The organism is Streptomyces sp. NPDC030222, from assembly GCF_055573115.1.
On sequence record NZ_JBVICA010000025.1, the window covers coordinates 1 to 47,894 of the forward strand.

32 protein-coding genes are annotated in these 47,894 nt (G+C 71.8%); 15 read left to right on the plus strand and 17 right to left on the minus strand.

Going from position 1 to position 47,894, the window contains the following annotated elements:
- Window positions 1–205: 205 nt before the first annotated feature.
- Genes ACZ4Z5_RS28465 through ACZ4Z5_RS28485 form a run of 5 tightly spaced genes read right to left on the minus strand, consistent with a single transcriptional unit; the run spans window position 206 to window position 5,588 of the window.
- Window positions 206–1,516, minus strand: coding sequence for a DUF58 domain-containing protein (locus tag ACZ4Z5_RS28465; RefSeq protein ID WP_468267756.1), 1,311 nt, complete (start codon window positions 1,514–1,516; stop codon window positions 206–208).
- 8 nt (window positions 1,517–1,524) lie between these two features.
- Window positions 1,525–2,499 (minus strand): AAA family ATPase, encoded by a 975-nt coding sequence (locus ACZ4Z5_RS28470; RefSeq protein WP_468267759.1) that lies wholly within the window; start codon window positions 2,497–2,499, stop codon window positions 1,525–1,527.
- Entirely contained in the window at window positions 2,496–3,686 is a 1,191-nt protein-coding gene (locus tag ACZ4Z5_RS28475) for a DUF4350 domain-containing protein (RefSeq protein ID WP_468267762.1), read from the minus strand. Before ACZ4Z5_RS28475 ends, ACZ4Z5_RS28470 begins: the two co-directional genes overlap by 4 nt.
- Complete coding sequence (locus ACZ4Z5_RS28480) at window positions 3,683–4,366, minus strand: DUF4129 domain-containing protein (RefSeq protein WP_468267765.1); 684 nt, start codon at window positions 4,364–4,366, stop codon at window positions 3,683–3,685. Before ACZ4Z5_RS28480 ends, ACZ4Z5_RS28475 begins: the two co-directional genes overlap by 4 nt.
- 4 nt (window positions 4,367–4,370) lie before the next feature.
- Window positions 4,371–5,588: a DUF7847 domain-containing protein gene (locus tag ACZ4Z5_RS28485; RefSeq protein ID WP_468267768.1), complete on the minus strand. Its 1,218-nt coding sequence runs from the start codon at window positions 5,586–5,588 to the stop codon at window positions 4,371–4,373.
- A 368-nt stretch (window positions 5,589–5,956) separates the two neighbouring features.
- Here ACZ4Z5_RS28485 and mtrA point away from each other — a divergent pair, with 368 nt between their 5' ends.
- The 6 genes from mtrA (at window position 5,957) to ACZ4Z5_RS28515 (ending at window position 13,331) form a co-directional block, all read left to right on the plus strand.
- Complete coding sequence (gene mtrA, locus ACZ4Z5_RS28490) at window positions 5,957–6,646, plus strand: two-component system response regulator MtrA (protein ID WP_468267771.1); 690 nt, start codon at window positions 5,957–5,959, stop codon at window positions 6,644–6,646.
- A gap of 1 nt (window position 6,647) precedes the next feature.
- The gene (gene mtrB / locus ACZ4Z5_RS28495) at window positions 6,648–8,684 is read left to right on the plus strand and encodes an MtrAB system histidine kinase MtrB (protein WP_468267774.1); all 2,037 of its coding nucleotides are present in this window, start codon (window positions 6,648–6,650) and stop codon (window positions 8,682–8,684) included.
- Window positions 8,674–10,509, plus strand: a complete 1,836-nt coding sequence (locus tag ACZ4Z5_RS28500) for an LpqB family beta-propeller domain-containing protein (RefSeq protein WP_468267777.1) — start codon at window positions 8,674–8,676, stop codon at window positions 10,507–10,509. The genes mtrB and ACZ4Z5_RS28500 overlap by 11 nt, the downstream gene beginning before the upstream one ends.
- 105 nt (window positions 10,510–10,614) lie before the next feature.
- A complete protein-coding gene (locus ACZ4Z5_RS28505; RefSeq protein ID WP_468267780.1) occupies window positions 10,615–11,358 on the plus strand; it encodes a ComF family protein in 744 nt (247 codons plus the stop codon).
- Between the two features lie 313 nt (window positions 11,359–11,671).
- Window positions 11,672–12,361: a ribosome hibernation-promoting factor, HPF/YfiA family gene (gene hpf / locus ACZ4Z5_RS28510; protein WP_468267783.1), complete on the plus strand. Its 690-nt coding sequence runs from the start codon at window positions 11,672–11,674 to the stop codon at window positions 12,359–12,361.
- 214 nt (window positions 12,362–12,575) lie between these two features.
- Window positions 12,576–13,331 carry a response regulator gene (locus tag ACZ4Z5_RS28515; protein WP_468267786.1) on the plus strand — a complete coding sequence of 252 codons (756 nt, stop codon included), beginning with the start codon at window positions 12,576–12,578 and terminating at the stop codon, window positions 13,329–13,331.
- A gap of 51 nt (window positions 13,332–13,382) precedes the next feature.
- On the opposite strand, the gene ACZ4Z5_RS28520 is transcribed toward ACZ4Z5_RS28515, so the two are convergent.
- Window positions 13,383–14,561, minus strand: coding sequence for a winged helix-turn-helix domain-containing protein (locus tag ACZ4Z5_RS28520; RefSeq protein WP_468267789.1), 1,179 nt, complete (start codon window positions 14,559–14,561; stop codon window positions 13,383–13,385).
- 106 nt (window positions 14,562–14,667) lie between these two features.
- Window positions 14,668–15,258 carry a GNAT family N-acetyltransferase gene (locus tag ACZ4Z5_RS28525; protein ID WP_468267792.1) on the minus strand — a complete coding sequence of 197 codons (591 nt, stop codon included), beginning with the start codon at window positions 15,256–15,258 and terminating at the stop codon, window positions 14,668–14,670.
- A 226-nt stretch (window positions 15,259–15,484) separates the two neighbouring features.
- Here ACZ4Z5_RS28525 and secA point away from each other — a divergent pair, with 226 nt between their 5' ends.
- Window positions 15,485–18,307 (plus strand): preprotein translocase subunit SecA, encoded by a 2,823-nt coding sequence (secA, locus tag ACZ4Z5_RS28530; protein WP_468267795.1) that lies wholly within the window; start codon window positions 15,485–15,487, stop codon window positions 18,305–18,307.
- Between the two features lie 839 nt (window positions 18,308–19,146).
- On the opposite strand, the gene ACZ4Z5_RS28535 is transcribed toward secA, so the two are convergent.
- A complete protein-coding gene (locus ACZ4Z5_RS28535) occupies window positions 19,147–19,587 on the minus strand; it encodes an Rv3235 family protein (protein WP_468267798.1) in 441 nt (146 codons plus the stop codon).
- A gap of 286 nt (window positions 19,588–19,873) precedes the next feature.
- Here ACZ4Z5_RS28535 and ACZ4Z5_RS28540 point away from each other — a divergent pair, with 286 nt between their 5' ends.
- Together ACZ4Z5_RS28540 and ACZ4Z5_RS28545 are read left to right on the plus strand one after the other, a co-directional pair.
- Window positions 19,874–20,377 (plus strand): DUF6912 family protein, encoded by a 504-nt coding sequence (locus tag ACZ4Z5_RS28540; protein WP_468267801.1) that lies wholly within the window; start codon window positions 19,874–19,876, stop codon window positions 20,375–20,377.
- Between the two features lie 34 nt (window positions 20,378–20,411).
- Complete coding sequence (locus tag ACZ4Z5_RS28545; protein ID WP_468267804.1) at window positions 20,412–21,071, plus strand: HAD family hydrolase; 660 nt, start codon at window positions 20,412–20,414, stop codon at window positions 21,069–21,071.
- 206 nt (window positions 21,072–21,277) lie between these two features.
- On the opposite strand, the gene ACZ4Z5_RS28550 is transcribed toward ACZ4Z5_RS28545, so the two are convergent.
- Window positions 21,278–21,847 carry a DJ-1/PfpI family protein gene (locus tag ACZ4Z5_RS28550; RefSeq protein ID WP_468267807.1) on the minus strand — a complete coding sequence of 190 codons (570 nt, stop codon included), beginning with the start codon at window positions 21,845–21,847 and terminating at the stop codon, window positions 21,278–21,280.
- Between the two features lie 402 nt (window positions 21,848–22,249).
- Between ACZ4Z5_RS28550 and ACZ4Z5_RS28555 the strand changes: the two genes are divergently transcribed.
- Window positions 22,250–27,220, plus strand: a complete 4,971-nt coding sequence (locus ACZ4Z5_RS28555) for an NAD-glutamate dehydrogenase (protein ID WP_468267810.1) — start codon at window positions 22,250–22,252, stop codon at window positions 27,218–27,220.
- A gap of 113 nt (window positions 27,221–27,333) precedes the next feature.
- Here the strand turns inward: ACZ4Z5_RS28555 and ACZ4Z5_RS28560 are convergent, their stop codons facing one another.
- The 3 genes from ACZ4Z5_RS28560 to ACZ4Z5_RS28570 form a co-directional block, all read right to left on the minus strand.
- A complete protein-coding gene (locus tag ACZ4Z5_RS28560) occupies window positions 27,334–28,707 on the minus strand; it encodes a glycosyltransferase 87 family protein (protein ID WP_468267813.1) in 1,374 nt (457 codons plus the stop codon).
- 27 nt (window positions 28,708–28,734) lie between these two features.
- Window positions 28,735–29,502: an ABC transporter ATP-binding protein gene (locus ACZ4Z5_RS28565; protein WP_468268040.1), complete on the minus strand. Its 768-nt coding sequence runs from the start codon at window positions 29,500–29,502 to the stop codon at window positions 28,735–28,737.
- Between the two features lie 82 nt (window positions 29,503–29,584).
- A complete protein-coding gene (locus tag ACZ4Z5_RS28570) occupies window positions 29,585–30,463 on the minus strand; it encodes an ABC transporter permease (RefSeq protein WP_468267816.1) in 879 nt (292 codons plus the stop codon).
- 144 nt (window positions 30,464–30,607) lie between these two features.
- Between ACZ4Z5_RS28570 and ACZ4Z5_RS28575 the strand changes: the two genes are divergently transcribed.
- The gene (locus ACZ4Z5_RS28575; RefSeq protein ID WP_468267819.1) at window positions 30,608–31,243 is read left to right on the plus strand and encodes a TetR/AcrR family transcriptional regulator; all 636 of its coding nucleotides are present in this window, start codon (window positions 30,608–30,610) and stop codon (window positions 31,241–31,243) included.
- A gap of 588 nt (window positions 31,244–31,831) precedes the next feature.
- On the opposite strand, the gene ACZ4Z5_RS28580 is transcribed toward ACZ4Z5_RS28575, so the two are convergent.
- From ACZ4Z5_RS28580 to ACZ4Z5_RS28595, 4 genes are all read right to left on the minus strand, one after another.
- The gene (locus ACZ4Z5_RS28580; protein WP_468268043.1) at window positions 31,832–32,662 is read right to left on the minus strand and encodes a carbohydrate ABC transporter permease; all 831 of its coding nucleotides are present in this window, start codon (window positions 32,660–32,662) and stop codon (window positions 31,832–31,834) included.
- A gap of 221 nt (window positions 32,663–32,883) precedes the next feature.
- Window positions 32,884–34,332: a carbohydrate ABC transporter permease gene (locus ACZ4Z5_RS28585; RefSeq protein ID WP_468267822.1), complete on the minus strand. Its 1,449-nt coding sequence runs from the start codon at window positions 34,330–34,332 to the stop codon at window positions 32,884–32,886.
- Window positions 34,333–34,339: 7 nt separating this feature from the next.
- A complete protein-coding gene (locus ACZ4Z5_RS28590; protein ID WP_468267824.1) occupies window positions 34,340–35,698 on the minus strand; it encodes an ABC transporter substrate-binding protein in 1,359 nt (452 codons plus the stop codon).
- A gap of 551 nt (window positions 35,699–36,249) precedes the next feature.
- Window positions 36,250–40,200, minus strand: a complete 3,951-nt coding sequence (locus tag ACZ4Z5_RS28595) for an FHA domain-containing protein (protein WP_468267827.1) — start codon at window positions 40,198–40,200, stop codon at window positions 36,250–36,252.
- Window positions 40,201–40,554: 354 nt separating this feature from the next.
- Here ACZ4Z5_RS28595 and ACZ4Z5_RS28600 point away from each other — a divergent pair, with 354 nt between their 5' ends.
- Together ACZ4Z5_RS28600 and ACZ4Z5_RS28605 are read left to right on the plus strand one after the other, a co-directional pair.
- The gene (locus ACZ4Z5_RS28600) at window positions 40,555–42,285 is read left to right on the plus strand and encodes a serine/threonine-protein kinase (protein WP_468267830.1); all 1,731 of its coding nucleotides are present in this window, start codon (window positions 40,555–40,557) and stop codon (window positions 42,283–42,285) included.
- A gap of 113 nt (window positions 42,286–42,398) precedes the next feature.
- Entirely contained in the window at window positions 42,399–43,676 is a 1,278-nt protein-coding gene (locus ACZ4Z5_RS28605; RefSeq protein WP_468267833.1) for a serine/threonine-protein kinase, read from the plus strand.
- Between the two features lie 286 nt (window positions 43,677–43,962).
- Here ACZ4Z5_RS28605 and ACZ4Z5_RS28610 read toward each other — a convergent pair whose 3' ends face one another.
- A complete protein-coding gene (locus tag ACZ4Z5_RS28610; protein ID WP_468267836.1) occupies window positions 43,963–44,976 on the minus strand; it encodes an isopenicillin N synthase family dioxygenase in 1,014 nt (337 codons plus the stop codon).
- Between the two features lie 319 nt (window positions 44,977–45,295).
- On the opposite strand from ACZ4Z5_RS28610, the gene prfB reads away from it, so the two are divergent.
- Window positions 45,296–46,402: a peptide chain release factor 2 gene (prfB, locus tag ACZ4Z5_RS28615; protein WP_468267839.1), complete on the plus strand. Its 1,107-nt coding sequence runs from the start codon at window positions 45,296–45,298 to the stop codon at window positions 46,400–46,402.
- Window positions 46,403–46,675: 273 nt separating this feature from the next.
- Window positions 46,676–47,773 carry a hypothetical protein gene (locus tag ACZ4Z5_RS28620; protein WP_468267842.1) on the plus strand — a complete coding sequence of 366 codons (1,098 nt, stop codon included), beginning with the start codon at window positions 46,676–46,678 and terminating at the stop codon, window positions 47,771–47,773.
- Window positions 47,774–47,894: the final 121 nt, after the last annotated feature.

Below are 47,894 nucleotides of genomic sequence, written 5' to 3' on the forward strand. Positions count from 1 at the left end.
CTGCAGGGGGGACCCTGTGGGAGAGTAGGACGCCGCCGAACTAATTGTGAATGGGGAAGCCCCGCACCGTGAGGTGCGGGGCTTCCCTGCGTTGTACACCCCTTGATGTGCCTTGGTGTCTCCGACTTGCCGGATGATCGTCGGAGCACCGAACGGAATGGCGGCCGGCTGCAGTACCAGCCGGCCGCCATTCCGGCAGAGACGATCAGAGGCGACCCGCGGCCTTGAGCCCGAGATAGGCATCGGCAAGAGCAGGAGCCAGTTCCTCGGGCGGCTCGTCGACGACAGTGACACCGTGGCGACGCAGCTGCTCCGCCGTACGGCGACGCTGCTCGACGGCCTGAGCGCCCGCGGCCGCCTCGTACACGGCATCGATGGAGCCGCGGGACTTGGTCATCTCCGCGACATGGGGATCGGCCACGGAGGCGACCATCACCGTGTGGCGCTGCGTGAGTTGGGGGAGCACGGGCAGCAGGCCCTCCTCGATCGGAGCCGCTTCGAGGCTGGTGATGAGGATGACCAGCGATCTGCGCGGTGTGCTGTGCAGGGCGGCCGCGCTGAGGCCGCGGGAGTCGGTCTCGACGAGCTCCGGCTCGAGTGTGGCCATGGCATTGACCAGCGACGGAAGCAGATCACCCGCCGCGCGTCCCTGCACTTGGGCACGGATGCGGCGGTCGTAGGCCAGAAGATCGACGCGGTCGCCTGCGCGAGACGCCAGCGCCGCGACCAGCAGGGCGGCGTCCATGGAAGCGTCGAGGCGGGGGACGTCGCCGACCCGGCCGGCCGATGTCCGGCCGGTGTCGAGTACCAGGAGGATGTGGCGGTCGCGCTCCGGGCGCCAGGTGCGCACGGCGACCGCGGCCTGGCGCGCGGTGGCCCGCCAGTCGATGGAGCGGGTGTCGTCACCGGGGACGTAGTCGCGGAGACTGTCGAACTCGGTCCCCTCACCACGCGTCAGCACGCTGGTGCCGCCGTCGAGTTCACGGAGCCGGGCCAGCTTCGACGGCAGGTGCTTACGGCTGGTGAAAGGCGGCAGGACCCGCACGGTCCAGGGCACGTCGTGGTTCCCCTGCCGGGCGGCGAGACCGAGCGGGCCGTAGGAGCGCACGGTGACACGTTCGGATCGCCGGTCGCCGCGGCGGGCGGGGCGCAAGAGCGTCGTGACGCGTCGCCGTTCGCCTGCGGGGACGGTGATCCTGTGCCGGGACACGCTCTCGTCCGCCCCTGAGGGCCAGCTGCTGGGCGGCCAGGCGTCGCGGAGCTGGGCGCGCAGTGGGCGACGGGATGGGTTGGTGACGGTGAGGTGCACCTTTGCTTCGTCGTCAAGTCGAACTGATGTGTCGCCACTTCGGGTGAACTGAAGCCTGCGCACTGGTGCGGCCAGAGCGTAGTCGCACACAATTGCGAGGGTGAGGGGAGCGTTCACCGCGAGCATTCCCGACCAGCTGGGGGCGAGGATGCCGACCGGGAGCGAGCCCAGGGCCGCGATGAGGGCTGTGCGTCCTGTGAGGGCCATCGTTCGCCTCAGCGCGGGACGGGGACGTGAGCGAGGATCGCGGAGATGACGGAGTCGGCCGTGACACCTTCCATCTCGGCCTCGGGCCGCAGTTGGATGCGATGCCGGAGGGTCGGGAGGGCCAGGGCCTTCACATCGTCCGGGGTGACGTAGTCCCGGCCGGTGAGCCAGGCCCAGGCACGCGCCGTCGACAGCAGAGCAGTGGCGCCTCGGGGGGAGACGCCGAGAGTGAGCGAGGGGGATTCACGCGTGGCACGGCAGATATCGACGACGTAACCGGCAATCTCGCTGGAGACCGTGGTCTTGGCGACCGCGGCCCGGGCCGCCTCCAGGTCTGCAGGGCCTGCGACCGGGCGCACGCCTGCGGCCTGCAGATCCCGGGGGTTGAAGCCCTCGGCGTGACGGGTTAGGACGTTGATCTCGTCGTCGCGTGAGGGCAGGGGGATCGTCAGCTTGAGGAGGAAGCGGTCGAGCTGGGCTTCCGGCAGTGGATAAGTGCCTTCGTACTCGACCGGGTTCTGCGTGGCTGCGACGAGGAACGGCTCGGGCAGGGGGCGCGGGACGCCGTCGACCGTGACCTGCCGTTCCTCCATGGCCTCCAGCAGGGAGGACTGGGTCTTGGGGGGCGTCCGGTTGATCTCGTCGGCCAGCAGCAGGTTGGTGAAGACCGGGCCGGGCTGGAAGGAGAACTCGGAAGTGCGGGCGTCGTAGACGAGTGAGCCCGTGACGTCGCTCGGCATGAGGTCGGGGGTGAACTGGACGCGCTTGGTGCCGAGTTCGAGGGAAGCGGCGAGCGTACGGATCAGAAGCGTCTTGGCGACGCCGGGCACGCCTTCGAGCAGGACGTGACCGCGGCAGAGCAGAGCGACGACGAGCCCGGTGACGGCCGGATCCTGGCCGACCACGGCCTTGGCGATCTCGGCGCGCAGGGCCTCCAACGAGGCGCGTGCGCTGTCCGAGCTCTCTACGGGCTGGGCGCTCATGAAGTGCGTACCTCTCTTTCGAGGGTGTCGAGTTGGTCTGCCAGACGGACTAGTTCGGCGTCGTCCACAGGGACGGTGCCGAAGAGGAGGGAGGAGAGGTCCCGGTCGGTGGCGGGCAGCCGTGCGGCCACCGCGGGGACGAGGACGCCGGGAGAGTGGGCCTGGGTTGCCGGCACGCCGAGCAAGGGGGCGAGGCGGGTGCGGGTCGCCGAGCGCAGCACGGTGGCCGCGCGGTCGCGGGCGTTGGCCTTGCGGTAGAGGCGGGCACGGCCCTCGGCCGACTCCGAGGCGCGGATGACCACCGGCAGTTTCTCGGTCACCAGCGGGCCGAGTCTGCGGGCACGCCAGACGGCGGCCAGTACGGCGGCGATGAACAGTTGGAGCGTTGCCCAGAGCCAGCCGGGCGGGACCAGCTCGGTGAAGCTGCGATCCGCGTCGTCGGTGGCCGTGGCATCGGAGAGTGAGGGGAGGTACCAGACCAGATGCGGGCGGGAACCGAGGAGTTGAAGAGCGAGCGAGGCGTTGCCCTGCTTGGCGAGACGGCTGTTGAGGAGGATGTCCGGTGCGCCCAGGAGGACGGTGTCCCCGCCGTGCGGGCGGTTCACGGTGAGGACCGTGGGCAGGCCGTCGGCGGGATAGCAGCCGATGGCGCCGGCGTTCGCCGTGCGGTAGCGCATGCGGCCGGTGTCGGCGCGGCCCGCGCGGACGGCTTCTGGCGCGGAGCACTCGGGGGCGCGTGCGGTGACACGGACCGGGGGGACGACGGCCGTCACCCCGGGGGCCAGTGTTTCGGCCGAGGCGTGGCCGGCGGAGACCAGTACGGTGCGTCCACCGGAGTCGGTGGACGCCGCGCGCAGGGCCTGCTGCTGATTCTTCGTCAGAGCGTCGGGCGTGATGATGAGAAGGGTGGTGTCCGCGGCGACGGCGGCGGTGGCCTCGTCGAGGGTGGTCACGACGCGTGTGTCGACGCCGTGGCCGCGCAGCAGTTCCGCCACGGCGCGGCTGCCGGAACGGTCGGCGGAGCGGGGGTCGAGCCGGCCGTGCTGCTCTCCGGAGCGTACGACGGCGAGGGCGATGGCTCCCGCAAGCACGATCACGGCGGTGAGCAGCAGTCCGCGGGTGCGCGTCCACACCTGCTGGGGCGTGGGCGCGGTGGAGGTGGATGGGGGAGTCGTCGTCACCGTCATGGGGCTGCTCCGTCCACCGAGCTCAGGACGGGCTTGGTGCGTTCCAGGTCGAGGTCCAGTCGGCGCAGCTCCTCGTATGCCTCCTGGGTCGCGGTCCGGCCGCCGTATGTGACGTCGTCGAACTCGCGGGCGGCGGCGCGGAGTCCTTCGGCGTGGTGGGGAAGGGACAGGGCGGCCTCTGAGGCGGCTTCGTCGGCGGTGCGTCCGGGCCGCGGTTCGAGGAGGGTGCGTTCCTCCAGGGACCGGACGATCGCGCGCATCCGTTCCTGGACGGCGTCGTTCCAGCGGTGGCCGGCGGCGTGGGCCTCGGCGGCCGTGCGGTGGTCCGCGGCGCTGCGGGGAGAGTCGTCGAAGAGGCCGGTGCCCGTGGCGGGAGCGCGGCGCGGAGTGCCCAGTCGCCACCAGAGAGCGGCGACCAGGGCGACGACGACCGTGATGACGACGGCGACGCCGACGATACCGCCCGGTGTGGCACCGGCCGCGGCGTTGAACAGGTCGTCGACCCACTCCCAGAAGCGGTCCAGGGCACGCTGGATCAGTCCGGGATCGTTCTCGTGGTACATCGGCTTGGACAGCTCGCGTTCGGCCGCCTCGCGGGCGGGGACGCGAGGCGTGTCCACCGGTACGTCCCGGGTGGTGCGGATGAGCCACGCCGGTGTCATGCCCCCCGTTGCGGACACCGCATCAGCTCCCGCTGGTGTCGTAGCCGGGCACGCCCGCGGCGCGGGCGAGTTCGAGGTCGAGTGCCTCGCGGCGGATGCGCTGGTCGATGTAGAGCAGGACGGTGACGCCGGCGGAGATCGGGTAGGTGATCGCAGAGGCGATCACGGATCCGATGCCCGTGATGACGAGGAAGGCCCAGCCGTACTGGGTGCTGGTCCCCGTCATGACGTTCTGGAAGTTCTCCATGTCCGCGATGAGCGCGATGATGGTGAACGGGACCGCGATGATCATCGAGACGATGGCGGTCATGACGAGCGTCAGGACGCTGATGCCGAAGATCCGCCACCAGGCTCCGCGTACCAGCTTGGCCGAGCGGTGCAGCGCCGTGATGATGCCCTGGCGCTCCAGCATGAAGGCGGGAGAGGCGAGGCTGAAGCGGATCCACAGCCAGACGATCGCCGCGGCCGCCGCGAATCCGCCGAGCACGGCCAGGGTGATGCCCATGGTGGACCCGATGAGCAGTCCGGGCAGGATTGCCACGGTCATGATGACGCCGGCCAGCACCGGTACGACCAGGCTCAGGCCCAGCATGCCCAGAAGGCGCGGGCGGGCCTCGCGCCATGCCTCGGAGAAGCTGACGGGGCGGCCCAGGACCGACCGGCTGACGATCATGGTGAGTATCGCCGCGGTGACCACGATGCCGATCTGGGAGACGAGCACGACCGGGAGCAGCCCGAGCAGGCTGTTGGTCGTCGACTCGGCGATCTGGCCCATGGCCTCGGCCGGGTCGGCGCCGGGCTCGACCGGCTGGGTCTGGGGGACCAGGAAGCGCTGCGCCAGGATGACGCAGAGCTGGGTGATGACGGCGACGGTGAGCGTGACGCCGAGAACGGGACGCCAGTGTGCGCGCATGGTCGACACCGCACCGTCGAGGATCTCGCCGATGCCGAGGGGGCGCAGCGGGATGACTCCCGGCTTCGCCGCCGGCGGCGGTGCCCATCCCGAACCCCAGCCTCCTCCGGCGCCTCCGGGGTGACCGGCCCAGCCCGCGGCGGTACCGGGTGCGGTGCCCGAAGGGGCCGTGTGGGCCGGCGGGGACCACTGTTCTGCCGGCGGCTGCTCCTTGGACCACTTCGGGGTGCTGTCCGCGTCTCCGGAAGCGTTCGGTCCTGGCGCGCCGTGACCCGGTTCGTCGGAGGGGGCGGATCCGGGCGAGGCCCAGCCCGGAGACTCGTTCATCGTGGCTCCTTCTCGTGCCCGGCCGCGGGTGGGGCGGCGGGATCCCAGCCATCGTGCCATGGGGTACGGACGGCCGTTCCCGGCCCCGTCACTGCTGCGTACTTTCGATTACCGGGGCGGGACGGCGAGGGGGCGAAGGCCGGGAGTGACGGAGCTCACTATTCCGCTTGTGTCGGCGGTACGGGCGGCTGCTGCCGGGGCGCCGGTGGGACCGCTGGGAGCCGGGGGTACGGCGCTGCGTTCGTTGCCGGGACACCCGAGTCGGTGACGGCGGCCAGGGGCCGGAGAGGCGTCATTACGCCGCTCACGGGCGGCGGAGGGGGCCGCTCTGTGGTCCAGGTCACGACGGGTCCCCATTAGCTAATGGGATGATGTCGATTATGAAAGGACGCGTCCTTGTCGTCGACGACGACTCCGCACTGGCCGAGATGCTCGGGATTGTGCTGCGTGGTGAAGGTTTCGAGCCGTCTTTCGTCGCCGACGGTGACAAGGCGCTTGCAGCCTTCCGGGAGACCAAGCCCGACCTGGTGCTGCTCGACCTGATGCTGCCCGGCCGGGACGGTATCGAGGTGTGCCGCCTGATCCGGGCGGAGTCCGGTGTGCCGATCGTGATGCTCACGGCGAAGAGCGACACCGTCGATGTGGTGGTCGGCCTGGAATCCGGCGCCGACGACTACATCGTCAAGCCGTTCAAGCCCAAGGAGCTGGTGGCCCGTATCCGGGCCCGGCTGCGGAGGTCGGAGGAGCCGGCCCCGGAGCAGCTGGCCATCGGTGACCTGGTCATCGATGTGGCCGGCCATTCGGTGAAGCGCGACGGCCAGTCGATCGCGCTCACTCCCCTCGAGTTCGACCTGCTGGTCGCGCTCGCCCGTAAGCCGTGGCAGGTGTTCACCCGCGAGGTGCTCCTCGAGCAGGTGTGGGGATACCGGCATGCGGCGGACACCAGGCTGGTGAACGTGCACGTGCAGCGACTGCGCTCCAAGGTCGAGAAGGACCCGGAGCGTCCGGAGATCGTCGTGACCGTTCGCGGTGTCGGCTACAAGGCGGGACCGAACTGATATGGACCGGGGCGGCGCTGCTCGGAAGCCCGGGGGGCCGGGAGACCGTACCGGGCCGGCGTCCGCCGGTCCGGGGCGCAGCGTGTCCCGGATGAGGCGGCTGGCCCAGGGGGGCCTGCTGCTGCACGACGGGTCCGTCGGCGGCCCCGTGCTGCGGTTGCTCGCGCGCTGGATCCGCAGGCCGTTGCTGCCCGCGGTGCGGCTGTGGCGGCGCAACATCCAGCTCAGGGTCGTCGCTGCCACGCTGCTGATGTCGCTGGGCGTGGTGCTGCTGCTCGGTTTCGTGGTGATCGGGCAGGTGCGCAACGGTCTGCTCGACGCGAAGGAGAACGCGGCGCAGATCCAGGCCGCAGGCGGTTTCGCCGTGGCCAAGGAGATAGCCGACGCTCCTGTGGCGCCGGGTGGCCAGGACGGCGACGCCGCGGAGGGTCGTACCGCGAAGAGCGCCACGAACTGGCGTTCGGATCTGGTCGGGCAGTTGGCCAGCGGCGGTCAGAGCGCCTACGAGGTGGTGGCGCTCAGCTCAGCGTCCAGCGAGGCCGGCGGCAGCAACCGCGGCCCGCGGGTCTCCGGCCAGGTCGATCCGACGGCGAGCGTCCCCGAGACGTTGCGCGAGGCGGTGGACCAGGGTGCGGGCACGTTCCAGGCTTTCACCAGGATCCGCTACACCGACGGCGAGGAACCGGTGCCGGGCCTGGTCATCGGCAAGCGGCTGAACGACGTCCAAGGCGAGCCGTACCAGCTGTACTACCTGTTCCCGCTGACGCAGGAAGAGAAGTCACTGACCCTGATCAAGGGCACGCTGGCCACCGCCGGGGTGTTCGTCGTGGTGCTGCTCGGGGCCATCGCCTGGCTCGTGGTGCGCCAGGTCGTGACGCCGGTGCGGATGGCCGCAGGTGTCGCGGAACGGCTGTCTGCGGGGCGGCTCCAGGAACGCATGAAGGTCACCGGCGAGGACGACATCGCCCGTCTGGGCGAAGCCTTCAACAAGATGGCGCACAGCCTCCAGCTGAAGATCCAGCAGCTCGAGGAGCTGTCGCGGATGCAGCGCCGCTTCGTCTCCGACGTGTCGCACGAGCTGCGGACGCCCCTCACGACGGTGCGGATGGCCGCGGACGTCATCCACGAGGCGCGGGTCGACTTCGATCCGGTGACGGCCCGGTCCGCGGAGCTGCTCGCCGGGCAGCTGGACCGTTTCGAGTCGCTGCTCGCCGATCTGCTGGAGATCAGCCGCTTCGACGCGGGCGCGGCCGCACTGGACGCCGAGCCGATAGACCTGCGCGATGTGGTGCGCCGGGTCATCGAGGGCGCCGAGCCGCTTGCCGAGCGCAAGGGCAGCCGTATCCGGGTGGTCGGGGACGAGCAGCCGGTGGTCGCCGAGGCCGACGCCCGGCGGGTCGAGCGGGTGCTGCGCAATCTCGTCGTCAACGCCGTCGAGCACGGTGAGGGCCGGGACGTCGTGGTACGGCTCGGTGCCGCGGGCGGTGCCGTCGCGGTCGCGGTCCGTGACTACGGCGTGGGTCTGAAGCCGGGCGAGGCGACCCGGGTCTTCAACCGGTTCTGGCGGGCCGACCCGGCTCGTGCCCGTACCACGGGCGGCACGGGTCTGGGCCTGTCGATCGCGGTGGAGGACGCGCGGCTGCACGGCGGCTGGCTGCAGGCGTGGGGTGAGCCGGGCGGCGGTTCCCAGTTCCGGCTGACGCTGCCGCGTACCGCGGACGAACCGCTGCGCGGGTCACCGATACCCCTGGAGCCGGAGGACTCCCGGCATCGCCGGGAGATGGCCGAGGCGGGGCCCGTGCAGGAGGGTGCCCACCGGCTGGTGGCGGTTCCGGTGCAGTCGGCCGGTGACCGCGGGAAGCTGCCCGCCGCGCCGCACACCGTGGTGGCGCCTCGCGTGACGGGCCCGTCGGCCGATCCGACGGCGTTGCCGGGCAGCGTGGCCCGGGTGGTGGCACGTGCGGCGGGGGACGCCCGCACGGAGGACGACGGGGCCCGGGAGGTCCCGGACCGGGAGGGAACGCCACGTGGGCGCTGACGTTGTCCGCCGCCTCGGGGGGCACGCACCGCGGACGGCCGTACTGCTCGGCTGCGCGCTGGTGGTGTCCGGATGCGCGACGATGCCGAGCGGCGGGGAGGTCGAGCCGGTCGACGCGTCGCAGCGGGCGGACTCCCAGGTCCGGGTGTACGCGGTGCCGCCGCGGGACGGCGCGCAGCCGACGGACATCGTCGACGGGTTCCTGGAGGCGATGACGAGTGACGACGTCCGCTTCACGATGGCCCGCAAGTATCTGACGAAGAAGGCGGCCCGCGACTGGAACCCGGGGGCGGCTACGACCGTTCTGGCGGACGGTCCGACGCACCGCGCGCTTCTGAGCAACGACCGGGACGGCTCGGAGGGCCACGTCTACGAGCTGAGCGGCTCCCAGGTCGCCGTGGTGGACTCCCGGCATGCGTACAAGCCCCTGGTGACGGAGTTCCGGAAGCAGATCCATCTGGTGAAGGAGGACGGGCCGAAGAGCAAGGAATGGCGCATCGACAGCCTTCCGGACGGTCTGCTGCTCGGTCAGTCCGACTTCCAGCGGCTCTATCAGCCCGTCAACAAGTACTACTACGCGAGCGGTCAGGACCGTCTCGTGGCGGACCCGGTGTACGTGCGGCAGCGCATCGACCCCGAGTCGAGGATGGACCCGGTCGCCCAGTCCGTACGGACGCTGCTCGAGGGGCCGACGAACTGGCTGGCCCCGGCGGTGGATTCGCGTTTCCCGAGCGGCACGGCCCTGAAGGGCGACGTCGTATCGCTGACACCCGACGAGCAAAACACGCTGAAGGTGCCGCTCAACGACAAGGTGTCCGACGTCGATGTGACGCAGTGCCGGAAGATGGCGGCCCAGCTGCTGTACACCGTGCGGGACGTGACGTCGTCGCGGATAGGCCAGGTCGAGCTGCAGCGGGCGAACGGTTCGCAGCTGTGTCTGCTGACCGCCGGTCAGGCGGAGTCCTATGCACCGGTCGTCACCTCGGTGAAGCCCCGTCAGTACTACATCGACGCCGACGCGCGGCTGGTGCGGATGGCGGACGCCGCCGCCGACAGCGAGGCCGAGCCGGTGGCCGGTCCGCTCGGCAGCCGGCAGGTGCGGCTGCGCACGGCCGCGGTGTCACGTGACGAGCAGTACGCGGCGGGTGTGTCGCAGGACGGCCGTTCGCTGTTCGTCGCGTCCCTGGCGCAGGGCGGCGAGCTGGGCGCCCCGCTGGCGACCAGCCAGGACGTGAAGCCGGGCGGCGGCCTGTCGGCGCCGAGCTGGGACGGCCGCGGCGATCTGTGGGTCGCTGACCGCGACCCCCGGCGTCCCCGTCTGCTGTGGATGGCACAGGGCACCGGGACACCTCAGGAAGTCGTGGTGAACGGCTTGAAGGGTGGGCGCATCGAAGAGCTGAGGGTGTCCGCCGACGGTGTGCGGATCGCGATGCTGGTGTCCGCGAACGGCCGTACGTCCCTGCAGATCGGCCTGGTCGAACGCACCGAGTCCGAGGGCAAGCAGAGCGTCTCCGTGGTGGAGCTCCACGAGGGTGCCCCGCAGATGGAGGTCACGGCCATGTCGTGGGCCGGTCCGAGCCGGCTCCTGGTGGTCGGCCGTGAAGCCGGCGGGGTGGAGCAGCTGCGGTACATGCGGACGGACGGTTCGACGTCGTCGGCCGGGGCGCTGCCCGGCGCCAACAAGGTGAAGGCGGTCGCCGCGTCGGACGACGAGAAGCTGCCGGTGCTGGCGCTGTCCGAGGACGACGGCATCGTGAAGCTCCCGCACGGCGCCAACTGGAAGACGGTGGACAAGAAGGGTCTCGCCCCGGTCTATCCGGGCTGACCCCTCCGCGGCCGGTGGGCAGGCTCGTCCGGACGGCGGAGGACGGCCTGCCACGGTTTTCCACAGGAGTGGCCGTATCCGTCGGCTCCGCGGAAAGTGGAGTCCGTGCGGACGAGCTGGTGGCGGGAGATCACCGGGCTGGCGCTGCCCGCGGCCTGCGGCGGCTGCGGGCGCCCGGACGCGGAGCTGTGCGGCCGGTGTGCCGGGGAGCTGTACGGGGCCGCGCCCCGACGGGTGCGGCCCGACCCCGAGCCGGCCGGGCTCCCGGCGGTGTATGCGGCCGCCCCTTACCGGGACGCCGTGCGGGCGGTCCTCCTCGAACACAAGGAACGGGGCGCTCTGGCCCTTGTACGCCCCCTGGGCGTGGCGCTGGCGGGGGCCGTGGAGGCCTGCCTCACGGCATCCCCCGCAGGGCCGTACGGGCGTATGTACCGGCGTGTCGAGCTGGTGCCGGTCCCGTCGGCGCGGGGCGCGGTGCGGGCGCGCGGGCACGACGCGGGGCGGAGGATCGCGCTCGCGGCGGCGGCCGAGCTTCGCCGCCGGGGGCTACGGGCAGGTGTGACCTGTGTACTGCGGCAGCGGCGTGCGGTGCGGGACCAGTCGGGGCTCGGAGCCGCGGAGCGGCTGGCGAATCTCGACGGGGCGCTGGAGACCGCCCCGGGAGCCGTACGTCTGCTGGAGGACTGCCGGATCGTCCTGGTCGACGATCTGCTGACGACGGGTGCGTCGCTGGCCGCGGCGGCGCAGGCGTGCGCACGCTCGCGCCGGCCCAGGACAGGCGGATTCCGCCCGCTCGGAGCCGCGGTTGTTGCAACTTCTCCGCTTGCTTTCGAAATAAACGGGAACTGACTGGGATCTTGCATCGTTGCAGGTGATCAGAGGGGAAAAAGCCCTGAACGGAGGTACGTGCGAGTAGCGGGTGCCGACATCCGTCCGGGCGAGCTATGTTCGGTTGTGAGGAATGGCGAAAGCCGCGCCTCGCTGAATGCGCAACTGCGCTTCGGGGTAATCCCTGCCTCGAAGTCGGTGGGGTGTGGATCTTCCCCCCGTGGGGGAGGAGGAGGTGAACTCGCCAAGTCCGAGACTCCGGCAATCACCGGAGTCTGGTGCAAGAGGGAGATGCTCCGCGGACAGGCGGAGCGATCCGGGAACGGAGTTCTGCGTGGACATCGTCGTCAAGGGCCGCAAGACCGAGGTGCCCGAGCGGTTCCGTAAGCACGTGGCCGAGAAGCTGAAGCTGGACAAGATCCAGAAGCTCGACGCCAAGGTAATCAGCCTCGACGTCGAGGTGTCCAAGGAGCACAACCCCCGTCAGGCCGACCGTTCCGACCGCGTGGAGATCACGCTGCTCTCACGGGGCCCGGTGATCCGGGCCGAAGCAGCGGCCGGCGACCCGTACGCCGCACTCGACCTGGCCACGGCCAAGCTGGAGGCGAGGCTGCGCAAGCAGCACGACAAGCGCTTCACCCGGCGTGGCAACGGCCGTCTGTCGGCCGCCGAAGTACCCGATGCCGTACCTGGCGTGGCCACGCTCAACGGCAGCGGCGAAGTGGCCTCCGAGGGGATCTCGGACGCCATTCCCACCACCAGGATCGGCTCCCTCGAGATCCAGGGCGAGGGTCCCCTCGTGGTACGCGAGAAGACCCACTCCGCGGCACCCATGTCCCTCGACCAGGCCCTCTACGAGATGGAGCTGGTCGGCCACGACTTCTATCTGTTCGTCGACTCCGACACCAAGCAGCCGAGCGTCGTCTACCGGCGGCACGCCTACGACTACGGCGTGATCCACCTCGAATCCGACCCGTTCGCCACCCCGCGGTCCGCCGGCGGAGGCAGCGCCCTCGGCGGATGACCCCCCTGGTACGCGCCACGACGTTGACACCTCGGTGACCCGATCCGGTGCCCCTGGAGAGGCCGTGCGCCCCCAGGGGCACTGGTGTGCCACCGCAGGATCACCGCTCGGGCGCTCGGGCATGAAATCATTGCCGCGCGAGTCAACCAACGAGCAACGGACCGCGGTTGACGTGGCATGAACTCCAGGCCACGGCCTTGAGGGGGAGGTAACGATGGCGGACAGCTTCGGGCCGGTGCACGACGGGTCGGACGCCGGGACCATGGTCGGCCCGGCCTCGGCCGGCGTCGACGCGGGCTCGTCACGCGGGGAACCGATCCGGGTCCTCGTCGTGGACGACCACGCGCTCTTCCGCAGGGGGCTCGAGATCGTCCTCGCCCACGAGGAGGACATCCAGGTCGTCGGTGAGGCGGGGGACGGGGCAGAGGCCGTGGACAAGGCCGCCGATCTGCTTCCCGACATCGTGCTGATGGACGTGCGTATGCCCAAGCGGGGCGGTATCGAGGCCTGCACCTCCATCAAGGAGGTGGCACCCAGCGCCAAGATCATCATGCTGACGATCAGCGACGAGGAGGCCGACCTCTACGACGCGATCAAGGCGGGCGCCACCGGATACCTCCTCAAGGAGATCTCCACCGACGAGGTCGCGACGGCGATCCGCGCGGTGGCCGACGGGCAGTCCCAGATCAGCCCGTCCATGGCGTCCAAACTGCTCACCGAGTTCAAGTCCATGATCCAGCGCACCGACGAGCGCCGCCTGGTCCCGGCCCCCCGGCTCACCGACCGCGAACTGGAAGTCCTCAAACTCGTCGCCACCGGCATGAACAATCGCGATATCGCGAAAGAGCTGTTCATTTCGGAGAATACGGTCAAGAATCACGTCCGGAACATTCTGGAGAAGCTCCAGCTGCACTCCCGGATGGAAGCCGTGGTCTACGCGATGCGGGAGAAGATCCTGGAGATCCGCTGACCGTCGGCGGACCCGGCGCATCCGGCGGACGGGCCGGACCGGCTGCCGCCCTCAGGCGACCGCAGCGGCCAGCGCGGCGGCGACGTCCGGACGGTCCTCCCGGCCTACGCGGACCACCTCGATCCGCACGGCGTCGCAGTCCACCCACCGGGCGGCCTCCACCAGGGCCTGTGCCATGGGCCGGACCGCCTTGGGGGTCTCCAGCGACACCTGCCGCGCCACCAGGGTCCGGCCCTCGCGCGTGGGGTCGACCCGGCCCAGCAGCCGGCCGCCGGACAGCAGCGGCATCGCGAAGTACCCGTGGATCCGCTTGGGCTTGGGCACATAGGCCTCAAGCCGGTGCGTGAAGCCGAAGATCCGCTCCGTGCGGGCACGGTCCCAGATCAGCGAGTCGAACGGCGACAGCAGCGTCGTCCGGTGCCGCCCGCGCGGCTCGCTCGCCAGCGCCGCCGGATCGGCCCACGCGGCCTTGCCCCAGCCCTCGACCTCGACCGGAACCAGCCCCGAGTCCGCGATCACCGCGTCGACCTGCTCGCCCTTGAGCCGGTGGTAGTCCGCGATGTCGGCACGGGTGCCGACACCCAGCGACTGCCCCGCCAGCGCCACCAGCCTGCGCAGGCACTCCGTGTCGTCGAGGTCGTCGTGGAACAGCCCGTCCGGGACGGCGCGCTCGGCCAGGTCGTAGACCCGCTTCCAGCCGCGCCGCTCCGCGCACACCACCTCGCCGTACATCAGCGCGCGCTCGACCGCGACCTTGGACTCGGACCAGTCCCACCACGGCCCGCCGTTCTTCGCACCGCCCAACTCGGTGGCCGTCAGCGGCCCTTCGGTGCGCAGCTGGGCGAGGACCGCGTCGTGGGCCCCGTCCTTCAGCTCGTGGAACCACTGTGGGCGGCGCCGGTAGGCGCGGCGGCGGAACGCGAAGTGCGGCCACTCCTCGACGGGCAGGACGCACGCCGCGTGCGACCAGTACTCGAAGGCGTGCCCGTCGGTCCAGTAGGCGTCCTCGACGGCCCTGCGGCCGACGGCGCCGAGCCGGGCGTACGGGATCAGCTCGTGGGACCTCGCCAGGACGGAGATCGTGTCCAGTTGCACCGCGCCCAGGTGCCGCAGCACCCCCCGCACGCCCGCCCGGCGGTCGGGGGCACCGAGGAAGCCCTGGGCGCGCAGGGCGATCCGGCGGGCCTCGTCGGCGGACAGGGTGGCGGCGGGAGGGGGCAGGCTCGTCATGCCCGAACTCTAGGTGCGGCCACTGACAGCGGACCCTCCGCCGGGGTGCCCCTGCGGCCCGGTCCCGCGGAGCGAGGCCCCGGGCGGGGGCGGTCGCTCGGAACACTCAGGAGCGCGGCGCCGTCTCCCGTGCGGGCAGGTAGGCGTGCTCCGAGGGCAGCCCCAGGTCCGATGGCAGCAGCGCCCCGGCCCAGCTGTCCCGGCGCGTTCCGTTGCCGAGCATGCCGGCGCGCCGCACGCCCTCGACGACGAAACCGGCCTTCTCCGCCACGGCCCGCGACCCCACGTTGCCGACCTCGGCCTGCCACTCCAGGCGCTCCACGCCCAGCGTGGTGAAGGACCAGCGGGCCAGCGCGGCGACGGCCTCGGCCGTGTAGCCGCGGCCGCGGTGCTCCTTCGCGGTCCAGTAGCCGACCTCCCAGACGCCCGGGTGGGAGCGCTGCGTCAGACCGATGCACCCCAGCAGCGGACCGCCGTCGCGCGGCAGCACCACGAACGTGCACATCGTGGAGTCGCGCCAGCCGCCGGGTGCGATCTCCTCGACGAAGGACACGGCGTGTTCCCGCCCATAAGGGGAAGGCACCGTGGTCCAGCGCTGGATGTCGGGATCCTGGCAGGCCAGGAAGACGGCGTCGGTGTCCTCGTACCCAGGGGTACGCAGAAGCAGACGCTCCGTGGTGAGGGTTACGGGTTCCATCGGCCGATTGTCCGCCCGTCCGGCAGCCGGACGCCATGCTTTTTGCCCGCGTCCCCGGTGCACCGGGCCCCGCGGGATTTCCCCCGGGTGCCCGGCACCTTCCCGGCGCCCCGTGCGTTGTCCTGGACAGCGGACCTCCCGGCGTGGCGGGGTCCTCGCATACGATGGCCGTTGCTCAAAAGAATTCCGACCGCGCCAGGCCCGACCGGCAAGGAGACCAACCCCCGTGTCCGTCCTCACCAAGCTCATGCGTGCAGGCGAAGGCAAGATCCTGCGCAAGCTGCACCGCATTGCGGACCAGGTCAACTCCATCGAAGAGGACTTCGTCAGCCTCTCCGACGCCGAGCTCCGTGCCCTCACCGAGGAGTACAAGCAGCGCTACGCCGACGGCGAGAGCCTCGACGACCTGCTCCCCGAGGCGTTCGCCACGGTCCGCGAGGCCGCCAAGCGCGTCCTCGGCCAGCGGCACTACGACGTCCAGCTGATGGGTGGCGCGGCCCTGCACCTCGGCTACGTCGCCGAAATGAAGACCGGTGAGGGCAAGACCCTCGTCGGTACGCTCCCGGCTTACCTGAACGCGCTGTCCGGCAAGGGTGTCCACCTGATCACGGTGAACGACTACCTGGCCGAGCGCGACTCCGAGCTGATGGGCCGCGTGCACCGGTTCCTCGGCCTCAGCGTGGGCTGCATCCTGGCCAACATGTCGCCGGCACAGCGCCGCGAGCAGTACGGCTGCGACATCACGTACGGAACGAACAACGAGTTCGGCTTCGACTACCTCCGCGACAACATGGCGTGGTCCCAGGACGAGCTCGTCCAGCGCGGCCACAACTTCGCCGTGGTCGACGAGGTCGACTCGATCCTCATCGACGAGGCCCGTACGCCGCTGATCATCTCCGGCCCGGCCGACCAGGCGACCAAGTGGTACGGCGACTTCGCCAAGCTGGTCAAGCGGCTGGAGCGCGGCGAGCCCGGCAACCAGCTCAAGGGCATCGAGGAGACCGGCGACTACGAGGTCGACGAGAAGAAGCGCACCGTCGCCATCCACGAGTCCGGTGTCGCCAAGGTCGAGGACTGGCTGGGCATCGACAACCTCTACGAGTCGGTGAACACCCCGCTGGTGGGCTACCTGAACAACGCCATCAAGGCGAAGGAGCTCTTCAAGGGCGACAAGGACTACGTCGTCATCGACGGCGAAGTCATGATCGTCGATGAGCACACCGGCCGTATCCTGGCCGGCCGCCGCTACAACGAGGGCATGCACCAGGCCATCGAGGCGAAGGAAGGGGTGGACATCAAGGACGAGAACCAGACCCTCGCCACGATCACCCTGCAGAACTTCTTCCGCCTCTACGACAAGCTCTCCGGCATGACCGGTACGGCGCAGACCGAGGCCGCCGAGTTCCACCAGATCTACAAGCTGGGCGTCGTGCCGATCCCGACGAACCGGCCGATGGTCCGCAAGGACCAGTCCGACCTGATCTACCGCACCGAGGTCGCCAAGTTCGCCGCGGTCGTCGAGGACATCGCCGAGAAGCACGAGAAGGGCCAGCCGATCCTCGTCGGCACCACCTCCGTCGAGAAGTCCGAGTACCTCTCGCAGCAGCTCTCCAAGCGCGGCATCCAGCACGAGGTGCTGAACGCCAAGAACCACGAGCGTGAGGCCAGCATCGTCGCCCAGGCCGGTCGCCGGGGCGCGGTCACCGTCGCCACCAACATGGCCGGCCGCGGTACGGACATCAAGCTCGGCGGAAACCCGGACGATCTCGCCGAGGCCGAGCTGCGCCAGCGTGGCATGGACCCGGACGAGCACGTGGAGGAGTGGGCCGCGGCACTGCCCGACGCGCTCGAGCGGGCGCAGTCGGCGGTCAAGGCCGAGTTCGAGGAGGTCAAGGAGCTCGGCGGCCTGTACGTCCTGGGCACGGAGCGCCACGAGTCGCGGCGCATCGACAACCAGCTCCGCGGTCGTTCCGGCCGTCAGGGCGACCCGGGCGAGTCCCGCTTCTACCTGTCGCTGGGCGACGACCTGATGCGCCTGTTCAAGGCACAGATGGTCGAGCGCGTCATGGCCATGGCCAATGTGCCGGACGACGTGCCGATCGAGAACAAGATGGTCACCCGTGCCATCGCGTCCGCGCAGTCGCAGGTCGAGCAGCAGAACTTCGAGACACGTAAGAACGTCCTGAAGTACGACGAGGTGCTCAACCGCCAGCGCGAGGTCATCTACGGCGAGCGCCGCCGCGTCCTGGAGGGCGAGGACCTGCACGAGCAGGTGCGCCACTTCATGGACGACACGATCGACGCGTACATCCAGGCGGAGACCGTCGAGGGCTTTGCGGAGGAGTGGGACCTGGACCGGCTGTGGGGCGCCTTCAAGCAGCTCTACCCGGTGAAGGTCACCATCGAGGAGCTGGAGGAGGCGGCCGGCGACCGTGCCGGGATCACCTCCGAGTTCATCGCGGAGTCCGTGAAGGAAGACATCCACGAGCAGTACGACGAGCGCGAGAAGCAGCTCGGCTCGGAGATCATGCGTGAGCTGGAGCGGCGCGTGGTGCTCTCCGTGCTCGACCGCAAGTGGCGTGAGCACCTCTACGAGATGGACTACCTCCAGGAGGGCATCGGCCTGCGTGCGATGGCCCAGAAGGACCCGCTGGTCGAGTACCAGCGCGAGGGCTTCGACATGTTCACGGCGATGATGGAGGGCATCAAGGAGGAGTCGGTCGGCTACCTGTTCAACCTGGAGGTCCAGGTCGAGCAGCAGGTCGAGGAAGTGCCCGTCCAGGACGCGGCGGAGCGGCCCTCGCTCGCCAAGCAGGACGCGGTGCCGGCCGGTGCGGGCCGCCCCGAGATCCGGGCCAAGGGCCTGGAGGCGCCGCAGCGTCCGGACCGGCTGCACTTCTCGGCGCCCAAGGTGGACGGCGAGGGTGACATCGTCGAGGGTGACTTCGAGACGGACGGCCCGGTCCGCTCCGCGGCGGACGGCATGACGCGCGCGGAGCGCCGCAAGGCGCAGAAGAGCACGGGCGGAGGCCGCCGCCGCAAGAAGTGACGCGGCGGGCGGGCGCCGGGGGGCGCCGCGGAGGCGCACCAGTCGGATCAGCGATCCGTAGCGATGCGATGGCAGACTGTCACGTGTACGCCGGGCGCCCAGGCGACGTCGGGCACCCTCCTCGGTGAGGTCGCGAGACCTCACCGACCAGCGTCCGGCGGGACGTGCCACGAGGGCTGTCGGCTCCTGCCGTTCGGCACCAGGGCACGAAGGCGCTTGGCTCACGTCCCTGAACAACACCGGGGATCACCAAGCCGATCAGAGACGCTACCGGGGACGGCGGGCCGGGATACCGGGGAAGCCGACCGGGGCGACGTCGGCGCCTGGGACGCCCAGGGCCGATGAAGACGAGACCGGACAGGGGCCGGGCACCACACACGTGGAGCCCGGCCCCCGCCGTGTCCGTAAGCATGCGCCGGGCGGTGGCCCTGGCTCGCGCTGCCGACAGGTGTTCGTGGCCATGTGTCCGTGGCGGTGTTCGTCGCGCCGGCCTTCGCCGGGTGCCGACGCCGTGGGCTTTCGGGGCTCTCGTGGCAGCGGGCGCCCGGCAAGGCTTTTGCGCTCGTAGGCCCGCTCGTGCCCGAGGCCCGGCGCGTGGCTGCGTACTGCGCGTGGCGGACTGCTGGGACGACGTCGGCCAAGCGCCCGGGCGAGGTCCTCGCGCCTTATGACCCCCTGCGCGTGCCTGAAGGCCCTGGGACGCGCGCAGGGGGCCGTGGGGCAGCGCCGTGGGCTTCGGGGCGCTGGTGGCGGCCTGTCCGGCGGGGCTGCTCGTGCTCGTCGCCCTGCGCGTGCCCGAGGCGCCGGTGCGCGGCCGCGGATTGTCGGGCAACGGGCGATCAGTCGGGGCGCGGGCCGAGTTCCACCGCGGTGCAACGCCAGCGGAGATCGGCGCACTGTTCCAGACGGAAGGCCATGGCGCTGACGCGGTCACCCGTGCCGATGCGGGCGAAGGCCTCGATGGCGCCCGGACGTGGCTGGTAGGCGCCGCAGTGGCGGATCACCGGATGGTGGCCGTCCGTGCGGAGCGGGGTTTGCGGGGCGAGGCGCACCAGCTGCTCGTAGGCCTCGCCGACGGTGTGGCCGAGCATCCAGTGGACCGGGCGCCGGCCGGTGAGCACCGCCAGGAGGCGCTCGGCGAACCAGTAGTGCGGCTTGAGGTGCCGCGGCCGGAGCGGGGCGCGGGGCGCGGGTACCGACCGGGGCCCGCGCTGGTCGTGGCGGCCCGCGGGCCGGGTCCTACTGTCCCGGGCCGTGGTGGTGGTGTCGATCCGTCGCATGGCGAACGCCCCGCTCTGCCGGGCCCGGCCGGAGCATTCCGATACCGGGCAGTAACTTGCGTCGCTGACCTTCTACGTGCAGTGACCGGCCGACGGCAATGCGTGCCAGGGGGTTCGGCGGGGCGGGGGCGATTCACCTATCAGGGTGATGGCCGGCCGGATCCCGGCTTCCGCAACGGCATCCGGCCGTCGTCGGGTGGACGGTGCGCACAGGGTCGTCCGCCCACCGAAGGGGGACGCCGCACGTATCCTGAGGGGCGTCTGTCGACTACGAAAGCGGCCTTCCATGCGCGTCTACGTCCCCCTGACCCTCCCCGGTCTCGCACAGGCGCACAAGGCGGGTGAATTCGGCCCCGCCCCGCTCACCGCCTACGCAGTCACCCCCGCCCTGCGCGAGTGGTACGTGTCGGACGACATCGAGGAACTGGAGTACGCCGCGCTCAACCGCGCCGCTGCCGCATCGCTGCGCCTCGTCGCCGCCGACCCCTCCGCTCCCCGTCGCCGGGTCGTCGTCGCCGTCGACGTTCCGGACGCGGCGGCGACCGTCGATCCGGACCGCGGGCTGGACGCCGGAGCGCTGGGCGAGGTGCGCATCTCCACCGCGGTGCGCCTGGCCGAGGCGGCGTCCGTGCACGTGGACTCCTCCGACGCCGAGGCCGACGTCTCGGCCGCAGCCGCTGTCCTGGGTGCGGCGGACCTGGGCGACGACGACGCACGGTTCACCGTCGACGGCGCGGAGGACCACGAGCTGCTCTGGTACGGCGTCCAGGAGATCCCCAACCTCGTCTGACCCGGCCGTCGTAGGCGAGGGGTATCGTCCTCGCATGGGGAAGCACGCTCGTACGCACATCGTGTGGGACTGGAACGGCACGCTGTTCCACGACATCGACGCCGTCATCCAGGCGACCAACGCCGCGTTCGGCGAGGTGGGCCTCGGGCCCATCACGCTGGAGCGCTACCGCGAGCTGTACTGCGTGCCGATTCCCCGTTTCTACGAGCGGGTCATGGGCCGGCTGCCCACCGAGACCGAGTGGCGGCTGATGGACGAACTCTTCCACCAGCACTACGCGCAGGCGCGGGTCGCGTGCGGGCTCACCGAGGGGGTGGAGCGGCTGCTGGACGACTGGCAGCGGGCGGGCCGCAGCCAGTCGATCCTCAGCATGCACGGGCACGAGCAGCTGGTGCCGCTGGTGCGCGACTTCGGGATCGACCGACGGTTCATACGTGTCGACGGCCGCACCGGGCCCTCGGGCGGCAGCAAGGCCGAGCACATGGCCCGCCACCTCTCCGCCCTGACGGAGATCCCGGCCGAGCGGGTCGTCGTGATCGGTGACGCGGTGGACGACGCCGTCGCGGCCGCGCATGTCGGGGCGGCTGTGGTCCTCTACACCGGCGGTGCCCACAGCCGGGCCAGTCTGGAGGCCGCCGGGGTTCCGGTGGTGGACAGCCTCGCGGAGGCCGTGGCGGAGGCTTCACGCCTCTGACGGCCTGTGCGGGCCGGCCGCCGGTGCCGTCCGCCGGGCGCGGCGGAATGCCGTGCAGCGCGCCGCACGCGATCCTGTGAGCCGTGATCCCGTACGGCGCCGCGCGATCCCGTACGGCCCGTCACGCGCACGTCGTGTCCACCGTCACGCGCAGCCGGCGTCCCACTTCGGACGTACCCGGCCGTCGGCCGCCCCGCGCACCTCGTTCAGCCGGTCGCCGGTGACTTCGCCCGCAGCACCGTGAGGAACTCCCGCATCCACGCAGGATGATCGGGCCAGGCGCGCGAGGAGACCAGCGTCCCGTCCACCACGGCCTCGGCGTCCTGGAAGGTGGCCCCAGCGGCCTGCATGTCGAGTTCCAGTGCCGGGTAGGACGTCACCCTGCGGCCGACCAGACTGTCGATCGCCGCGGTCAGCAGCGGTCCGTGACAGATCTGGGCGACCGGCTTGTCGGCGTCGAAGAACGATTTGAGGATCTTGCGGAGCTCCGGGTCGTTGCGCAGGTACTCCGGTGCCCGGCCGCCCGGGATGACCAGGGCCACGTACTCGCCCGGGTCGACTTCCGAGAACGCCAGGTCGGCGGGCCAGGTGTAGCCGGGCTTCTCGGTGTAGGTGTCGAAGCCGGGTTCGAAGTCATGGACGACGAAGCGCAGCTGCTTGCGGGACGGAGCCGCGACATGGACCTCGTAGCCTTCCTCGCGCAGCCGCTGGTACGGATACAGGACCTCCAGCGACTCCGCCGCGTCGCCGGTCACGATCAGGATTTTCGGTGCCATGGCACTCGCTCCCCTTCTCGGTAGCCGTCAAGGCCACGCTGCCCCGCGGCTCTCAGTTTGCCAAGAGGGCATGTGTCGCTGTCCACAGTGTCAAACTTCCACCCCTGCTTTTGTACACATACGGCTCATGACGACTCCCGGGTCCGGAGCGATAGCCTTGTGGCGTGATCAGCGCTATACGCCGTGGGGGCAGTGAGGCCCCCCGCCTGCGCCCGGAGCGGAACCGCGCCCGGGTGATCGCTGATCCTCGCGTCCGTGGCCTTCCGCCGAATTCGGCCGAGAACCGCCCGGGCATCTCTCATCCCGGCATAACGTCGAACCAGACCGGTGAACCCGCGTCACGGCGTTACGTCCCTTTTTTCACCTACGTCACGCAACGGCGCGCGACAGGAGCCAGAGGACATGCAGACCAAGCTGGACGAAGCCAAGGCCGAGCTGCTCGCACGGGCCGCCCGGGTAGCTGAGAACAGCCCGGCCGGGGGGTTGGGGGGTCCGGGCACAGCCCCCCGGACGACCACCGCACCGACCGGGGCCGTCAGCGAGGAGGCGCCCGACGAGGCCGCCCTACTCGCCTACCTCCAGCGCTACTACCTGCACACAGCCCCCGAGGACCTCACCGACCGCGACCCGGTCGACGCCTACGGGGCGGCACTCTCGCACTACCGGCTGGCCGAGAACCGTCCGCAGGGCACCGCGAACGTCCGCGTGCACACTCCCACCGTCGAGGAGAACGGCTGGACGTGCAGCCACTCCGTCGTCGAGGTCGTCACCGACGACATGCCGTTCCTCGTGGACTCCGTCACCAACGAGCTCTCCCGCCAGGGCCGTGGCATCCACCTGGTGATCCACCCGCAGGTCGTCGTCCGCCGTGACGTCACCGGCAAGCTCATCGAGATCCTGCCCGGCGGCGCCGCCCTCGGCGAACGGCCGCACGACGCGCTCACCGAGTCGTGGATCCACGTCGAGATCGACCGGGAGACCGACCGCTCCGACCTCAAGCAGATCACCGCCGACCTGCTGCGCGTCCTGTCCGACGCCCGCGAGGCCGTCGAGGACTGGGACAAGATGCGCGGCGCCGCCCTGCGCATCTCCGAGGACCTCGGCTCCGAGCCGGTGGCCTCCGACGTCCCCCAGGACGACGTCGCGGAGGCCCGCGAACTGCTGCGCTGGCTCTCCGACGACCACTTCACCTTCCTCGGCTACCGCGAGTACAACCTCGTCGACGGTGACGCCCTCTCCGCGGTCCCCGGCACCGGCCTGGGCATCCTGCGCTCCGACCCGCACCACAGCGGCAAGGACGACGGCCACCCCGTGTCGCCCTCGTTCAACCGGCTGCCCGCCGACGCCCGCGCCAAGGCCCGCGAGCACAAGCTGCTCATCCTCACCAAGGCCAACAGCCGCGCCACCGTGCACCGGCCCAGCTACCTCGACTACGTCGGGGTGAAGAAGTTCGACGCCGAGGGCAACGTCGTCGGCGAGCGCCGCTTCCTCGGCCTGTTCTCCTCGGCCGCGTACACCGAGTCGGTCCGCCGCGTCCCGGTCATCCGCCGCAAGGTGGACGAGGTCCTCAGGGGCGCCGGCTTCTCGCCGGACAGCCACGACGGCCGCGACCTGCTCCAGATCCTGGAGACCTACCCCCGCGACGAGCTGTTCCAGACCCCGGTCGACAAGCTCCGCGAGATCGTCACCTCGGTCCTCTACCTCCAGGAACGCCGCCGGCTGCGGCTCTACCTCCGCCAGGACGAGTACGGCCGCTACTACTCGGCGCTGGTCTACCTGCCGCGGGACCGCTACACCACCACCGTGCGGCTCCGGATCATCGACATCCTCAAGGAGGAGCTCGGCGGCATCAGCGTCGACTTCACCGCCTGGAACACCGAGTCGATCCTGTCCCGGATCCACTTCGTCGTCCGCGTCCCGCCGGGCACCGAGCTGCCCGACCTCACCGAGGCCGACGTCGACCGCATCGAGGCACGGCTCGTCGACGCCGCCCGCTCCTGGGAGGACGGTTTCGCCGAGGCCCTGAACGCCGAGTGCGGCGAGGAACGCGCCGCCGAACTGCTGCGCCGCTACGGCCACGCCTTCTCCGAGGGCTACAAGGCCGACCACACCCCGCGCGCGGCCGTCGCCGACCTGATCCGGCTGGAGCAGGTCACGCACGCCCGCAAGCACTTCGCGCTGTCGCTCTACGAGCCGGTGGGCGCTGCCCCCGGCGAGCGGCGCTTCAAGATCTACCGGGTCGGCGAGCAGGTGTCGCTGTCCGCGGTGCTGCCGGTGCTGAACCGGCTCGGCGTCGAGGTCATCGACGAGCGCCCGTACGAGCTGCGCTGCGCCGACCGTACGCACGCCTGGGTCTACGACTTCGGTCTGCGCATGCCGCAGGGGGCCGCGGGCGGCGACTACCTCGCCGACGACGCCCGCGAGCGCTTCCAGAACGCCTTCGCGGCCGTGTGGACGGGCGCGGCGGAGAACGACGGGTTCAACGCGCTGGTGCTGCGCGCCGGACTCACCTGGCGGCAGGCCGTGGTCCTCCGCGCGTACGCCAAGTACCTGCGGCAGGCCGGCTCGACGTTCAGCCAGGACTACATGGAGGACACCCTCTGCTCCAACGTCCACACCACCCGGCTGCTCGTCTCGCTGTTCGAGGCCCGGATGTCGCCGGAGCGGCAGCGGGCCGGCACCGAGCTGATCGACGGGCTGCTGGAGGAGCTGGACGGTGCCCTGGACCAGGTCGCGAGCCTGGACGAGGACCGCATCCTGAGGTCGTTCCTCACCGTCATCAAGGCCACGCTGCGGACCAACTTCTTCCAGCGGGCCGCGGACGGCGAACCCCACGCCTACGTGTCGATGAAGTTCGACCCGCAGGCCATCCCGGACCTGCCGGCGCCCCGTCCGGCGTTCGAGATCTGGGTGTACTCGCCGCGCGTCGAAGGCGTGCACCTGCGCTTCGGCAAGGTCGCGCGCGGCGGCCTGCGCTGGTCCGACCGGCGTGAGGACTTCCGCACCGAGATCCTCGGCCTGGTCAAGGCGCAGATGGTGAAGAACACCGTCATCGTGCCGGTCGGCGCCAAGGGCGGCTTCGTCGCCAAGCAGCTGCCGGACCCGTCGGTGGACCGTGACGCATGGCTCGCCGAGGGCGTCGCCTGCTACCGGACGTTCATCTCGGCGCTGCTGGACATCACCGACAACATGGTCGCGGGCGAGGTCGTGCCGCCGGCCGACGTGGTCCGGCACGACGAGGACGACACGTACCTGGTGGTCGCCGCCGACAAGGGCACCGCGACGTTCTCCGACATCGCCAACGAGGTCGCCGTCTCCTACGGCTTCTGGCTCGGCGACGCCTTCGCCTCCGGCGGCTCCGCCGGCTATGACCACAAGGGCATGGGCATCACCGCCCGCGGTGCCTGGGAGTCGGTCAAGCGCCACTTCCGGGAGCTGGGCCACGACACCCAGACCGAGGACTTCACGGTCGTCGGCGTCGGCGACATGTCCGGTGACGTGTTCGGCAACGGCATGCTGCTGTCCGAGCACATCCGCCTGGTCGCCGCCTTCGACCACCGCCACATCTTCATCGACCCGAACCCGGACGCGGCGGTCTCGTACGCCGAGCGCCGCAGGCTGTTCGAGCTGCCCCGCTCCTCCTGGGCGGACTACAACACCGAGCTCCTGTCGGCGGGCGGTGGCATCCACCCCCGTACGGCGAAGTCGATCCCGGTCAACGCGGCCATGCGCGAGGCCCTCGACCTGGACTCCGGTGTCACCAAGCTGACCCCGGCGGAACTGATGAAGGCGGTCCTCCAGGCCCCCGTCGATCTGCTGTGGAACGGCGGCATCGGTACGTACGTCAAGTCGTCCGCCGAGTCCAACGCGGACGTCGGCGACAAGGCGAACGACGCGATCCGCGTCAACGGCCACGACCTGCGGGTCAAGGTCGTCGGCGAGGGCGGCAACCTGGGCCTGACCCAGCTCGGCCGTATCGAGTTCGCCCGCCACGGCGGCAGGGTGAACACCGACGCCATCGACAACAGCGCCGGTGTGGACACCTCAGACCACGAGGTGAACATCAAGATCCTGCTGAACGGCCTGGTCGCCGACGGCGACCTCACCGTCAAGCAGCGCAACAAGCTGCTCGCCGAGATGACCGACGAGGTCGGCGCGCTCGTGCTGCGCAACAACTACGCGCAGAACGTCGCCCTGGCCAACGCGGTCGCCCAGTCGCCGAGCCTGCTCCATGCGCACGCCCGCTTCATGCGCCGGCTGGAGCGCGACGGGAAGCTCGACCGCGGGCTGGAGTTCCTGCCGCAGGACCGGCCGATCCGTGAGCTGCTCAACAACCGGCAGGGGCTGAGCCAGCCCGAGCTCGCCGTCCTCCTCGCCTACACCAAGATCACGATTGCCGAGGAGCTGATCTCCACCGATCTGCCGGACGACCCGCACCTGAATTCGCTGCTGCACGCCTACTTCCCGAAGGCGCTCCGCGAGCGGTTCCCGGAGGCCGTCGGCTCCCACGCGCTGCGCCGCGAGATCGTGACGACGGTGCTGGTCAACGACACGGTGAACAGCGGTGGTTCGACCTTCCTGCACCGGCTCCGGGAGGAGACGGGAGCGTCGCTGGAGGAGATCGTGCGGGCGCAGGCCGCGGCCCGTGAGATCTTCGGCCTGGGCGAGGTCTGGGACGACGTCGAGGGGCTGGACAACGTGGTGCCCGCCGACGTCCAGACCCGGATCAGGCTGCACTCCCGGCGGCTGGTCGAGCGCGGCACCCGCTGGCTGCTCAACAACCGGCCGCAGCCGCTCCGGCTCACCGAGACCGTCGAGTTCTTCGGCGAGCGCGTCGGCGCGGTCTGGGCGGAGCTGCCGAAGCTGCTTCGCGGCGCCGACCTGGAGTGGTTCGAGTCGGTGATGGACGAGCTGACCGGGGAGGGCGTGCCGGAGATCCTCGCGTCGCGGGTCGCCGGGTTCTCCTCGGCGTTCCCGACGCTGGACATCGTCGCGATCGCGGACCGGACCGGCAAGGACGCGATGGACGTCGCCGAGGTGTACTACGACCTCGCCGACCGGCTGAGCATCACGCAGCTGATGGACCGGATCATCGAGCTGCCGCGGGCCGACCGCTGGCAGTCCATGGCCCGTGCCGCCATCCGCGAGGACCTGTTCGCGGCGCACGCCGCACTCACGGCGGACGTGCTGTCCGTCGGCAACGGCAGCTCGATTCCCGAGGAGCGCTTCAAGCTCTGGGAGGAGAAGAACGCCGCGATCCTCAGCCGGGCCCGGTCGACGCTGGAGGAGATCCAGACGTCGGACGACTTCGACCTGGCGAACCTGTCGGTCGCGATGCGCACGATGCGGACGCTGCTGCGCACGCACACGTGACATCGCCGGTGATGTGACCGCATGACGTCAGGGGCGCCCGCCACCCGGTGGGCGCCCCTTCGCGTCGCGGGCGTGCGACGTCGCCGCTCCGGTCCGGGCCTTCGGGACGGCGGTCAGGCCGGGACGGCGTCGGGCAGCCGCGCCGGGTCGACGGTCGCGTTCCACAGCCGTCTGCAGGACAGGACGGCGGCGGCGAGCAGCAGACCGTTGCGGACGAGCATCAGGACGTTGCCGAGCGGGCTGCCGGTCATCACGTCGAGGTAGAAGACGGGAAAGGCCAGAGTGGTCACGGGTGTCGCCGCGAGCAGCAGCACCGCGACCGGGCGCTGGGTGGTGTGCCGGGAGGTGAGGCAGACCGCGGCCAGCCCGATCAGCCAGATCATGTACTGGGGGCTGATCACCCTGCTGGTGACCGTGAACAGCAGTACGGCGGCCAGGGCGGCGTCGAACGGTGTCGCCGGGTTCCACCGCGTGGCCCGTCCCCGCCACAGCAGCAGCCAGCCGAATGCGGCGGCCGTCAGCAGCAGGAACAGCTGGGTGAGCTCCTGCACGTACGGTCCTTCGAACTCCAGGGTGCCGTAACGGGATTCGATCCAGCCGGGCCAGCCGGCCGTCCATCGCGCCATCGACAGCGCGGTACCGGCGAGCGATTCGATCTGCACGCCCCGGTCGCCCTGGTGGCGCAGGAAGTCGAAGGTGTGCCGGAAACCGAGGGCGAGGACCAGCAGCAACGCCCCCGCGGCGACGGCGGCGGACCACCGGGCCTGCCTGCCGGACCGGCCCGGCGGTGTGCCCAGCAGGGTGAGCAGCGGCCAGACCTTCACCATGGCACCCAGTCCCGCGAGGGCCCCGCCGAGGCGTGGGCGGTGCCGTACGCAGAGCAGGGCCAGCACGGCGAAGGCGGTCACATGGATGTCGAACCGGCCGAGCGGCACGTTGAGCAGCGCGGGCAGCCCCGCGGTCCACACCCATGCCCCGGCGAGGCGCTCGCCCCGGACGGCGAGGGCGAGGGTGACGACGGCGTCGACGAGCAGGGTGAGCGTGACGAACGCGTTGAAGTAGGCGAGGAACGGCAGGGCGGTGGGGGTGAGGAACAGCGCGCCCGCGCCCGGCGGGTACTGCCATGTGACGTCGCCGACCGGGAAGGAGCCGTGGAGCAGCTGGTGCGCCCAGCCGGGGTAGAGCTGGGCCGCCTCGTCCGAGACGTTGCTGACGCCGATGCCGTCGTCGACGAGCAGGTACAGCATGACGAGCCGGGTGACGGCCCAGACCGCGAAGAGCGCGACGAGGGGCCGGCCCTCGGCCCATGATCCGGTGAGAGCGCGGACCGGGCCTCCGCCGCCGCGGGCGTCGGCGGAGGCAGCCACGGCGGCGACGGAGAGGGAAGGGCCGACTGCGGGAGTGGGGGAGGGGGGCGGGCTGTGGTGGTGCGGGGAGTCCGGTGACGAGGGGCTTCGGGGGCTGCTGTTGGGCTGCTGGTTCGTCATCTCCCGGGAGTTTAGACATGTTTCGCCCTAATTCGTCGCAGTGAACCGCTCGTACTCCGCCACGACTTCCTTCGCCGGACCGTCCATCCGCAGGGTCCCCGCCTCCAGCCACACGGCACGGTCGCAGGTGCGGGTGATGGTGGAGTTGCTGTGGCTGACGAGGAAGACGGTCCCCGCCTCCCGGCGCAGTTCCTCGATGCGTTCCCTGCTGCGACGCTGGAACCGGGCGTCTCCCGTGGCCAGGGCCTCGTCGATCAGCAGCACGTCATGGCTCTTGGCGGCCGCGATGGCGAACCGCAGCCGGGCGCCCATGCCCGAGGAGTACGTGCGCATCGGCAGGGAGGCGAAGTCGTCCTTCTCGTTGATCCCCGAGAATTCGATGATGTCGTCGTAGCGTTCCCGGATCTCGGTACGGGTCATGCCCATCGCCAGCCCTCCGAGGACGACGTTGCGCTCACCGGTCAGATCGCCCATCAGGGCGGCGTTCACGCCGAGGAGGGCGGGCTGCCCCTGGGTGTAGACCCGGCCCCGGGCGGCGGGGAGCAGGCCGGCGATGGCCTTCAGCAGGGTCGACTTGCCCGAGCCGTTGGAGCCGATCAGCCCGATGGCCTCGCCTCGGCGGGCGACGAGAGTGACCCCCTTGACGGCGTGTACTTCACGGGAGCCCGGCGGCCCCTTGCGGGTGCGTCCCCGGGTGCGGGGGCGGGGCATGAGTCGGCCCAGTGCGGACGGCGCGCCGCCCCCGCCGGGGCGCGAGCCGTTCACCGTGTAGACGATGTGGACGTCGTCGACCACGACGGTAGGCGTCCCCGAGTTCTCCCGGTTCTCGGGCTTCTCGGGGTTCTCGGGGTACTCAGGGTTCCCAGTGTTCTCGGGGTCAGCCACGGCCGTAGGTCTCCTCCGCCTGCCAGAAGTGGATGAAGCCGCCGAGCCCGGCCAGCGCCGCCCAGCCGGCGGCCACGGCCCAGGCGTACGGCGGCAGTTGGGAGTCCCCGAAGCTCTCGATGAGCGCGAAGCGCATCAGGTCGATGTAGACGGCGGCCGGATTGCACTCCAGGGCGATGGCGATCAGGTGCGGGAAGCGCCCGGTGCCCAGCACCTTGTCGATGCTCCACATCACGCCCGACGCGTACATCCAGGTCCGCAGGACGAAGGGCATCAGCTGCGCCAGGTCCGGTGTCCGGCTCGCGAGCCGGGCCATCACCATCGACAGGCCCGTGTTGAACACCGTCTGGAGCAGCAGGGCCGGCACCGCCAGCAGCCACGAGGCCCTCGGGAGCTCGCCGGAGCAGAGCAGGATCACCAGCAGAGCACCCAGGGAGTACAGCAGCTGCTGGAGCTGCTGCAGGGTGCAGGACACCGGCAGTGCGGCGCGCGGGAACTGCAGTGCCCGCACCAGGCCGAGGTTGCCGCTGACCGCCCGCGTCCCCGCCATGATCGAGTTGGCGGTGAACGTCCAGACGAATACGCCCGTGACCAGGAACGGGACGAAGTCCGGCACCTGGTCGCGGGTGCGCAGCAGCAGGCCGAACACGACGTAGTAGACAGCCGCGTTGAGCAGCGGCGTCGCGAGCTGCCAGAGGCCGCCCAGTCCGGTCCCGCTGTACTGCGCGGTCGTCCGGGCGGTGGCGAACGCCGCGATGAACTGGCGGCGGTCCCAGAGCTGTGCGGCGTAGGCGCCGAGTGCCGGCCGCTGCCCGTTCGCCCGCAGGCCGTGGGCGGCGGCCAGCGCGCCCGGGTCCCGGGTCTCGGTCACGGATCCCCCTCTCGGACGCGTCCCGTGCACGGTCACCGACCTGCGTCGGAACGGTCCCGTATCGTCGTTCCGTGGAGCCTAGGACCCTCTGTCGTCGGAACGCAACCGTATCGTCGTGACGTGGGTGGTGGTTATGCTCTGCGCATGACCTCCGAGACCGCACCCGGAAGCCCACGCCGCGCCCCCGCAGGAGCCGCGGTGCTCCGGGAGGACGTGACCTACGCGATCCGCGCCGCTGTCTTCGAGGAACTGGCCACCGTCGGCTTCGCCCGCATGTCCATCGAGGGGATCGCCCGGCGGGCCGGTGTCGGCAAGACCGCCGTCTACCGGCGCTGGAAGTCGAAGCTGCACCTGGTGCTCGACCTGGTCTCGGCGTTCGCCGCTCAGGGACTGCCCGCGCCCTCGACCGGCTCGCTGCACGGTGACGTGCGGGCCCTCCTCGAGGTCGCCGCGCACGCCCTGCGCCATCCGGTCGCCTCACAGGTCATCCCCGACCTGCTGGTCGAGGCCGTGCGCAACCCGGAGATCGCCGACGCGATCAAGGCGGCGCTCCTCGACGGCCAGCAGGGCGTCGCGGCCGTCGTCGTACGCGACGCCGTCGGACGCGGTGAACTCCCCGAGGGCACCGATCCCGGCCGGGTTCTCGACCTCATGATGGGCCCCCTCTACTGGCGCCTCGTCGTCGTCCGCGCCGAGCCCCCCGAGGGCTACCCCGCGTACCTCGACAGCCTCGCCGACTCCACCGTCGCCGCGCTCAGGGCGCTGTCGGCCGCCGACTGAGTCCCGGGAAGGGCTTACGGGCGGGAGTCAGGGCGGGGCGGGAGCGGCGCGCCTCCGAGCGCGTCAGGGCAGGCCGGTGCGTTCCCGTTCGCCGCAGTACCGGTTGAGGCACTCCCGTCCGCCTCGGAACGGGCCGCCGCGCCCCGGCCCCGAAGCGCGGCCACCACGCGCAGCGCCAGGTGCCGGACCGGCAGCCGCGGCAGGAGACGCAGGGCCCGGCCCACCGGGAGGACCCGGCCGAACGGGATCCGGGGGAGCAGCCGCCACCAGATGCGCGCGAGCGCCAGCGTGCGTACCGCATGCAGTGCATGCAGTGCATGCAGTGTCCCGGCCCGCACCGGAACCGGTGCCGTACGCCCCGTGTCTTCCCGTCCTGTGCTCTGCGCAGGAATCCTGACAGGAGCTGGCCGGGGCCGAACGGTCCGTCCGGGAACACTGAACCGCGGCACGGCACATCCCTGCGTCGGAAGACCACTGGTGGCCCCAGAACGCGTGCCGGAGTGATCGGTTACGCCGGACGTGGCGTACGGGGGATCCGGCGGCGGTCGCCTTGCCGGATGACCGCCGCCGGCGCCCGCTGCTGCACGGCTACTTCACGGCGCCCGCCATCACGCCCGACACGAACTGCCGTTGGAAGGCGAAGAACACCACGAGTGGGATCACCATCGACACGAACGCGCCCGGCGCGAGCACATCGATGTTGTTGCCGAACTGCCGCACCTGCTGCTGGAGGGCGACCGTGATCGGCGGGTTCTCCGAGTCCGCGAAGATCAGCGCGACCAGCATGTCGTTCCACACCCACAGGAACTGGAAGATGGCCAGCGAGGCGATGGCCGGACCGCCGAGGGGCAGCACGACACGGGTGAACAGCCGGAGCTCGCCCGCCCCGTCGAGCCGTGCGGCCTCCAGCAGCTCGCGGGGGATCTCCGCGAAGAAGTTCCGCAGCAGGAAGATCGCGAACGGCAGGCCGAACGCCACGTGGAACAGCACCACACCGAGGGTCGTCTCGAAGATCCCGATCTCGCCGAACAGCCGGGAGACCGGGATCAGCGCCACCTGCACCGGTACCACCAGCAGTGCCACGACCACGAGGAACCACCAGTCGCGTCCGGGGAAGTCCATCCAGGCGAAGGCGTATCCGGCGAGCGCGCCGATCACCACGACCAGGACCGTCGCGGGCACGGTGATCAGGACCGTGGCGACGAGCGAGTCGGTGATCGTCTCGTTGGCCAGCAGATGGCGGTAGTTCTCCATCGTCAACCGGGACGGGGCCGCGAAGACCTCCCACCAGCCGCCGGCGCTGATGTCGGACGGGCCGCGCAGCGAGGACAGCAGAAGCCCGATCGTGGGCATCAGCCAGAACAGCCCGACCAGGATCAGGAACACCCGCACGGCGCCGCCCGCGGTGAGCGCGGTGATACGTGCGGCGAGGGACCCGGGAGGCCGGTCCGGTGCCGGTCCGGTCTGCCGGGCCGGCCCTGATCCGGTCCGTGGACCCGTTCCCGTTCCCGGTCCTGATCCTGCGCTTGAGCCCGTCTGCGGTCCTGTCCCCGATCCCGTCCCTGCCCCTGACCCTGATCCCTTTCGTGAACCCGTCCGGGGTCCCGGCCGCCCCGGTCGCTGCGGGGGCGTCTCCTCGGTCATCGCCGTGCCTCCCTCCGCAAGCGCCGGACGTTGAACCACATCACCGGGATCACCAGCAGCAGCAGGAGCACCGCGATCGCACTGCCGACGCCCAGATGCGCGTCCGTGCCGAACGACGACCGGTACAGCTGGAGCGCCAGGACGTTGGCGTCGTCCTGCGACGACCCGGGCGCGATGATGAAGACCAGGTCGAAGATCTTCAGGACGTTGATCATCAGGGTGACGAGGACGACGGCGAGGACGGGGGCGAGCAGCGGCACGGTGATCCGGCGGAACACCTGCCACTCGTTCGCCCCGTCGACCCGGGCGGCCTCCAGGAGCTCACGGGGGACGCCGGCCAGGCCCGCTGCTATCAGCACCATCGCGAAGCCCGCCCACATCCAGATGTACGAGCCGATGATCGCCGGAGTGACCAGGGCGGGCCCCAGCCAGTCGACCCCGTCGTACGGCTCGCGGAAGTTCGAGGCGGGCAGCCGCAGCAGGGCACCGCCGGCCTGCTCGGGCAGGACGAACGTGCCGTCGGCGGCCGCCCGGGCCGATGCCACGACGCGGCCGTCCTTGACCGCCTCGACCTCGATGCCCTCCAGTCCCCGCTCGCTCGTGTCCACGATGTCGGGCCTGCCCCCGCCGCCGCGGGTGAAGTCGAGCCAGACCGTGCCGACCACTTTGCCGGGTTGCGGTAGGGCCTGCGCGGCGGGGCGCGCGCCCTCCGGGATCCTGTCCGGTGCCAGCCCCACCAGCGGCAGCAGGACGTTCCCGCCGAGCTCCGCCGGCTGCCGGGTGGTGACCGCGCCGTCAGCGGCCCGGTCGAACGGCGCGGCCGGCCTGGGGCGTGCCTTCGGGAAGGCCGCCGACTCCGCGAACGTGTCGTGCACCCCCACCCAGACGGCGTTGGCGACGCCCCGGTCCGGATCCTGCTCGTACACCAGCCGGAAGATGATGCCCGCGGCGAGCATCGAGATCGCCATCGGCATGAAGACGACGAGCTTGAACGCGGTGCCCCACCGGACCCGTTCGGTGAGCACCGCGAAGATCAGCCCGAGGACGGTGGCGACGGTCGGGGCGACCACGACCCAGATCGCGTTGTTCCGTACGGCGGTGAGGATCGCGTCGTCGGTGAAGATCTCCACGTAGTTGTCGAGCCCGGCGAAACCGCTGCCCGAGCGGTCGAAGAACGAACGCCGGACGGAGTACCCGATCGGGTAGACCACGAGGGCGCCCAGCAGGACGAGGGCGGGCAGCAGGAAGCCCGCGGCGACCAGCCCTCTGGTGCCGGTGACGCTTCTGCGCCGGTGTGCGCGCGGGCCTGCGGGAGCGTGTCCGCGGGTGCGGGGGCCACGGGGGCCGTGTCCGCTGGTGTGCGAGCCTCCAGTGCCTTGTCCGCGGGTGCGTGTGTCTGCGGGAGGCTCCGGACCGGCCGGTCCTCCCGTGCTCGGCGTCTTCACCGCGGCCTCAGTTCCGGAACGCCTTGGCCGCCTCGGCCTCCAGCCGCTGCTGGGTGCCCGCGATGTCCTTCGGGTTCTTCAGGAAGTCCTGGAGGGCCTTCCATTCGCCCTTGCCCGGTGTCCCGCCGAAGGACGCGGGCGCCTGGTCCGACATGTCGAAGCGGAAGTCGTCACCGGCGGCGATCAGTGCCTTCGCGATCTCCCGCTGCACGTCGTCCGGGTAGGCGGCGAGGTCCAGCGACCTGTTGGGGGAGACGAATCCGCCTTCCCGCGCCCAGATCCGTGCCGCGTCCGGCGAGGCCAGGAACGTCATCAGTGCCCGGGCACCCTTGGAGTCCTTCAGCGCCACGGCGGCGTCACCGCCCGACACCGCCGGAGCCTGCGCGCCCACGGCGGGGAACGGGAACACCTTCGCGTCGGTGCCGATCTTCGCGCCGGTCTGCCCGATGTTGACGGCCACGAAGTCGCCCTCGAAGACCATGGCGGCCTTGGGCTGGTCGCCGCCGCTGAACGTCTGGGTGACGGACACCGGGAACTCCGTCTGCAGGGCGCCGTTCGTCCCTCCCGCGATCAGCTCAGGTTTGCCGAACAGCTGGGCGAGGGTGGTCAGTGCGTCCTTCACGGACGGGTCCGTCCACGGGATCTGGTGCCGGGCCAGCTTGTCGTACTTCTCCGGGCCCGCCTGCGAGAGGTAGACGTTCTCGAACCAGTCGGTGAGCGTCCAGCCGTCCGCACCGCCGACCGAGACCGGTGTGATCCCGGAGGCGGAGATCGTCTCGGCCGTCGTCAGGAAGTCCTTCCACGTCTTCGGCACCTCGGCCCCGGCGTTCTCGAAGACGGCGTTGTTGTACCAGACCAGGGACTTGTTCGCCGCCTTGAAGTAGACGCCGTACTGCGTGCCGTCCACGGCGCCGAGGTCCTTCCAGCCCTGTGCGTAGTTCTTGTCCAGCTGGGCCTTCGTCTCGGGGCTCACGGGCTTGGCCCACTTCTTCGCCACCGCCTGCTGCAGCGCCCCCACCTGGGGCAGCATCGCCACGTCCGGGGGCTGTCCGCCCGCGATCTTCGTACCGAGGAAGTTCACGATCGGGTCCTGTGCCGGGACGAAGGTCACGGTGGCGCCGGTCCGTTTCTCGAACTCCTTCAGCACCTTCGTGAAGTTCTCCTGCTCCGGGCCCGTCCACACGGCTGCGACTTCGAGCTTCTCACCGTCCAGCCTCGGCAGGCCGACCGTGCCGGCCGTCCCCGTCGGCTGCCCCGGACCGTCCCCGCCCGCGTCACCCGGATCGCCGCCGCACCCCGCGAGTACGAGCGCTCCCACCGCGACGACCCCCACGGCGGCCTTGCGTGTACGAAGAGTTGTGCGCATCACTGCCCCGTCTCTCCCGTCCGCATACGGAGCGGCGCACCCCTGTGTGACTTCGGCGGCGCCGCCCCCGTCCGTGCGATCAGTCCTACGCCCGGCGCATGACACCCGCAATACCGCCTGTGGTTCTACGACTCGTCCGGGTGACGGATGTGCCGTGCCGGTCTGCTTGCCGTGGGGCGGTTGATGGCCGTGGGTCGACGGGAGGCTGTGGGGGTCCGGTGGCTGCCGACCGTCGGCGCGTCGGGCGCGTCGGGCGCGTCCGGCGCGGTCGGCCTCCGGCTGCCGGGAGCGCGGCGGCAGGTGGCCGGTGACTCCGAAGCCGCGACCCGACGGCCTTTCCGCGCCGATGCGGCCGGGGCGTGGGCGGGTCGGCGATCGAGCGGTCCGGTTGCCGCGGGTGCCCGGTGGCCGTCGGCTTCCGACGGCCGTGAGGCTTCTCGCCGCTGCGGCGCGACCCGAGACCGCGGGGGCTCCCCGCCGCCGTGGACGCGTCCGGCGACCCTAGGGGCCGACCGTAGGGGGCCTCCGGTGGTCGGGCGCGTGGCGCGGGCTCAGGTGCGGGGGCCCGCCTGGGCCGCCGGGGCGGCCGTTCCGGCGCGGACCGAACGGGCTGCCCGGTCGAGCGCGCTGGCGAGGAGCGCCAGGTCCGTGGGGCCGTTGCCGAGCTCGCGCACCGGGCGGCGGGCCGGCGGGTCGCCCATGCGTGCCCACTCCAGCGGCACCACCGTCGGCCGCAGCGTCGCCGTGCGCGGGATACGGCCCGTGACCCGCCCGCCCTGGAACGGGGTGATCCGGCCGTCGGCGTGCCGGATCACGCCGCGACCCGGCAGTGCGTCCTCCGGTCCCGGCGCGGCGGGCGGCGCTTCGAGGACCACTTTCAGCCGGGCTGCGCCGGCCGCCTCGGTCCGGTCCGTCCGTTCCGGCCGGGCCGTCGTGACGACCAGGTGGACGCCGAGCCGTTCGCCGTCCCGGGCCACCGCCTCCAGGACCCGCACCACGGACCCTGCCGCGGGGCGCCCGGGGCTGCCGAGAGCCGGTGCGACGAGCGCGTCGAAGTCGTCGACCAGGACGACGAGCCGCGGCAGGCCGCCGTCCGACAGGGCCGGCAGCATCTGCTCGCCCGGCTGCGTCCCCCCGGCGCCGGGGGGACGCAGCGACAGCGTGCGGCTGGCCGGCGCTTCGAGGTCGCCCCGGCGGGCGGCCGCGGTGTGGTCGCCGGTGTCGGCCGGACCTGCCGTGGCGCCGCCTGTGGTGCCGGGCCGGCGGGCAGCGGAGTCGGCGGCGTCGTGGGTACGCGTTCCCGGTCCGTCGTCGTGGTGGCCGCGGGGCCCCAGTGTGATGCGGCGGCCCTCCTGCGGCGGGGACGTCCGGCCGTAGGGCCCGGCACCGTCCCCGTCGGCACCGGTCTCGGGGTGCCCCGGGCCATCGGGCCGCCCGCGGTCGTCGGCGGGGCCGCGCTGCTCGCCCAGGAGCCGGCCGACGGCGCTTCGTATGGGAAGGACGGCCCCACGGGCGCGCCACTGCGCGAAGGAGGAGCCCTCCAGCAGTTCGGCCCGGCGCTTCAGCTCCGCGCCGAGGGCCTGGGCGAACCCGCGCATCCGCAGCGGCTCGGACGCGACCAGGTGCCCGGAGACGTGCGGCAGCTCCGTACATGCGTGCAGGCCCTCGCCGCGTTCCCCGCCGGCGCCGTCGACCAGGACGAGCCGCAGACGGTCCGGTGGCGCGGCCGCCGCCAGCGACGCGGCGACCGTGCGCAGGAGTTCCGTACGGCCGCTGCCGGTCGGCCCCTCGACGAAGAGGTGCGGGCTCTCGCCGAGGAGATCCGCGGTGACCGGGCCGCGCGGGCCGGTCCCCAGGACGGCGGTGCCCTCCGGGGCCGTCGCCCACCGGGTCATCAGCGACGCCGGGGTGGCGCGGGCCAGCCCCAGTTCGTCCAGGAGCCGGGACGACCGGGGGAGTGCCGCGGCCGGTCGTCCGCCGCGGTGGTGCTCCCCGGTACCGCCCTCCGCCCGCAGCGGCGCCATGGCGCGGGCGAACCTCTCGGCCCAGGCCGCGGAGACCGCGTCGACCGCGCCAACGGTGCCGTGCCCCACGGGCCGCCCGTCCGCCGTACGGAGCAGCCGCAGCGCGGTGGCCACGTCGCCGCTGAGCAGCGCCACGGCCCCGCACTCGCGGAACGGCGGCGAAGCCGCGCACGCAGTCTCGTAGGTGGCCGTGACGGGCGACACCGGCGAGGCCGCGGGCGTCTCCGCGAGGCAGACCAGATGGATGCCTGCGGCGGCGCCGGCGGAGGCGAGCCGGGCCGTGGTCTCGCGCAGCGTCGCGGTCCCGGGGTCTCCGTCGACGAGCACCACGGTGTACGGCCCGTCGTACTGCCGGGCGGCTTCGTCGATCTCGGCGCGTGCCGCGGACGCCCAGCCGGGGCCGAGGGGACCGTCGTCGAGACGGCGGGTGAGTTCGGCGGTGCGGGCGGTCGCCTGCTCCGGGTCGTGGGCGAGGAGCAGCCGGCAGTCCTGACCGTGGGCGGGCCGTACGTGCGGGAGCCAGCCCAGCCAGTCCCAGTCGTCGCCGGCGCTACGCGTACTGATGAGGACGATCTCCAGGTCGGCCGGCGAGTGGAGCGCGGCGAGCTGTGCGACGGCCGCCCTCGCCAGGCCGGCAAGCCGCGGGCGGGGGCCGGCGAGGCCCAGCGAACCCGCTTCGCGCAGACCGACGGTCACCGGTACGGCGGCCAGGTCCGCGCGGTCCGCGGTGCCCAGCCGGACCGCCAGCGTCTCGGCGTGGTCGCGGGGCCGCTCCCACAGCCGTGGGCCGGGGCCCAGCGCGGTGAGCAGCACCGTCGCCGGATCGGGCCAGGTCTCCAGGACGGGCCCGGCCCCCGGGGCGGAGGACGGGCCGGCGGCGGATTGCACCTGTGCACGCGTCGCCTCGCCCCGGCCGCCGGCCAGCCGCCGGGCCCAGGCGCCTATGCCGCCCAGTCTGCCGCCGGGTGCGGTTCTGCGCTCCTGCACCCGGGACGCCCGGTCCGCGCCGTCGGCGGCGTCCGCCTCCGCCCGGCCCGTGCCACCGGGGTGCGCCGGATGGCCTGCGCCGCCACCGGGATGCGTCGGACGACCTGGTCCGGCGGCGGAGGGCGAGCCGGTGTGCCCGCTCGGTCCGGACGCGTCGCCGTGCGAATCGCTCTCCGGACTGTGGCTGCGCCGCCACGCGCCCTCGTCACCGGACCCGGCCGGGGTCGCGGAGCTGCGCGGCCCGTTCGGGCTGCCCTCGCCGCCCGCGGTGGGACCCGACGCGGCGCGACCCGGGTCCGTCCCGGAGGAGGGGCCGGGATGACCCTGACGGGTGGCTTCCGTGCTCAGGGAACCGTCCTGCCCGCCGTGGCCCGGGCCCGCAGAGCCCGAGGCCAGGGAGCCAGGGCCCACCGGGTCGGGGTCCGGGTGATCCGCCTCGGCGGAGTGCCCGGCGTACCCCTGCGCGTACCGGGCCGGGCCCGTGCCCCGTGCGGCGTCCGCCGCCCCGTGTGGCCGCCCGGAACCGTCGGCCGGGCGGCCCGCGGAGCCGGCGCGGCCGCTGCCCGGCCCGGTGGGGTCGTCGGCCTGCCCGTACGGGCCGCCGGCCGCGGCCGCGGCACCGTGGCCCGGATCGCCGAGCCGGCCGGCCCGACCGAGGCCGGCGCCCCCGTCGGGTGCGCCCCCCGCCGGTCCCGTGCCGCCCGGCGCGGATCCCGGCTCGTACGTGCCGTGGGCACGGGCGGTCTCGCCGCCCTCGTACCCGTAGGTGTGCGTGGCGGCCTCCCCGGACCGCTGCCCCGGGACGGCCGTCATGGGGCCGGGGAGGGAGCGCGAGGCCCCGGTGAGGGTGACCCGGAGATGGCCCTCGGCGTCGGGCGTGACGGTGAGGGTGGGGCCGGGGGCGTCCTGGGTGAGACGCAGGGCGGATTCACCGACGCGGAGGAGCGCGCCGGGAGCGAGCCGGACGGGACGTTCGCCGACGTCCTTGCCGTCGACCGTCGTCCCGTTCGTGGAGCCCAGGTCCGCGACCGAGACCGTGCCGTCGTCCGCGACCGTCACGGCGCAGTGCAGCCGCGAGACGTCGGGGTCGTCGAGCGGGACGTCCGCGTCCGCCGCGCGGCCGATGCTCACCCGGCCGCCGTGCAGCAGATGGACGCCGCCGGCGTCCGGGCCCGCCACGACGTGCAGCCGGGCCGTGGCGGCACCGGCCTCGTGCGCGGTGGCGGACTCGTCGTCCGCGGGCTGCTGGAGCGAGAGCACGGCACCGTCGACGAGCGGCGGCTCGCCCAGCGCGCACCGCTGGGCGTCGAGCCGCTCCCGGCCGGCGTAGAGGACGACGGAACCGGAGGCCTCCGGGCCCGACACGGCCGAGGCCAGACCGGAGGCGACGGTGGCCAGCGCGGTCCCGGCGGGCGCCGTGACGAGGACGTCACAGGCCCTCGCGGCTGTCTGGCCGGTGCGCGGCGCGAGGACGGTCAGCCGGATCTGCATCGCCGTCGGCGGTCCCTTCTGCGCGGGGTGCCGGACGTAAGGGACGCCCTGTGATTCCCCCCACCCGGCACGCGATACGTGCTGAGGGCATCCTCGCATCCGCCGTCGGCAACACGCCCGGCACCCGGCCACAAGTGATCTTGATTGGCCGGGTCTTGACGCAAAACTCCCTGGTTGTCGCGGCGCGAGGTTTCGATGCGTGCGCCCCGGGGGCACCCCGGAGTCACCGCGGCAACCATCAGGGGGGCTTCCGCGTCTTCCCACCGAACAACTGGACGTGTGACCCTCCGGTCCACAGCCACCGGCACTACAGTGGGTCGGAATCATGAGTCGGAGCAGCAGGGAGCGCATGACGTGCGGCCGGTAGGGAGCAAGTACCTCCTCGAGGAGCCTCTCGGACGCGGCGCCACGGGCACCGTCTGGCGCGCCCGGCAGAGGGAGACCGCGGGAGCCGAGGCGGCCGTGCCCGGCCAGCCCGGGGAGACCGTCGCCATCAAGGTCCTCAAGGAGGAACTGGCGAACGACCCGGACATCGTGATGCGCTTCCTCCGGGAGCGGTCCGTGCTGCTCCGGCTGACGCACCCGAACATCGTCAGGACCCGCGACCTGGTCGTCGAAGGCGATCTGCTCGCCCTGGTCATGGACCTGGTCGACGGCCCCGACCTGCACCGCTACCTCCGGGAGAACGGTCCGTTCACCCCGGTGGGCGCGGCCCTCCTCACGGCCCAGATCGCGGACGCGCTCGCGGCCAGCCACACCGACGGCGTGGTCCACCGCGACCTGAAGCCCGCGAACGTCCTGCTGCGCAGCAACGGCGACCAGATGCACCCGATGCTCACCGACTTCGGCATCGCGCGTCTCGCCGACTCCCCCGGGCTGACCCGCACGCAGGAGTTCGTCGGCACCCCCGCGTACGTCGCGCCGGAGTCCGCCGAGGGCCGCCCGCAGACCTCCGCCGTCGACATCTACGGCGCGGGCATCCTGCTGTACGAACTGGTCACCGGCCGCCCGCCGTTCGCCGGCGGCACGGCGCTGGAAGTGCTGCACCGCCACCTCAGCGAGGAGCCGCGCCGTCCCACGACCGTCCCGATGCCGCTGTGGACGGTGATAGAGCGCTGCCTGCGCAAGGAGCCGGGCGAGCGCCCGAGCGCCGTGAGCCTCGCCAGGGCCCTGCGGGTGGTGGCGGCCGGCATCGGCGTGCACTCCACCCCGGCCCAGGTCGAGGCCGCCGAGGGCGTGGGCGCCCTGCTCGCCCCCGATCCGGCGCCGGCCCCGGTGCCCGTCCCGGAGACGCCTGGTGCGGCCGACGCGACGCAGGTCCTTCCGGGCGCCGGTGCGGGGGTTGCGACAGCCGGTGCTTTCGACCCGAACGCGGCGACCAGCGTCCTGCCGACGGCGGGCGCCGGCGGGCCGGGGATGCCCGGCGCCGCCGACCCGACCGCGGTCCTGCCGCCCGTGCCGCCGCGCCCCGACGGCGCTCCGCAGCAGCCGGACCAGCCGCACCCGTGGCAGTCCCAGCTGCGCGCGGCGCGCGAGCGCAACGAGCAGACCCAGATCCAGTACCTCGACCCCACCGAGGACCCGCTGGGCCGTCGGCCGCAGCGCCAGGCACCGCCTCCGCAGCAGCCCTACCAGCAGCCGCAGCAGCAGCCGTATGCCCAGCAGCGCCCGCCCCAGAGGCCTCCGCAGCGCCGTCAGCAGCCGCAGCGCCAGGCACCGCCGCCCCAGCAGTACGCCCCGCAGCAGCCCCAGCAGTACGCACCCCCGCCGCCTCCGCAGCAGTACGCGCCGCCCCAGCAGCCCGCTCCCCGGGCGCCGCGCGAGCCGCGTCGGCGCAGTGCCAACCCCATGCGCATCCCGGGCCTGGGATGCCTCAAGGGCTGCCTGTTCACCCTGGTGCTGATGTTCGTCGCGGGCTGGCTCATCTGGGAGCTCACCCCGCTGCAGGACTGGATCGCCCAGGGCAAGAGCTACTGGCAGGCCATCGGGGACGGCATCTCGTCCGTCTCGGACTGGATCTCCGAACTCACCGGGCCGGCCGACGGTTCGGGTGTCGGAGGCACCGGTACCGGCACCGGCCAGTGACCGACTCGGTCGACATGTCGACATCCGAGGGGTGATTTCCCCGCCCGATGTGAAGCAAGGCCCCGGACCCGCGTAGTTTGTCGACCGGAGAGCCAGCCGCTGAGGGAGCAGTCTTGGCACGGATGATCGGCAGCCGGTACACCGCGCACCAGATCCTGGGGCGCGGCAGCGCGGGCACGGTATGGCTCGGCGAGGGGCCGGAGGGCCCCGTCGCCGTCAAACTGCTGCGTGAGGACCTCGCGTCCGACCAGGATCTGGTGGGCCGCTTCGTCCAGGAGCGCACCGCCCTGCTCGGGCTCGACCACCCCCATGTGGTCGGGGTGCGCGACCTCGTGGTGGACGGCAACGACCTGGCCCTGGTCATGGATCTGGTCCGCGGCACGGACCTGCGCACCCGGCTCGACCGGGAACGCCGGCTGGCTCCCGAGGCCGCCGTGGCGATCGTCGCCGACGTGGCCGACGGGCTCGCCGCCGCGCACGCCGCCGGAATCGTCCACCGGGACGTCAAGCCGGAGAACGTGCTCTTGGACATGCAGGGCCCGCTCGGCCCCGGCGGCGCGCATCCCGCGCTGCTCACCGACTTCGGCGTGGCCAAGCTCATCGACACCCCCCGCCGCGCCAAGGCGGTGCGCCCCTCCGCCGCGGGCGGCACCGCGGCGAACGCCTCCGGCATCATCGGGACGCCCGACTACGTCGCCCCCGAACTCGTGGAAGGACTGCCGGCGCGCGCCGCGGTCGACATCTACGCGCTGGCGACCGTGCTCTACGAACTGCTCGCCGGTTTCACGCCGTTCGGCGGTGGTCACCCGGGCGCCGTACTGCGCCGCCATGTCACCGAGACCGTCGTTCCGCTGCCCGGCATCCCGGACGAGCTGTGGCAACTGGTCGTCCAGTGCCTGGCGAAGGCCCCCGCCTCGCGGCTGCGGGCGTCCGAACTCTCGGCCCGGCTGCGTGAACTGCTGCCGATGCTGGCCGGGATGCCGCCGCTGGACGTGGACGAGCCGGACGCCGGGACGGAACCCTCCGGATACGAGGAGGAGCCCCGGCCGGCGCTCCCGCGCGAGACCCGGCGCCGCGGCGCCGTCCCGCTGGTCCCCGGCTCCGCGACCGACTCCAACCGCGACACCCACACGAGCATGCGCGTCCCCGCCCCGGACGAACTGGCCGGTGGGGCGCACGGCACGGCCCGTGCCCCGCGCGTCGCGGGAGGGCGCCGCCCCGGGTCCGCCCGCAACCGCTCCGAGGCGGTGCGCAGGCGCCGCCTCACCCTCGGTGCCGTCGCGGTCGTACTGGCCGCGGTGCTCGGCGTGGGCGGCTGGCTCGCGGCCTCCGACGGCGACACGGAGGCCCCGCGACAGGACGGAAGGAACTCGGCCCCAGCGGCTCCGTAGCCGACGTCCGGTACGCCCGTACGCCGGGTGTCCCGGGTACGCCCGTACGCCGGGTACGCCCGGTGGTCGGCCGACGAACCGGGTGGCCGGCCCGCCGGGCCCGGTGTGCCGGGAGCAGCCGGGCCGTGGACCGGCGGTCGGCCTCTCGGCCCGGAACCGGCCGTACGGCCCCCCGGCCGGTACCGGGCGTACGGGGCCCCGCGGTCGGCACCTGGGCGTACGGCCAGGACGGAACGACGAGCGGGCCCTGACCACATGTGGTCGGGGCCCGCTCGCGGAGCCGGTGTCAGTCGATCAGTTCGGGGTGGTGGCGCCGGGCGACCTCCGGGTGGGCCCGCACCCAGCCCTTCAGCTCGTTGCGGCCGTACTCGGCGTGCAGCGGGTTCGACTCGTCGTGCGCGACACCGGGCGCGTGCTGCAGGTAGCCGCCGGGGACCGTGTCGACGACGGCGTCGAGTCGCGGGTTGTAGAAGAACGGCACGGAGTACCGCTCCACCGCGCCGGGCGGGCTGACCACGCGGTGGTCGGTCGCCGTCAGGTACCCCTCGGTGGCGATCTCCAGCAGCTCGCCCAGGTTCACCACGAACGCCCCGGGCAGCGGCGGTACGTCGAGGAACCCGTCGCCGCGACGTACCTGGAGCCCGCCCACACCGTCCTGCAGCAGCAGGGTCAGGAAGCCGTAGTCCTTGTGCGCGCCCACGCCCTGGTCGGCGCCCGACGGGGCGGACCCGGGGTAGCGGACCAGTTTGGTGTGCAGGTGCGGGCGGTCGGCGAACGCCGCGTCGAAGAAGTCCTCGGGGGCGCCGATCGAGGCGAGCAGCTCCCGCAGCAGCCGGTGGGCCACGGCGGCCAGCCGCTCCTGCCACTCCAGGACGACGGTGCGCAGCTCGGGCAGGGCCTCCGGCCACTGGTTGGGGCCCTCCAGCCACAGGTAGGCCGGGTCGTCCGGGCCGACCTTCGGTGCGGGGCGCTCGGCGCCGATGTCGATCTGGTCGCGCCAGTCCGACCGGCCGCCGGTCAGCTCCGTGCCCGTACGGGTGTAGCCACGGAAGTGCGGGGAGTTCAGATTGCTGATCGCCAGTCGGTCGGCCTCGGGCAGGGCGAAGAACGCGCGGCTGACCTCCAGGATCCGCGCGGTCTCCTGGTCGGTGACGCCGTGGCCGGTCAGATGGAAGAAGCCGGTGTCGCGGGCCGCTGTGTGCAGTTCCCCACGGAACGCCTCTCGGGTCGCGGGATCGTCGGCCCGTGACAGGTCCAGCACGGGCAGCGACGTGGGAACAGAGATGAGCGTGGACGACATGACGGTTCCGTTTCTGGTGATACGGGGCCCTGTCTCCCGGAGGGTGACGGGGACGGCGGGAAACGGCGAACCATCGGCAGGGGTGTGCCGAGGACCGGAAAGGAACCGCAGACAGGACCGGTGAAGTTGATCTATGGAGCAGTGGGGGGTCAGTCCTGGCGCAGACAGCTCATGCTCGTGACGCGCATGTAGTCCACATGGCGGCGCATCACGAGAAAAGTCATACGAAGAGGGTACGACGGGGCCTCCGGAACCGTACCTGTCGGGTTGGCCACACACTCCGGGGAAGGTCCGGCCCGGCAGCCGTTACGCTGGACCCGTGGCAGTCGTCGATGTATCCGAAGAGCTGAAGTCCCTCTCCTCGACCATGGGGTCGATCGAGGCCGTCCTGGACCTCGACCGGATGAGGGCAGACATCGCCGTGCTCGAGGAGCAGGCGGCCGCGCCCTCCCTGTGGGACGACCCCGAGGCGGCGCAGAAGATCACCAGCAAGCTCTCGCACCTCCAGGCCGAGGTCCGCAAGGCGGAGGCACTGCGCGGGCGCATCGACGACCTCGAGGTCCTCTTCGAGCTCGCCGAGGCCGAGGACGACCCGGACACCCGGGCCGAGGCCGAGACCGAGCTGGAGGCGGTGCGCAAGGCGCTGGACGAGATGGAGGTCCGCACCCTCCTGTCCGGTGAGTACGACGAGCGCGAGGCGCTCGTGAACGTCCGTGCCGAGGCGGGCGGCGTCGACGCGGCCGACTTCGCCGAGCAGCTGCAGCGCATGTATCTGCGCTGGGCCGAGCGGCACGGCTACGGCACCGAGATCTACGAGACGTCGTACGCGGAGGAGGCCGGCATCAAGTCGACCACCTTCGTGGTCAAGGCCCCGTACGCCTACGGCACGCTCTCCGTGGAGCAGGGCACCCACCGCCTGGTGCGGATCTCGCCCTTCGACAACCAGGGCCGCCGTCAGACGTCCTTCGCGGGTGTCGAAGTGCTGCCGGTCGTCGAGCAGTCCGACCACGTCGAGATCGACGAGTCCGAGCTGCGCGTCGACGTGTACCGCGCGTCGGGCCCCGGCGGCCAGGGCGTGAACACGACCGACTCCGCGGTCCGCATCACGCACCTTCCGACCGGCATCGTGGTCTCCTGCCAGAACGAGCGCTCGCAGATCCAGAACAAGGCCAGCGCCATGAACGTCCTTCAGGCGAAGCTGCTGGAGCGGCGTCGCCAGGAGGAGCAGGCCAAGATGGACGCCCTGAAGGGCGACGGCGGCAACTCCTGGGGCAACCAGATGCGTTCGTATGTCCTGCACCCCTACCAGATGGTGAAGGACCTCCGGACCGAGTTCGAGGTGGGCAACCCGCAGTCCGTGCTCGACGGCGACATCGACGGATTCCTCGAGGCGGGAATTCGCTGGCGCAAGCAGCAGGAGAAGTAGAGAAGCGCTTTGTCGACAAGGGAACTGCCGCCTCAGGGGCGGCAGTTCCCTTTTCTGTCACAGTCATCATTGCTAATGATGGACAAATAAGTTCATTTCGGGCATTGCTCGCGCAATGTTCTTGACGTGTATCTGAAAAGTCGGAAGGGTTGCGTCCAGCATGCGTAACGTGGGGCGCGTGTGACCGGGGGGACGTGAAGAAGACCCCTTCCCGTGGCTTCCGCCCCTGGCGCTGCTCCAATGACGAGTTCGGCTACTGGGGGTAGCAGACAGATGACGAACAAGACGCGCGTCCGCTTCGCGCGCATCGCGGCCGGGACGGTGATCGTCGCAGGGGCGTCCCTGACGGCGGCGGGTGGCGCGCAGGCCACCGGGCTCGACGTCGGTCTCGGTGTCGGCGGCGGGACCGTGAGCGCGAGGGCTGCGCTCGACGGCAACGACACTGTCGGCCAGACCATCGGTGGCAGCGTCCAGGGTGGTGTCTCGGTCCAGGGCCAGCAGGGCGGGAACGGGAACGGGAGCTCCGAGGGCAACGGCAACTCGGGCGGGAACGGGAACGGGAACTCCGAGGGCAACGGCAACTCGGGCGGCAACGGGAACGGGAACTCCGAGGGCAACGGCAACTCGGGCGGCAACGGGAACGGCAGCACCGGCACCGACGGCACGACCGGTACCACGGGCACGACCGGCACCACGGGCTCGACGGGTACGACCGGCAGCACCGGTACCGACGGCACGACCGGTACCACGGGCACGACCGGTACCACGGGCTCGACGGGTACGACCGGCACGACGGGTACGACCGGTACCACGGGTACGACGGGCTCCACCGGCACCACGGGTACGACCGGTACCACGGGTACGACGGGCTCCACCGGCACCACGGGTACGACCGGCACCACCGGCACCACGGGCTCCACCGGCACCACGGGTACGACCGGTACCACGGGTACGACGGGCTCCACCGGCACCACGGGTACGACCGGCACCACCGGCACCACCGGCACCACCGGCACCACCGGCACCACCGGCACCACGGGCTCCACCGGCACGACCGGTTCCACCGGCACCACTGGCGGTAACGGCACCACCGGCGGCTCCGCCACGACCGGCGGCTCCGGCACCACTGGCGGTGACGGCGGTGCCGGCACCTGCACCGTGGACCTCGACGGCGCCAACTGTGCCGACAACACGGACACCAACAACGTCGGCTCTCAGCCGGTCGAGCAGGGCGAGGCCAAGGAGGAGCTGGCCGAGACCGGCGCCGCCGAGACCACGTTCATGCTGGTCGGCGCCGCAGTGATGATCGCCGGCGGTATCGGCTTCCGTATGCTGCCGCGCCTCGTCGGCGGCGGCCGCACCGCAGCGTGAGCTGACCCCACGGGGCCACTACGCGGCCCCGTGGGGAGACACAGGGGCCCGGGGGGGGGGGGGGGGGGGGTGGGGGGGTGGGGGGAGGTGGGGGGGGGGGGGGGGGGGGGGGGTGGGGGGA

Bases quoted from the DNA above. Each gene is read 5' to 3' on its own strand.
- ACZ4Z5_RS28465 (WP_468267756.1), bottom strand. From the start codon at position 1,516: ATGGCCCTCACAGGACGCACAGCCCTCATCGCGGCCCTGGGCTCGCTC.
- ACZ4Z5_RS28470 (WP_468267759.1), bottom strand. From the start codon at position 2,499: ATGAGCGCCCAGCCCGTAGAGAGCTCGGACAGCGCACGCGCCTCGTTG.
- ACZ4Z5_RS28475 (WP_468267762.1), bottom strand. From the start codon at position 3,686: ATGACGGTGACGACGACTCCCCCATCCACCTCCACCGCGCCCACGCCC.
- ACZ4Z5_RS28485 (WP_468267768.1), bottom strand. From the start codon at position 5,588: ATGAACGAGTCTCCGGGCTGGGCCTCGCCCGGATCCGCCCCCTCCGAC.
- mtrA (WP_468267771.1), top strand. From the start codon at position 5,957: ATGATGTCGATTATGAAAGGACGCGTCCTTGTCGTCGACGACGACTCC.
- mtrB (WP_468267774.1), top strand. From the start codon at position 6,648: ATGGACCGGGGCGGCGCTGCTCGGAAGCCCGGGGGGCCGGGAGACCGT.
- ACZ4Z5_RS28515 (WP_468267786.1), top strand. From the start codon at position 12,576: ATGGCGGACAGCTTCGGGCCGGTGCACGACGGGTCGGACGCCGGGACC.
- ACZ4Z5_RS28520 (WP_468267789.1), bottom strand. From the start codon at position 14,561: ATGACGAGCCTGCCCCCTCCCGCCGCCACCCTGTCCGCCGACGAGGCC.
- ACZ4Z5_RS28525 (WP_468267792.1), bottom strand. From the start codon at position 15,258: ATGGAACCCGTAACCCTCACCACGGAGCGTCTGCTTCTGCGTACCCCT.
- ACZ4Z5_RS28535 (WP_468267798.1), bottom strand. From the start codon at position 19,587: ATGCGACGGATCGACACCACCACCACGGCCCGGGACAGTAGGACCCGG.
- ACZ4Z5_RS28540 (WP_468267801.1), top strand. From the start codon at position 19,874: ATGCGCGTCTACGTCCCCCTGACCCTCCCCGGTCTCGCACAGGCGCAC.
- ACZ4Z5_RS28545 (WP_468267804.1), top strand. From the start codon at position 20,412: ATGGGGAAGCACGCTCGTACGCACATCGTGTGGGACTGGAACGGCACG.
- ACZ4Z5_RS28550 (WP_468267807.1), bottom strand. From the start codon at position 21,847: ATGGCACCGAAAATCCTGATCGTGACCGGCGACGCGGCGGAGTCGCTG.
- ACZ4Z5_RS28555 (WP_468267810.1), top strand. From the start codon at position 22,250: ATGCAGACCAAGCTGGACGAAGCCAAGGCCGAGCTGCTCGCACGGGCC.
- ACZ4Z5_RS28560 (WP_468267813.1), bottom strand. From the start codon at position 28,707: ATGACGAACCAGCAGCCCAACAGCAGCCCCCGAAGCCCCTCGTCACCG.
- ACZ4Z5_RS28575 (WP_468267819.1), top strand. From the start codon at position 30,608: ATGACCTCCGAGACCGCACCCGGAAGCCCACGCCGCGCCCCCGCAGGA.
- ACZ4Z5_RS28590 (WP_468267824.1), bottom strand. From the start codon at position 35,698: ATGCGCACAACTCTTCGTACACGCAAGGCCGCCGTGGGGGTCGTCGCG.
- ACZ4Z5_RS28595 (WP_468267827.1), bottom strand. From the start codon at position 40,200: ATGCAGATCCGGCTGACCGTCCTCGCGCCGCGCACCGGCCAGACAGCC.
- ACZ4Z5_RS28610 (WP_468267836.1), bottom strand. From the start codon at position 44,976: ATGTCGTCCACGCTCATCTCTGTTCCCACGTCGCTGCCCGTGCTGGAC.
- ACZ4Z5_RS28620 (WP_468267842.1), top strand. From the start codon at position 46,676: ATGACGAACAAGACGCGCGTCCGCTTCGCGCGCATCGCGGCCGGGACG.